The organism is Aeribacillus sp. FSL K6-8394 (assembly GCF_038008865.1).
In the GTDB taxonomy this organism is placed as follows: domain Bacteria; phylum Bacillota; class Bacilli; order Bacillales; family Aeribacillaceae; genus Aeribacillus; species Aeribacillus composti.
The window spans coordinates 675,203-732,873 of sequence record NZ_JBBPAA010000002.1; the positions used below are offsets into that span (position 1 = coordinate 675,203).

54 protein-coding genes, 1 tRNA gene, 1 pseudogene and 1 CRISPR repeat array (2 of these 57 running past the window's edge) are annotated in these 57,671 nt (G+C 41.2%); of the genes and pseudogenes, 40 read left to right on the plus strand and 16 right to left on the minus strand.

From position 1 onward, the window contains the following. Nucleotides 1–258, minus strand: partial view of a PadR family transcriptional regulator gene (locus NSR00_RS15600; RefSeq protein ID WP_063389188.1) — the 5' portion only. Its footprint begins 63 nt before the window's first position; 258 of the gene's 321 nt are visible here — the first part of the coding sequence; its start codon is at nt 256–258; the stop codon falls past the left edge of the window. A gap of 212 nt (nt 259–470) precedes the next feature. On the opposite strand from NSR00_RS15600, the gene NSR00_RS15605 reads away from it, so the two are divergent. From NSR00_RS15605 to uvrA, 6 genes are all read left to right on the plus strand, one after another. Continuing rightward, nucleotides 471–2,549 carry a heavy metal translocating P-type ATPase gene (locus tag NSR00_RS15605; protein ID WP_340789721.1) on the plus strand — a complete coding sequence of 693 codons (2,079 nt, stop codon included), beginning with the start codon at nt 471–473 and terminating at the stop codon, nt 2,547–2,549. A gap of 146 nt (nt 2,550–2,695) precedes the next feature. Then, the gene (locus NSR00_RS15610) at nt 2,696–3,583 is read left to right on the plus strand and encodes an ROK family protein (RefSeq protein ID WP_066249814.1); all 888 of its coding nucleotides are present in this window, start codon (nt 2,696–2,698) and stop codon (nt 3,581–3,583) included. Between the two features lie 515 nt (nt 3,584–4,098). Next, on the plus strand, nt 4,099–4,392 hold the full coding sequence (locus NSR00_RS15615) for a hypothetical protein (protein ID WP_340789724.1): 294 nt from the start codon (nt 4,099–4,101) through the stop codon (nt 4,390–4,392). 375 nt (nt 4,393–4,767) lie between these two features. Continuing rightward, the gene (locus NSR00_RS15620; protein WP_063389185.1) at nt 4,768–4,998 is read left to right on the plus strand and encodes a CsbA family protein; all 231 of its coding nucleotides are present in this window, start codon (nt 4,768–4,770) and stop codon (nt 4,996–4,998) included. Between the two features lie 125 nt (nt 4,999–5,123). Further along, nucleotides 5,124–7,106: an excinuclease ABC subunit UvrB gene (uvrB, locus tag NSR00_RS15625; RefSeq protein WP_340789727.1), complete on the plus strand. Its 1,983-nt coding sequence runs from the start codon at nt 5,124–5,126 to the stop codon at nt 7,104–7,106. 6 nt (nt 7,107–7,112) lie between these two features. Then, nucleotides 7,113–9,989 carry an excinuclease ABC subunit UvrA gene (gene uvrA, locus NSR00_RS15630; RefSeq protein WP_340789728.1) on the plus strand — a complete coding sequence of 959 codons (2,877 nt, stop codon included), beginning with the start codon at nt 7,113–7,115 and terminating at the stop codon, nt 9,987–9,989. Between the two features lie 433 nt (nt 9,990–10,422). On the opposite strand, the gene NSR00_RS15635 is transcribed toward uvrA, so the two are convergent. Then, complete coding sequence (locus tag NSR00_RS15635) at nt 10,423–11,586, minus strand: acyl-CoA dehydrogenase family protein (RefSeq protein ID WP_339194354.1); 1,164 nt, start codon at nt 11,584–11,586, stop codon at nt 10,423–10,425. A 284-nt stretch (nt 11,587–11,870) separates the two neighbouring features. Beyond that, on the minus strand, nt 11,871–12,026 hold the full coding sequence (sda, locus tag NSR00_RS15640; RefSeq protein ID WP_094245206.1) for a sporulation histidine kinase inhibitor Sda: 156 nt from the start codon (nt 12,024–12,026) through the stop codon (nt 11,871–11,873). Between the two features lie 237 nt (nt 12,027–12,263). Here sda and NSR00_RS15645 point away from each other — a divergent pair, with 237 nt between their 5' ends. From NSR00_RS15645 to NSR00_RS15750, 22 genes are all read left to right on the plus strand, one after another. Continuing rightward, nucleotides 12,264–12,623, plus strand: a complete 360-nt coding sequence (locus NSR00_RS15645) for a phage holin family protein (protein ID WP_063389178.1) — start codon at nt 12,264–12,266, stop codon at nt 12,621–12,623. 63 nt (nt 12,624–12,686) lie between these two features. Beyond that, on the plus strand, nt 12,687–13,604 hold the full coding sequence (locus tag NSR00_RS15650; protein ID WP_340789731.1) for a metallophosphoesterase: 918 nt from the start codon (nt 12,687–12,689) through the stop codon (nt 13,602–13,604). Between the two features lie 139 nt (nt 13,605–13,743). Next, nucleotides 13,744–14,679, plus strand: a complete 936-nt coding sequence (gene hprK / locus NSR00_RS15655) for an HPr(Ser) kinase/phosphatase (protein WP_063389176.1) — start codon at nt 13,744–13,746, stop codon at nt 14,677–14,679. A 25-nt stretch (nt 14,680–14,704) separates the two neighbouring features. Then, complete coding sequence (lgt, locus tag NSR00_RS15660) at nt 14,705–15,514, plus strand: prolipoprotein diacylglyceryl transferase (protein ID WP_063389175.1); 810 nt, start codon at nt 14,705–14,707, stop codon at nt 15,512–15,514. Nucleotides 15,515–15,540: 26 nt separating this feature from the next. Further along, a complete protein-coding gene (locus NSR00_RS15665; RefSeq protein ID WP_327847913.1) occupies nt 15,541–16,485 on the plus strand; it encodes a nucleoside recognition domain-containing protein in 945 nt (314 codons plus the stop codon). After that, on the plus strand, nt 16,475–17,113 hold the full coding sequence (gene ppaX, locus NSR00_RS15670; RefSeq protein WP_063389174.1) for a pyrophosphatase PpaX: 639 nt from the start codon (nt 16,475–16,477) through the stop codon (nt 17,111–17,113). Before NSR00_RS15665 ends, ppaX begins: the two co-directional genes overlap by 11 nt. A gap of 5 nt (nt 17,114–17,118) precedes the next feature. Then, complete coding sequence (locus NSR00_RS15675; RefSeq protein WP_063389173.1) at nt 17,119–17,625, plus strand: acyltransferase; 507 nt, start codon at nt 17,119–17,121, stop codon at nt 17,623–17,625. 177 nt (nt 17,626–17,802) lie between these two features. Further along, nucleotides 17,803–18,975, plus strand: coding sequence for an ATP phosphoribosyltransferase regulatory subunit (locus NSR00_RS15680; protein WP_186439299.1), 1,173 nt, complete (start codon nt 17,803–17,805; stop codon nt 18,973–18,975). A 5-nt stretch (nt 18,976–18,980) separates the two neighbouring features. Next, complete coding sequence (gene hisG, locus NSR00_RS15685) at nt 18,981–19,619, plus strand: ATP phosphoribosyltransferase (protein ID WP_063389289.1); 639 nt, start codon at nt 18,981–18,983, stop codon at nt 19,617–19,619. After that, nucleotides 19,616–20,911: a histidinol dehydrogenase gene (gene hisD, locus NSR00_RS15690; RefSeq protein WP_340789733.1), complete on the plus strand. Its 1,296-nt coding sequence runs from the start codon at nt 19,616–19,618 to the stop codon at nt 20,909–20,911. The genes hisG and hisD overlap by 4 nt, the downstream gene beginning before the upstream one ends. Next, nucleotides 20,904–21,491 carry an imidazoleglycerol-phosphate dehydratase HisB gene (gene hisB / locus NSR00_RS15695; protein ID WP_063389171.1) on the plus strand — a complete coding sequence of 196 codons (588 nt, stop codon included), beginning with the start codon at nt 20,904–20,906 and terminating at the stop codon, nt 21,489–21,491. Before hisD ends, hisB begins: the two co-directional genes overlap by 8 nt. A 2-nt stretch (nt 21,492–21,493) precedes the next feature. Then, entirely contained in the window at nt 21,494–22,105 is a 612-nt protein-coding gene (gene hisH / locus NSR00_RS15700) for an imidazole glycerol phosphate synthase subunit HisH (RefSeq protein WP_066249067.1), read from the plus strand. 4 nt (nt 22,106–22,109) lie between these two features. Further along, on the plus strand, nt 22,110–22,847 hold the full coding sequence (gene hisA, locus NSR00_RS15705; RefSeq protein WP_340733010.1) for a 1-(5-phosphoribosyl)-5-[(5-phosphoribosylamino)methylideneamino]imidazole-4-carboxamide isomerase: 738 nt from the start codon (nt 22,110–22,112) through the stop codon (nt 22,845–22,847). Then, entirely contained in the window at nt 22,844–23,602 is a 759-nt protein-coding gene (gene hisF / locus NSR00_RS15710) for an imidazole glycerol phosphate synthase subunit HisF (protein WP_063389168.1), read from the plus strand. Before hisA ends, hisF begins: the two co-directional genes overlap by 4 nt. Next, nucleotides 23,599–24,216 carry a bifunctional phosphoribosyl-AMP cyclohydrolase/phosphoribosyl-ATP diphosphatase HisIE gene (gene hisIE, locus NSR00_RS15715; protein ID WP_340789734.1) on the plus strand — a complete coding sequence of 206 codons (618 nt, stop codon included), beginning with the start codon at nt 23,599–23,601 and terminating at the stop codon, nt 24,214–24,216. Before hisF ends, hisIE begins: the two co-directional genes overlap by 4 nt. Nucleotides 24,217–24,297: 81 nt before the next feature. Then, the gene (locus NSR00_RS15720) at nt 24,298–25,728 is read left to right on the plus strand and encodes a tetratricopeptide repeat protein (protein WP_340789735.1); all 1,431 of its coding nucleotides are present in this window, start codon (nt 24,298–24,300) and stop codon (nt 25,726–25,728) included. Nucleotides 25,729–25,827: 99 nt separating this feature from the next. After that, nucleotides 25,828–26,775, plus strand: a complete 948-nt coding sequence (gene trxB, locus NSR00_RS15725) for a thioredoxin-disulfide reductase (RefSeq protein ID WP_340789736.1) — start codon at nt 25,828–25,830, stop codon at nt 26,773–26,775. A gap of 289 nt (nt 26,776–27,064) precedes the next feature. Beyond that, on the plus strand, nt 27,065–27,523 hold the full coding sequence (locus NSR00_RS15730; RefSeq protein ID WP_063389164.1) for an 8-oxo-dGTP diphosphatase: 459 nt from the start codon (nt 27,065–27,067) through the stop codon (nt 27,521–27,523). Between the two features lie 211 nt (nt 27,524–27,734). After that, nucleotides 27,735–28,616, plus strand: a complete 882-nt coding sequence (gene rapZ / locus NSR00_RS15735) for an RNase adapter RapZ (protein ID WP_063389288.1) — start codon at nt 27,735–27,737, stop codon at nt 28,614–28,616. A 2-nt stretch (nt 28,617–28,618) separates the two neighbouring features. Then, nucleotides 28,619–29,575: a gluconeogenesis factor YvcK family protein gene (locus tag NSR00_RS15740; RefSeq protein ID WP_063389163.1), complete on the plus strand. Its 957-nt coding sequence runs from the start codon at nt 28,619–28,621 to the stop codon at nt 29,573–29,575. A gap of 23 nt (nt 29,576–29,598) precedes the next feature. Further along, nucleotides 29,599–30,549: a DNA-binding protein WhiA gene (gene whiA / locus NSR00_RS15745; protein WP_340789737.1), complete on the plus strand. Its 951-nt coding sequence runs from the start codon at nt 29,599–29,601 to the stop codon at nt 30,547–30,549. 24 nt (nt 30,550–30,573) lie between these two features. Next, on the plus strand, nt 30,574–30,831 hold the full coding sequence (locus NSR00_RS15750) for an HPr family phosphocarrier protein (RefSeq protein ID WP_063389161.1): 258 nt from the start codon (nt 30,574–30,576) through the stop codon (nt 30,829–30,831). A 718-nt stretch (nt 30,832–31,549) separates the two neighbouring features. On the opposite strand, the gene clpP is transcribed toward NSR00_RS15750, so the two are convergent. Continuing rightward, entirely contained in the window at nt 31,550–32,128 is a 579-nt protein-coding gene (gene clpP / locus NSR00_RS15755) for an ATP-dependent Clp endopeptidase proteolytic subunit ClpP (protein WP_063389160.1), read from the minus strand. A 264-nt stretch (nt 32,129–32,392) separates the two neighbouring features. Between clpP and NSR00_RS15760 the strand changes: the two genes are divergently transcribed. The 5 genes and pseudogenes from NSR00_RS15760 (at nt 32,393) to NSR00_RS15775 (ending at nt 37,469) form a co-directional block, all read left to right on the plus strand. After that, nucleotides 32,393–32,468 (plus strand) — tRNA-Arg (locus NSR00_RS15760). 1,707 nt (nt 32,469–34,175) lie between these two features. Next, nucleotides 34,176–34,820, plus strand: a complete 645-nt coding sequence (locus tag NSR00_RS15765) for a LytTR family DNA-binding domain-containing protein (protein ID WP_066249117.1) — start codon at nt 34,176–34,178, stop codon at nt 34,818–34,820. 133 nt (nt 34,821–34,953) lie between these two features. Then, entirely contained in the window at nt 34,954–36,468 is a 1,515-nt protein-coding gene (locus NSR00_RS15770; protein WP_340789738.1) for an acetyl-CoA hydrolase/transferase family protein, read from the plus strand. Between the two features lie 152 nt (nt 36,469–36,620). Beyond that, a pseudogene (locus NSR00_RS18190) lies at nt 36,621–37,103 on the plus strand (DEAD/DEAH box helicase family protein); the annotation flags it as partial. A gap of 240 nt (nt 37,104–37,343) precedes the next feature. Next, on the plus strand, nt 37,344–37,469 hold the full coding sequence (locus NSR00_RS15775; protein ID WP_257790167.1) for a hypothetical protein: 126 nt from the start codon (nt 37,344–37,346) through the stop codon (nt 37,467–37,469). Nucleotides 37,470–37,515: 46 nt separating this feature from the next. Here NSR00_RS15775 and NSR00_RS15780 read toward each other — a convergent pair whose 3' ends face one another. The 11 genes from NSR00_RS15780 to NSR00_RS15830 all read right to left on the minus strand — a co-directional run bounded on the left by NSR00_RS15780 (nt 37,516) and on the right by NSR00_RS15830 (nt 49,171). After that, complete coding sequence (locus NSR00_RS15780; RefSeq protein WP_340789739.1) at nt 37,516–38,643, minus strand: glycerate kinase; 1,128 nt, start codon at nt 38,641–38,643, stop codon at nt 37,516–37,518. Further along, complete coding sequence (locus NSR00_RS15785; protein ID WP_261308758.1) at nt 38,644–39,474, minus strand: MurR/RpiR family transcriptional regulator; 831 nt, start codon at nt 39,472–39,474, stop codon at nt 38,644–38,646. 106 nt (nt 39,475–39,580) lie between these two features. Beyond that, nucleotides 39,581–40,561 (minus strand): 2-hydroxyacid dehydrogenase, encoded by a 981-nt coding sequence (locus NSR00_RS15790; RefSeq protein ID WP_340789741.1) that lies wholly within the window; start codon nt 40,559–40,561, stop codon nt 39,581–39,583. A gap of 36 nt (nt 40,562–40,597) precedes the next feature. Continuing rightward, entirely contained in the window at nt 40,598–41,890 is a 1,293-nt protein-coding gene (locus NSR00_RS15795) for a TRAP transporter large permease (protein WP_340789743.1), read from the minus strand. Continuing rightward, nucleotides 41,868–42,371: a TRAP transporter small permease gene (locus NSR00_RS15800; RefSeq protein WP_340789745.1), complete on the minus strand. Its 504-nt coding sequence runs from the start codon at nt 42,369–42,371 to the stop codon at nt 41,868–41,870. The genes NSR00_RS15795 and NSR00_RS15800 overlap by 23 nt, the downstream gene beginning before the upstream one ends. A gap of 267 nt (nt 42,372–42,638) precedes the next feature. Then, nucleotides 42,639–43,682 (minus strand): TRAP transporter substrate-binding protein, encoded by a 1,044-nt coding sequence (locus NSR00_RS15805; RefSeq protein ID WP_340789746.1) that lies wholly within the window; start codon nt 43,680–43,682, stop codon nt 42,639–42,641. Between the two features lie 28 nt (nt 43,683–43,710). Continuing rightward, the gene (locus NSR00_RS15810) at nt 43,711–45,201 is read right to left on the minus strand and encodes an aldehyde dehydrogenase family protein (RefSeq protein WP_340789747.1); all 1,491 of its coding nucleotides are present in this window, start codon (nt 45,199–45,201) and stop codon (nt 43,711–43,713) included. Nucleotide 45,202: 1 nt separating this feature from the next. Continuing rightward, nucleotides 45,203–46,378 (minus strand): iron-containing alcohol dehydrogenase, encoded by a 1,176-nt coding sequence (locus tag NSR00_RS15815; RefSeq protein WP_340789749.1) that lies wholly within the window; start codon nt 46,376–46,378, stop codon nt 45,203–45,205. Beyond that, nucleotides 46,372–47,475, minus strand: a complete 1,104-nt coding sequence (locus NSR00_RS15820) for an Ldh family oxidoreductase (RefSeq protein ID WP_340789751.1) — start codon at nt 47,473–47,475, stop codon at nt 46,372–46,374. The genes NSR00_RS15815 and NSR00_RS15820 overlap by 7 nt, the downstream gene beginning before the upstream one ends. Beyond that, nucleotides 47,459–48,148 carry an RraA family protein gene (locus NSR00_RS15825; protein ID WP_340789753.1) on the minus strand — a complete coding sequence of 230 codons (690 nt, stop codon included), beginning with the start codon at nt 48,146–48,148 and terminating at the stop codon, nt 47,459–47,461. Before NSR00_RS15825 ends, NSR00_RS15820 begins: the two co-directional genes overlap by 17 nt. 3 nt (nt 48,149–48,151) lie before the next feature. Further along, entirely contained in the window at nt 48,152–49,171 is a 1,020-nt protein-coding gene (locus tag NSR00_RS15830; RefSeq protein WP_340789755.1) for a LacI family DNA-binding transcriptional regulator, read from the minus strand. 243 nt (nt 49,172–49,414) lie between these two features. Here NSR00_RS15830 and NSR00_RS15835 point away from each other — a divergent pair, with 243 nt between their 5' ends. Continuing rightward, nucleotides 49,415–50,740: a 6-phospho-alpha-glucosidase gene (locus NSR00_RS15835; protein ID WP_144597310.1), complete on the plus strand. Its 1,326-nt coding sequence runs from the start codon at nt 49,415–49,417 to the stop codon at nt 50,738–50,740. Between the two features lie 96 nt (nt 50,741–50,836). Continuing rightward, the gene (gene ptsG, locus NSR00_RS15840) at nt 50,837–52,897 is read left to right on the plus strand and encodes a glucose-specific PTS transporter subunit IIBC (protein WP_340789757.1); all 2,061 of its coding nucleotides are present in this window, start codon (nt 50,837–50,839) and stop codon (nt 52,895–52,897) included. Between the two features lie 134 nt (nt 52,898–53,031). On the opposite strand, the gene NSR00_RS15845 is transcribed toward ptsG, so the two are convergent. Continuing rightward, nucleotides 53,032–53,343 carry a hypothetical protein gene (locus tag NSR00_RS15845; protein ID WP_340789758.1) on the minus strand — a complete coding sequence of 104 codons (312 nt, stop codon included), beginning with the start codon at nt 53,341–53,343 and terminating at the stop codon, nt 53,032–53,034. A gap of 291 nt (nt 53,344–53,634) precedes the next feature. Here NSR00_RS15845 and NSR00_RS15850 point away from each other — a divergent pair, with 291 nt between their 5' ends. The 5 genes from NSR00_RS15850 to NSR00_RS15870 form a co-directional block, all read left to right on the plus strand. Beyond that, nucleotides 53,635–54,420 (plus strand): DeoR/GlpR family DNA-binding transcription regulator, encoded by a 786-nt coding sequence (locus NSR00_RS15850; protein ID WP_339194451.1) that lies wholly within the window; start codon nt 53,635–53,637, stop codon nt 54,418–54,420. 21 nt (nt 54,421–54,441) lie between these two features. After that, complete coding sequence (locus tag NSR00_RS15855) at nt 54,442–55,443, plus strand: histidinol phosphate phosphatase domain-containing protein (RefSeq protein WP_340789759.1); 1,002 nt, start codon at nt 54,442–54,444, stop codon at nt 55,441–55,443. A 276-nt stretch (nt 55,444–55,719) separates the two neighbouring features. Next, nucleotides 55,720–56,148: a CRISPR direct-repeat array (repeat unit 30 nt; unit sequence GTTTTTATTTTAACTATGAGGAATTGAAAC). Between the two features lie 179 nt (nt 56,149–56,327). Then, the gene (locus tag NSR00_RS15860) at nt 56,328–56,474 is read left to right on the plus strand and encodes a hypothetical protein (protein WP_339211047.1); all 147 of its coding nucleotides are present in this window, start codon (nt 56,328–56,330) and stop codon (nt 56,472–56,474) included. A gap of 66 nt (nt 56,475–56,540) precedes the next feature. Beyond that, nucleotides 56,541–56,672 carry a hypothetical protein gene (locus tag NSR00_RS15865; RefSeq protein WP_340789760.1) on the plus strand — a complete coding sequence of 44 codons (132 nt, stop codon included), beginning with the start codon at nt 56,541–56,543 and terminating at the stop codon, nt 56,670–56,672. A 706-nt stretch (nt 56,673–57,378) separates the two neighbouring features. Continuing rightward, on the plus strand, nt 57,379–57,671 hold the beginning of the coding sequence (locus NSR00_RS15870) for an 8-oxoguanine deaminase (RefSeq protein WP_340789762.1). Its footprint extends 1,132 nt past the window's final position; the window shows 293 of its 1,425 coding nt (coding positions 1–293); its start codon is at nt 57,379–57,381; the stop codon falls past the right edge of the window.

Here is a 57,671-nt window from a genome sequence, read left to right on the forward strand (position 1 = left end):
CAGAACGGCTTTCCCTTTCTGTGTAGTTGTATAATATTTTCGTATTTTTCCTTCTACATTTTGTTCTGTTTTTTCTAACAGTCCGTCCTTTTCCATTGCGTGGAGAATCGGATAAAGAGTCCCTGCACTTATGTTGTAGCCATGACTTTTCAGTTCCTCAAGCATCCACAAGCCGAATATAGGATGTTCGCTTGCATGATGTAAAATATGAATATGTATAAAACCGAGAAAAAGCTTGCGCAACACTTTATCTTCCATTTTTACCCCCATTTTGAGAATCGATATCGAATTTCGATAACATTAATATTGTAAGGTTATTCATATGTACATGTCAAAATTATATTTACGAAAATATTTGACAATTGAATTGCCTTTTCATAAAATGGACATATAAAATATGAACACTTATTCATATAAACACATATACTGTATACTGCAATGTGTACTCTATTTCATTGGAGGATTAGAGAATGATTCAGTATCGGGTAAAGGGATTGTCTTGTGCAAATTGCGCAAAGAATCTGGAAGAGGAAATCCAAAAGCTTGAATATGGGGAAAATGCAAAATTAAATTTTCAATCTAGCAAACTGTATGTCAATGAAGAAATTAATATTGCTAAAGTCAAAAAAATTTTAGCATCGGATGGGGCCTATATTGAGGAAGAAAATAAACATGAAGATACACATTCTTATTTATTGTGGCTCGTTTTGCTCTCGGTTTTAGCTTTTATAGCTGCTGTTGTGTTCGAAAAAACATTATCACCATCCGCCTCTGTTACAATGTATATAATTGCTACGGTGATCAGCGGATATAAAACATTTTTGAAAGGGGCCAAAAACCTCGTTCGATTGAAATTTAACATTGACACCCTTATGACAATTGCTTTGATTGGGGCTTTTGGCATTGGAGAGTGGAAGGAAGGTGCTGTTGTTGCCATTTTATTTGGAGTGAACGAATATTTAGAGGGCTTGGGAATGGAAAAGGCCCGTCGTTCTATCGAATCGCTTTTAGAAGTTGCGCCGAATGAAGCTACGATTGTTATAGATGGCCAGGAAAAGAAAGTTTCCATTCATGACATCAAGGCAGGGGATATTGTTCTTGTCAAAGCCGGTGAAAAAATACCATCGGATGGGATAGTGGTGGAAGGGAAAAGCTCAGTTAATGAAGCGGCCATTACTGGAGAATCTCTCCCTGTTGAAAAGGAAGCAAAAGATGAAGTGTTTGGCGGAAGCATTAATAATGAAGGAATTTTGAAAGTTCGGATAACAAAGCCTTATGAAGAATCGTCTCTAGCGAAAATTTTGCATTTAGTTGAAGAAGCGCAGGAAACAAAAACGCCGACTGAGCAATTCATTAATAAGTTTGCGAAATATTATACTCCTTTGATCATGCTTATCTCTCTTGTCGTTATATTTATTCCGCCGCTTTTCTTAGGAGTTGATTGGAGAACATCTTTGTATCAAGGATTGGCAGTGTTAATTGTAGGCTGTCCATGTGCATTAGTTTTATCCTCTCCCATTGCTATCGTTTCAGGAATCACGAGAAATGCACGCAAAGGCATTCTTGTAAAAGGCGGGGTTTATTTAGAGCAATTAGGGAAAATTGGAATAATAGCTTTTGATAAAACAGGAACACTGACAAAAGGGGAGCCTTATGTAGAGAAGTTTGTAGAATATGATCCTTCTTTTTGGAGCATCATCGGATCAATTGAAAAATCCTCTACTCATCCGATCGCTAAAGCCATTATGAAAAAAATAGATGAGTTAAACGTTTCCCTTTTGGAGGCTCGCTCCGTTGTTGTAACATCAGGTGAGGGAATAAAAGCGGAGATAGACGGGAAGGAATACCGTGTCGGCAATGAAAAAACGATTCAACATCTTTCGCTCAGCGAAAATGTAAAGGAAGACATAAAGACCTTTAAACAGGAAGGACTAACAATCGTTTTGGTTTCAGATGACAAAAACGTTCTCGGTATGGTCGGTATAGCGGATGAAATTCGACAGGAAAGCAGCCAGGTGATCCGCATGCTTCACCGAACAGGTGTGAAGAGGACTGTCATGTTGACAGGAGACCACGAAAAAACTGCTGAAAAAGTGGCGAAAAAGGTTGGTTTAAGCGAATATTTTGCAAACCTTCTGCCGGAAGAAAAGGTGGAAAAGGTAAAAGAACTGTCTCTCTCAGGAAAAACGGCAATGATCGGAGATGGTATCAATGATGCGCCTGCGCTCGCAGCTGCTGATTTAGGCATTGCAATGGGAAAAGGAACAGACAGCGCAATTGAAACGGCTGATATCGTTTTAATGCAAGATCATTTAGGAAAGCTGCCTGAAGCTATTTCAACCGCCAAAAAGGTGAACAGAATCATCAAGTTAAACATCGGGATTGCTCTAGGTTTAAAAGCCGCTGCACTGCTGCTGACGATTCCAGGCTGGCTTACGCTTTGGATAGCCATTCTGTCTGATATGGGGGCGACTGTTTTAGTGACCCTCATTAGTTTAACGATTTTATGGGAACGAAATAAAAAACTTCTAAATGAGGCTTTCAGCTAATGGCTGATCGCCTTTTTTTCTTGTATTTTTTAATATTTCTCTTCCATAAACATATGACATTTATTATAATCTTATTAATTTGACAACCTGCCGCTAATGAAAAATTGGACATAACATTTTGGACAAAATCATGGGAGGAATTGTGCATGCTTTTAGGTGCAATTGAAGCGGGCGGAACAAAATTTGTCTGTGGAATTGGAGATGAAAACGGAAATATCATCGAGCGGACTTCTTTTCCGACGACAACGCCTGATGAAGTGCTTGAACAAGTGGTAAAATTTTTTCGGGATAAAGATATTAAAGCGCTTGGAATTGGCTCATTCGGTCCGATTGATTTAGATCGCACAAGCGAAACATTCGGATACATAACATCTACTCCGAAGCTACAGTGGGCGAATATAAATCTTGTCGGAGCGATAAAAAAAGAATTCCCTATTCCAATTGGCTTTGATACCGACGTCAATGCAGCAGCGCTGGGGGAAATGAAATGGGGGGCTGCGAAAGGTCTGAATAGCTGCATTTATATGACGATCGGTACCGGGATCGGAGTCGGTGCCATCTCTGAAGGACATCTAGTACACGGGCTAATCCATCCGGAAATGGGGCATATGCTTGTTCGGCGCCATCCTGAAGATTCGTTTGCCGGCAATTGTCCGTATCACAAAGATTGTTTGGAAGGAATGGCATCCGGTCCTGCTATAGAAAAACGCTGGGGAAAAAAGGGGCAAGAGTTAGAAAAAAATGAGAAAGTATGGGATTTGGAAGCGTACTATATTGCACAAGGAATTGCCAACCTTATACTCGTTTTATCGCCTAAAAAAATAATAATTGGCGGCGGAGTCGCCAAACAAAAGCAATTGTTCCCCCTTATACATCAAAATGTTCAAGCTTTATTAAACGGTTATGTTCGCCATGAAGTGGTGCTAGAAAACATTGCAGATTATATTGTTCCGCCCGGATTAGGGGATAATGCTGGACTTTGCGGAGCAATCGGTTTAGCATATGAGGCGTTTTTGGAGCATAATCAAAAATAAAGCTCAAGAACATTTATCGGCAAATAATCGTTACAGATAATCCAAGTCATAAAATAAAATCAGACATACAAAAATGTGTACAAGAAAAGGAAACTTTCAAGAATGCAGTTAAGAACCAAAAAGAATTAGATAAAGCTAAAACTAATGCTAAAGAGAATTGATCCAAGATATTGCTCGGTGACCTAACTGCTCTTTATGTTACAGCTGAGATGATTAAGTTTAGGTGGTTGGAATCATTCATTTTTTGATACGTGGAGTTCAGGAGTATTGCAATGTATATGCTGAAACAAAACGAATATTGAAAAATATTTTTTAATCTTAAACAATTATTAAAACCTCTCTACATTTAGAGGGAGAATCAATTAAATTATGATATCTTACAAAAGACAAATTAGACTTAGGGATTTAGAAATTTATTTATTATTTAAAAACAGTATGTCTATGGGATATCTTATTATCGAGGATTTAAGAAGACCTTTAAGTGCTAGTGAACGTACTTTATTCCATATTAATACATGAATGAAGAGGATATTCAACAATTTCAAAATGTAATAAAAATCTATGTATTGTCAGATGAACAGTTAAATGAAGAAGATGCAGATATTTTTAGAGAGTTTGCAATGGATTTAGTTGATGGTAAAGATTTTTGTGCATTAATACTGGATTTTCATGTAAATGGAGAATTGTTTGAAAATCTACCACTAGATCTTAAGGTGGAAGATTATCAAAAAATATTACATGCAGTAAATTCTGAATACGATATTTCATATGTAAATTTAGATCATTTGTTATATCTATCTCAAGATTAAGAAAGAGTATCCAATAGTTGAAAGAGGCGACTATTGGGTGCTTTTTATATGCTTAGGGTAGTCTTAGGGGGTGACCGTATAAAGAAAAAAGTAAATATAGTATAAAAGTTGCTTTAATAAAGGCGAATTTTTTAGCCTATGAGCTTCATTATTGCATTTAAATATAATCATAAAGCTATTTCTATTCGTTTATTTTGACTTCATCGCTTTCAACTATTTCCCCTGTATCCTAGGTTTTCTGACCGCTATACATCGCATCATTTTTTATTCTTTGCATTGGCTTATTTTTCCCTTCTCTTTTGTGGTTTTGCTTGAAAGCTTTTTGAGGGCTTCAATATAATAAATGTATAACCGTTGACGAAAAGAGGTTTTTTTATGATCAAGCTTGTGTTTGCCGCATTCGCCCCTTTTTTGCTTGTCTTATTTTTCACAAGAGTTACATATAGTCATGTCGTTGGGACATTGTTGACGGCTGGTTTATTAATTGCCTCTTATTTTGCAGGTCATATGGATACTATTTATATCGCCATTTTGGATGTAGCCAGCTTAGCGGCTGGTTTTATCGCTGCCAGAAGCATGAAAAAAGATAAGAAAACATCTACTTAAACCTGTTCAACACGATTGACAGGTTTTTATTGTCTATGAAAATCAAACGTCAGTTCGTATTTTTGGTGATTCAGCCTGATTATATGTTAAAATAAAATATAAGTTTCTGAATTGGAGGATGTTCCATGGATCGGTTTGAATTAGTTTCAAATTACCAGCCTCAAGGAGATCAGCCGAAAGCTATCAAAGAGCTGGTGGAGGGAATCAGGCAAGGAAAAAAACATCAGACATTGTTAGGTGCAACTGGAACTGGCAAAACGTTTACGATATCCAATGTGATTAAAGAAGTAAACAAACCGACGCTGGTCATTGCCCATAATAAAACGCTTGCCGGACAGCTGTATAGCGAGTTTAAAGAATTTTTCCCGAACAATGCAGTTGAATATTTTGTCAGCTATTATGACTATTATCAGCCGGAAGCGTATGTTCCGCAAACAGATACGTATATTGAAAAAGATGCGAGCATTAATGATGAAATTGATAAATTAAGACATTCGGCCACCTCTGCATTGTTTGAACGGAAAGATGTTATTATTATCGCAAGCGTTTCTTGCATATATGGTTTAGGTTCGCCAGAAGAATATCGTGAGCTGGTCGTAAGTCTTCGCACAGGAATGGAAATCGAGCGCAATGACTTGCTGCGCCGTTTAGTGGATGTTCAGTATGAAAGAAATGATGTAGATTTTCGCAGGGGAACTTTTCGCGTGCGCGGGGATGTAGTGGAAATTTTCCCTGCTTCGCGCGATGAACATTGTATCCGCGTGGAATTTTTCGGAGATGAAATCGACCGCATCCGTGAAGTTGATGCGCTGACAGGCGAAATTATTGGAGAGCGGGAGCATGTAGCGATTTTCCCAGCATCACACTTTGTGACAAGAGAAGAAAAAATGAAAATTGCCATTGCTAATATTGAAAAGGAGCTTGAGGAACGGCTGCATGAACTGCGGGAGAATGGAAAGCTTTTGGAAGCGCAACGGCTCGAGCAACGGACAAGATATGATTTAGAAATGATGCGGGAGATGGGCTTTTGCTCCGGGATTGAAAACTACTCCCGTCATCTTACATTAAGACCGCCCGGTTCGACTCCTTATACGCTTTTAGATTATTTTGGAGATGATTTTTTGATCGTCATTGACGAGTCGCATGTGACGATTCCGCAAATCCGCGGGATGTACAACGGCGACCAGGCGAGAAAACAAGTGCTTGTCGATCATGGATTCCGTTTGCCTTCAGCACTTGACAACCGTCCGTTAAAATTTGAGGAATTTGAAAAGCATATGAAACATGTCATTTATGTTTCTGCCACCCCTGGGCCGTATGAGCTGGAGCATACGCCGGTTGTTGTCGAACAGATTATCCGCCCGACTGGACTTTTAGATCCAACCATTGACGTCCGACCTGTTGAAGGGCAAATAGACGATTTAATCGGCGAAATTCAAAAGCGGGTTAAACGGAATGAGCGGGTGCTTGTGACCACATTAACGAAAAAAATGGCAGAAGATTTAACGGATTATTTGCGGGAAATCGGGATTAAGGTGACATATCTCCATTCCGAAATTAAAACGCTCGAGCGCATTGAAATTATCCGCGACCTGCGGCTTGGCAAACATGAAGTGTTGGTCGGGATCAATTTGCTCAGGGAAGGGCTGGATATTCCGGAGGTCTCTCTCGTTGCAATTTTGGATGCAGATAAAGAAGGATTTCTTCGTTCGGAACGTTCTCTTATTCAAACAATCGGACGGGCGGCTCGGAACGCAAACGGGCATGTCATTATGTATGCTGATACAATCACAAAATCGATGGAAATCGCCATAAACGAAACAAAACGGCGTCGTGCGATTCAAGAGGAATATAACCGTCAACATGGCATTACGCCAAAAACGATTCAAAAAGATATTCGCGATGTAATTAGGGCGACATATGCAGCGGAAGAGGAAGCAGAATATAAAACGGAAAAGGCTGTGAAGCTGAACAAAATGTCGAAAAAAGATCGAGAACAACTGATAGCCCGTATGGAAAAAGAAATGAAAGAAGCTGCAAAAGCATTAGATTTCGAAAGAGCTGCTGAACTGCGCGATCTAATTTTGGAGCTGAAAGCGGAAGGATGATTGGATATGGCAATGGATAAAATTGTTGTAAAAGGTGCACGCGCTCATAATTTAAAAAACATTGATGTCACGATTCCAAGAGACAAGCTTGTCGTTGTAACAGGTTTATCGGGATCGGGCAAATCTTCTTTAGCATTTGATACAATTTATGCAGAGGGACAGCGGCGATATGTGGAGTCTTTATCTGCCTATGCCCGCCAATTTTTAGGACAAATGGATAAACCTGATGTCGATGCGATCGAAGGCTTATCGCCGGCCATTTCGATTGATCAAAAAACGACAAGCAGAAATCCGCGTTCAACGGTCGGAACGGTGACAGAAATTTATGACTACCTACGGCTTCTTTTTGCCCGTGTCGGGCGGCCGACATGTCCGGTGCATGGGATAGAAATTTCTTCGCAAACAATCGAACAGATGGTTGACCGGATTATGGAGTATCCGGAACGGACAAGACTGCAGGTTCTTGCGCCTGTTGTGTCTGGAAAAAAAGGAATGCATGTGAAAACATTGGAGGAAATAAAAAAGCAAGGGTTTGTCCGCGTGCGGATTGACGGAGAAATGATGGAGCTTACCGATGATATTTCTCTTGAAAAAAATAAAAAACATTCCATCGATGTCGTTGTGGATCGGCTGATCGTGAAAGAGGGGATTATAAGCCGGTTGACCGATTCGATTGAAACAGCTTTAAAATTAGGTGATGGAATAGTCATAATTGACATCATCGATGGCGAAGAGCTGCTTTTCAGTGAACATCATGCCTGCCCGATTTGCGGTTTTTCGATTGGAGAGCTTGAACCGCGGATGTTTTCCTTTAACAGCCCATACGGAGCTTGTCATGCTTGTGACGGCTTAGGTTCAAAACTAGAGGTGGATTTGGATCTCGTTATTCCAAATAAAAACTTGACATTAAAGGAACACGCAATTGCACCGTGGGAGCCGACAAGCTCTCAATATTATCCGCAGCTTCTTCAAGCGGTTTGCAACCATTACGGTATTGATATGGACATTCCGGTTAAAGATATACCGAAACATCTGCTCGATAAAATTTTATTTGGAAGCGGCGGGGAAAAAATTTATTTTCGCTATGAGAACGATTTCGGGCAAATCCGGGAAGGCTATGTAGAATTTGAAGGTGTGGTCCGCAATATAGAACGGCGCTATAAAGAAACGACATCTGATTTCATACGCGAACAAATGGAAAAATATATGACGAATCAGCCGTGCCCGACATGCAAAGGGCATCGACTGAAAAAGGAAAGTCTGGCTGTTCTTATTAACGGACGCCATATCGGACAAGTCACTCAATTGTCTATTCGTGAAGCCTATCAGTTTTTTGACCAATTGGCATTGACAGAAAAAGAAATGAAAATTGCCAATTTGATTTTAAGAGAAATAAAAGAACGGCTGAATTTTTTAATTGAGGTAGGTCTTGATTATTTAACATTAAGCAGATCAGCCGGTACGCTCTCTGGTGGAGAAGCTCAAAGAATCCGTCTTGCCACGCAAATCGGATCAAGACTGACAGGAGTACTTTATATATTGGACGAGCCGTCTATCGGTTTGCATCAACGGGACAATGACAGGCTGATCCGTGCTCTCCAAAATATGCGGGATATCGGCAATACGTTGATTGTAGTTGAACATGATGAAGATACGATGCTTGCAGCTGATTATTTGATCGATATTGGGCCGGGAGCTGGCGTGCACGGCGGTCAAGTTGTAGCTGCGGGTACACCAAAAGAAGTGATGAATGATGACCGTTCGCTTACAGGACAATATTTGTCAGGGAAAAAGTTCATTCCATTGCCGGTCGAAAGAAGAAAACCGGATGGTCGGTATATTGAAATAAAAGGAGCAAGCGAGAACAATTTAAAAAATGTAAATGTCAAATTTCCTTTAGGTGTATTTTTGGCAGTAACAGGTGTATCTGGTTCGGGGAAAAGTACGTTAGTCAATGAAATATTGCAAAAAGGCTTGGCGCAAAAGCTGAATAACAGTAAAACAAAACCCGGTGCCTATAAAGAAATGAAAGGGATTGAACATCTCGATAAGGTCATCAGCATTGACCAATCTCCGATTGGAAGAACGCCGCGTTCAAATCCAGCTACGTATACCGGCGTATTTGACGATATTCGCGATGTGTTTGCAGCAACGAATGAAGCGAAAGTAAGAGGCTATAAAAAAGGACGCTTCAGTTTTAATGTAAAGGGCGGCCGCTGTGAAGCATGCCGAGGCGATGGAATCATTAAAATTGAAATGCATTTTCTTCCAGATGTATATGTTCCGTGTGAAGTATGCCACGGAAAAAGATATAACCGGGAAACTCTTGAAGTCACATATAAAGGAAAAAATATTGCGGATATTTTAGAAATGACTGTGGAAGACGCACTTCAGTTCTTTGAAAATATTCCAAAAATCAAACGGAAGCTGCAAACCATTTACGATGTAGGACTTGGTTATATGAAACTTGGTCAGCCGGCTACGACAATGTCCGGAGGGGAAGCACAACGGATAAAGCTTGCTTCAGAGCTGCATCGCAGATCTACTGGAAGATCGCTGTATATTTTAGATGAACCGACAACAGGGCTGCATGTTGACGATATTGCAAGGCTCTTGAAGGTTTTGCATCGGCTTGTTGAAAACGGAGATACGGTTCTTGTAATTGAGCATAACCTAGATGTGATTAAATCCGCTGACTATATCATCGACCTTGGACCAGAAGGCGGGGACGGCGGAGGAACAATCATTGCAACGGGTACCCCTGAAGAAGTGGCAGAAGCGAAACAGTCTTATACAGGAAAATATTTAAAACCGATTTTGGATCGGGATCGGGAGAGAATGAAAAATTTAATTTTGAAAAAAGAGGCAGCGGCAAACAGTTAAATAGGCTGTTGCCAGTCTCTTTTAAATGACGAAGAATGTTCCTGAAACGGATGGTTTTATTCCGTCGGTTTTCAGGAGATGAGTTGTAGATTTTTACTAGCCCTTTCAGCGAAAAATCGAGGAAATACTGATTTTCTTTGATATATGAACATTTCGCATAAAACAGAGTTGAGCCCTTTGTGTGACAAAGGGCTCTTTTTTTATAAACTGATGTTTCTCCTATCATTCATTCAAATTCATAATTTTGAAGACTCGATGAATCGGATTCTCCGGCGTCTTAGTTATTGTGCTCACGATGTCTACAATTACCGAATGTATTGAATATCTTTGATGCATTGCTAATTCATAAAAAAGCTGACCCAAAAAAAATATTTGACGGCCTTGGATCAGCTTTTTTAAAATCAGTCCCTGTGAAAAGAAGGCATTATATAAATTATTTATTTTCCATTTCTTGAATGGCTGTTTGAGCCAATTTAGAAATCGTCATATCATCCATTGGCGGATTGTGAAGCCCTGCTCTCACATCACGATAATACCGCTGCAGCGGATTTGACAGTTGAAGGCTTTTTGCTCCAACTAGTCTCATCGCCTTATCGACAATGTTGATGGCTGAGTTCGTCACAATATGCTTCGCAACACTAAGCTCGTTTGTAATGTATGGACGGCGTGCTTCATCATCATAAATTTCCGCTACGCTATACAAGAAATGTCTAGCTTTCATTAATTCTAAGTCAATCTGACCGATTAAATTTTGTACATTTGGCAATTGGCTAATGGTTCCATTTATACTATTTGGAGAATATTCTGTCGCAAATTTCACTGCATAATCACGCGCCGCCTGTGCAATACCTAAATAACAAGCGGGAATATGCAGAATCCAACCATTTATTGTATTTCCTCTCGGTCCATGGTTTAGCTCTACAAAATTTTCTTCTGCTACTTCAACGTTATCTAACACAAGATCGTGACTTTCTGTTCCTCTCATGGCGATAACGTCCCAATTTTTTTCAATTGATAATCCCTTTGCTTCTCGTTCAATTAAGAAAAATCCAATTCCTTCCTTTTCTTCAACCCATGCAGATACAAGAAAATGTGTCAGCACAGGTGACATAGTAGTATATGTCTTTCTGCCCGAAATAATCCACTTGCCATCTCTTTTCACTGCTTCCGTTTCAGGGCGCCCGCCGCGGGTTGGACTGCCTGTTTTTGCTTCACTAACTGCTCTGTTCACCAAAGCGCCGTTTAAAATTTCTTTTGCAAAAGAGGCAAGCTTTTCTTCCCTCCAAAGTTTTTTCTCATACAACTCCCCAACGACGCCCAGATGCCAACCGATGGCTAGGCCTGTAGCACCATCAAAGCTAGCAATGGTTTCTTGGAATAGAACTAGATCTGTGACACCAATGCCGCCGCCTCCATATTCTTTTGGCAGCGAGAGCTTCGTATACCCCATATTGACAAGCGCTTGGATATTTTCTTTTGGAAACTTTGTCTTTTCATCGCTTTCCCTAGAATGACTTTTAAACGACTTTTCATGCTTTAACAGCTTTTCGATCCACAATCTTTGCGCATCCGTTTTCACAAATAATTTTTTTGACACGTTCCACACTTCCTTAAGCAAACTCTGTTCAGATTAATATTTTAATAGGTTCAATAATTTAGCATGAAAAAATGCCCTGACATCGTTCGAGAAAGGAGAACGGCCTTTTTCTTACATTGTGTCATAACGTATGCAGGGCTGTCCATAAGTCAGTTTTCTGCTTATGTAACAACCCCTTTCAGAAAAAATTATATAAACGATCATGAAACATCCATTCCAATTCAAGAAAAATTCATTTTACAAAATAACGAAAAAATGGTATAATTTTCTCCGTGAGTTTAATTTTATTGTACATTTATGTTAGGAGAGGAAAGGACAATTCCTCTTCTAACAATTTCTTCTTCTAATAAAACGATAAACTCTTCACTAGCCTCGATTTGAATGGCTTCATAATAGGCTTTCATTAACAGGTAATCAGATAAAAGATACAATGAGTTCATTTGAAGTGCTGCCCCTCCTTTCTTTTAAAATAAACAAACGTTTACGTCAGGACAGAAAGACGAGTCGTCTAGGGCGAGCAAAATATGAAAATTCAAAAAATATAAAGCCTATCAACTCCTTTCCCATTTGTGTAAAGAATGTTACTAAAATAGTGAAAAAATGTCAATCTATTTCATACTTTCACATAGAAAGTGTTATAATAATTTGTAAATAGAAAGTGAAAAGGACGAATTTCGATGTTTATTAGATGGTTGACGAGCATTTTATTAAATGCACTGATTTTGATTGTTGTAGCTGGGTTCTTTGATTCGTTTTATTTAAGCGGAGTTGGAGCGGCTATTGTAGCTAGTATGATTTTGTCAGTGTTAAATGTTTTTGTGAAGCCGTTTCTAATATTATTGACATTGCCGATTACGGTTTTTACTCTCGGAACATTTTTATTTGTCATCAATGCAGTTACGTTGATGATTGCCCAGGCAATAATGGGAGATGCCTTTAATATTGATGGTTTTGGAACTGCGCTCCTCGCCTCCATCTTTATTTCATTTTTGAATCTGCTTATTCAATTGGTGTTTATGAACCGTTTTAAAGACTAATGAAAAAGATTTTTTCATTCATATCTCCTATCGTTTCGGGAATGATACGAATAGGTGATATAAATGAAAAAAATCTTTCCTCTTATTATTTTTGTTTTCTCGATTTTATCTCCCGCACTTCCTAGCATTGAGCTTGCAGCTTCGCCAAACGATTCAAACGTCTACACGATCGTATGGCTTTCAGACACTCAATACTATTCGGAAAAATACCCTCATATTTTTCGTAATCAAATGGATTGGATTGTGCAAAATCGCGATAATTGGAATATAAAATATGTTGTTCATACCGGTGATATTGTCAACCGTGCGGAAAAGAAACAGCAGTGGGTTCAAGCAGACCGCATGTTCCGAAAACTGGAACAGGTGTCTATTCCTTATGGAGTGCTTGCGGGCAATCACGATTTAGTAAAAGGAAAATCATATAAAATGTTTCATCAATATTTTGGTAAAGATCGTTTTTTCACGAAGCCTTATTATGGTGGGGGATATCGGAATAATCGAGGGCATTACGATTTAATTACGCTCGGACATCAACATTTTCTTTTTTTGTATATCGGCTGGCATGTTGACAAAGACAGCATCAGCTGGATGAACGAAGTCTTAAAACGTCATTCAGACCGAACAGCAATCATAGCTGTCCATAAATATTTGCATAAAAATGGAAAACGAACGCTGGTTGGAAATCGTATATTTCGCAATATCGTCAAAAAGAATCCGAATGTAAAAATCGTTTTGAGCGGCCATTATGATGACAGTGAGTTATTAAAAACAAAAATTGATGATAATCATGATGGGACTCCTGATCGGATTGTTTATGAATTATTGGCGGACTATCAGGGGGCTCCTGAAGGAGGAGAAGGCTTTTTACGCTTGCTCCATTATTTTCCGAGTCGCTCCAAATTTTATGTCCGTGCATATTCACCTTATTCCAACAAGCATTTTTTTTTCTCTCCTAAAAAAGAAGAGTTTTGGATTGAATAGCCTTTATCTTTCGCTCCGATGCCCTTGTCTCTGCTTTTAAGCAATGAATGTCCTTGATGAAAGATGTTTGTTGCCAAAAAGAAAAGTGCTACAATAAAAAGATGAAAAAAGTTTTTTAAGTCTAAGGAGGAAAGACTTCGTGTCGAAAGTACGTACAAAAGATATTATCGAAAAATTCCAACTTGAATTGATCAGCGGAGAAGAGGGAATCAGCCGGCCCATTATTACAAGTGATCTTTCCAGACCTGGTCTTGAAATGGCTGGTTATTTTACATATTATCCGAAAGAGCGTATACAGCTGCTGGGAAGAACGGAGCTTACGTTTTTTGCAAAATTGACGCCTGAAGAAAAGAAAAGCCGGATGGAACAGCTATGTACAGATGTAACACCGGCAATCATTGTGTCAAGAGAGATGGAGGCTCCGCCGGAATTAATTGAGGCATCTGAAAAATCAAATGTTCCAGTGCTGCGCTCACCATTGAAAACGACCCGCTTGTCAAGCCGCTTAACCAATTTTTTGGAAAGCAAGCTTGCTCCAACGACAGCTGTACATGGAGTGCTTGTTGATATTTACGGAGTGGGTGTTTTAATTACAGGAAAAAGCGGGGTAGGCAAAAGTGAAACTGCTCTTGAACTGGTGAAAAGAGGGCATCGCTTAATTGCAGATGATTGTGTTGAAATTCGTCAGGAGGATCGGGATACATTAGTCGGCAGTGCGCCGGAATTGATCCGCCATCTTTTAGAGATCCGCGGTCTTGGAATCATTGATGTGATGACATTGTTTGGTGCAGGAGCCGTCCGCAGTCATAAGCGAATTTCTCTTGTCATCGATTTGGAATTATGGGATCCGAACAAACAATACGACCGTTTAGGACTCGATGAAGAGAAAATGAAAATTTTGGATGCAGAACTGACAAAATTAACAATTCCTGTACGTCCTGGAAGAAACTTGGCTGTTATTATTGAAGTTGCGGCAATGAATTTCCGGTTAAAAAGAATGGGATTCAATGCGGCGGAACAATTTACAAATAAATTGGCGGATGTTATCGAAGATGGAGATCACGAAGATTTTTAATTGATGAAATAGGAGAGATGAGAGAATGAAAGAGGCAATTCAGCCCATTGATCCAATCGCATTTCAGCTAGGACCATTACAAGTTCATTGGTACGGGATCATTATAGGAATCGGCGCATTGCTCGGCCTATATTTGGCGATGCGTGAAGGGGAGAGAAGAGGTCTTCATAAAGATATATTTATCGATCTTGCATTGTTTGCTATTCCTATTGCGATTATATGTGCCAGAACTTATTATGTCATTTTTCAATGGGAATATTATTCTGAAAATCTTTCGGAAATCCCTAAAATTTGGCATGGTGGCCTTGCCATTCACGGCGGGTTAATCGGTGCTGTGGCAACCGGGATTGTGTATGCAAAAGTAAAAAAACTATCTTTCTGGCAACTGGCTGATATAGCTGCGCCGAGTATTATTTTAGGGCAGGCGATCGGCAGATGGGGGAATTTTATTAACCAGGAAGCTCATGGAGGACCTGTTTCAAGAGAATTTTTGGAAAATCTCCACTTGCCTGAATTTATCATTAATCAAATGTATATAAATGGACAATATTATCACCCGACTTTTTTATATGAATCCATTTGGAATCTCGCTGGGTTCGTCATCTTAATTTTGCTAAGAAGGTTTAATTTGCGGCGTGGAGAGCTGTTTTTATCATATGTTATTTGGTATTCGATCGGGCGATTTTTTATCGAGGGCATGAGAACTGATAGTTTGATGCTGACGGAAACGGTAAAAATGGCACAGGTCATTTCGATTTTACTTATTCTTAGTGCAATTGCTCTTATAATTTACCGGAGACTAAAAAAAGTAGAAAGATATTTAGATGAATATTGATAAATTGCTGGAATGAAGGTGAAACTTTGAAACAAACATTGAAAAAAGGATTACAAACAGGATTGGAAACAACGTGGACTCTCGGTAAAGTCATTTTCCCTGTAACGTTGATTGTTTCATTTTTACAACATACTCCTTTGATTGATTGGATGGTTCATTTTATAACGCCGGTCATGAAGGTAATCGGGTTAAATGGAGATGCTGCAATCCCCCTTGTGATTGGGAATTTTCTTAACTTGTATGCGGCGATTGGAGCCATTTTGTCCATTGATTTTACGGTAAAAGAAGTCTTTATTTTGGCAGTCATGCTGTCATTTTCCCACAACTTATTAATCGAAACGACTGTAGCAAGCAAAGTCGGTGTGAAACTGTGGATCATCTTGTCCGTCCGGCTCGGACTGGCATTTTTTTCGGCTTTTATCATCAATCTTTTTTGGGACGGCGGTGGAGAAAAAGCTCAATACGGATTTATATCTCAACAAGATGCCGTGCCTTCAGACTGGGGAATGATCTTACTTGAAGGGCTTGAAAAAGCGGCAATGGGAGTCATTCAGCTTGCGACCATCGTCATCCCGCTAATGATTGCCATTCAATTTATGAAAGATTTAGGCTGGGTCGACGCTTTCTCAAAAAAGATGGAGCCGGTAACCGAAATGCTGGGAATGAAGAGGAACACTTCAACAACGCTTGCGGCAGGATTAATTTTCGGGCTTGCCTACGGGGCTGGCGTGATGCTGCAAGCAGTAAAAGAAGATGGAGTGGAGCATCGCGATTTAACGTTGGCGTTTATATTCCTCGTTGCCTGCCATGCTGTGATAGAAGACACATTGATTTTTGTTCCGATCGTCGGTTCAGTTTGGCCGCTTTTACTCATCCGGCTGTTCGCAGCCATTCTTTTAACGATGATTATCGGTTTTGTCTGGAAAAAACAAGCACATATCGGGAAAAGGGGAACGGTTTATGAACATTGACACCGTATTGTTTGACTTGGACGGCACGTTAATAAACACAAATGAATTAATTATTGAATCGTTTTTACATACGCTGAACTATTATTATCCGGGCAAATATCAACGGGAAGATATACTTCCTTTCATCGGGCCTCCGCTTATTGACACATTTCAACGTATTAACCCTGAAAAAGCGGAGGAAATGGTCCGAAGATATCGGGAGTTTAATCATGCCCAGCATGATCTGCTTGTGAAGGAATATGATCATGTGCACGAAACGGTTCGAGCTTTAAAAGAAAAGGGATTGAAACTGGGCATTGTGACAACGAAAATTCGCGACACTGTTATGATGGGGCTGAAATTAACGGAAATGGATTCATTTTTTGACGCAATTATCACACTGGATGATGTACAGCATGCGAAGCCTCATCCTGAGCCTGTTTTGTCCGCTCTTAAATTGCTCGGTTCCGAGCCGTCTAATGCATTAATGGTGGGAGATAACCTTCATGATATAGAGGCGGGAAAAAATGCAGGAACATTAACGGCAGGAGTTGCTTGGAGCATAAAAGGGAGAGAGTATATAGAATCGTTAAAGCCAGATTTTGTGCTGGACAAAATGAGTGATTTATTGAACATTGTGATGGAGTGAAGATTGTGAGAAGAACGGATAAATTTCCTGTTGAAGGAGCAAACTCCCTTTGGCAGGTGTACAAGACGGTTTCTTTTTGGAAAGTTGTCAAAAATGTCATCGTGATTCTTATCGCGCGCTACACTCCATTTATGCCTATCAAAAATTGGCTTTACCGCACATTTCTTGGCATGAAAATCGGACAGCAAACATCGTTTGCATTTATGGTTATGGTGGATATTTTGTTCCCGGAAAAAATTAAAGTTGGGCGCAATTCTATTATCGGATACAACACGACGATTTTAGCACATGAATATTTAATCGATGAATATCGCATCGGCGAAGTGGAAATTGGAGATGAAGTCATGATCGGAGCAAACACGACTATTTTGCCTGGTGTGAAAATTGGAAATCGAGCTATCGTTTCTGCCGGCACTGTAGTTCATAAAGATGTTCCGGAAGGCTCTTTTGCAGGAGGAAATCCAATGCAAATCATCTACACAAAAGAAGAAATGGAAAAAAGAAAGCGGTAAGCGTCATCAATTTTTGTCGCTTACCGCTTTTTGATTAAGCAGGATTGAGCGAAAGTGAAATAAAGGCGCTTTGTGAAAGAAGTTTACATCAAAAACTTATTGATTATAAATCTTTATTTTGGTAGTATGGTAACATATTAGCGGATTAAAGTGAATGCGCCATGGAGGTGTCAGTGAGTGTTTATGTTTGAAAAGCCCTTGGGAATGCGGGATACATTGCCGGGCTTATATGTCATAAAAGAAAGCGTTCGTAAAAAAATGATGAATGTGATTGAAAGCTGGGGTTATCAATTTTTGGAGACTCCAACGTTGGAATTTTATGAAACAGTAGGAGTTCAGTCGGCGATACAAGAGCAGCAATTATTTAAACTTCTTGACAGGCAGGGGCATACGCTCGTTTTAAGACCAGATATGACAGCTCCCATTGCACGAATTGCGGCCTCCAAGCTGATGAAAGAAAGCTTGCCGTTAAGGCTCGCTTATTCTGCAAATGTGTTTCGTGCACAGCAGCATGAAGGCGGCAGACCGGCAGAATTTGAACAAATTGGCATTGAGCTGATTGGCGATGGAACGATTAGCGCTGATGCGGAAGCGATCGCTCTAATGATATATGCCTTAAAAAATACTGGCCTTAAAGATTTTAAAATTTCCATTGGGCATATCGGATTTATCAATGCTTTGTTTGGTGAAATTTTAGGGAAGGAAGAACGGGCGGAGAAGCTGCGCCGCTATTTATATGAAAAGAACTTTGTCGGATACCGCGAGCATGTGAAAAGATTATCTCTCTCTACCATTGACAAAGAACGCCTTTTAAGAGTCATTGATTTAAAAGGAGGAATTGAGAAGGCAGATGAAGCTTCAAGCCTTGTTGCTTGTGACAGCGGGAAGAAAGCGCTGGAAGATTTAAAACAGCTCCTTATCCAATTAAGAGCTTATGAAGTGGATCAATATATCAAATTGGAACTGAATATCGTCAGCCACATGAGTTATTACACAAGCGTGATTTTTGAATTATATGCGAACGGTGTTGGACTTCCGATCGGAAACGGCGGGCGCTATGACCATCTTTTAGAAAAATTTGAACGTCCTGCCCCGGCGACAGGCTTTGGCATACGGTTAGATAATTTGCTGGAAGCTCTGGGGAATTTAAATTTGAATAAAGATCGCTATTGCATCATATTCAGCAGAGAGAATCGGCAAGAAGCTTTTCGATATGCCAATAAGCTACGAAAAGAAGGAAAACAGGTTGTCATGCAAGATATTTCCGGTATCGATCAAATCGACAGGTTTACAGGTCAATTTACAGATATTTATTATTTCCTCGGAAAATCAGGAAAGGTGAGAGAGTGATGAGCATGTTAACGATTGCGATGCCGAAAGGGCGAATTTTTTCAGAAGCTGTCGAACTATTAAGAAAATCAGGCTACAAGCTTCCAGACGAATTTGATGAATCAAGAAAACTAATTTTGACCGTGCCGGAAGAAAATATTCGCTTTATTTTAGCGAAGCCGATGGATGTCGGAACATATGTAGAGCATGGTGTTGCAGATGTTGGGATCGCCGGAAAGGATGTCATGATGGAAGAAGAGCGGGATGTTTTTGAAGTGCTTGATTTGAAAATTAGCAAATGTCATCTGGCTGTCGCCGGACTGCCTGATACGAAAATGAATGACATCGCTCCAAAGGTGGCGACAAAATATCCAAATGTGGCTTCTAAATATTTTCGAGAGCAAGGGGAGCAGGTCGAAATCATTCATTTGAATGGATCGATCGAGCTGGCGCCATTGATTGGACTGGCTGACAGAATTGTCGATATTGTTTCGACGGGAAGAACGTTAAAAGAAAACGGATTAGTAGAATTTGAACATATTGCTGATATCACTTCAAGACTCATTGTCAATCCCGTCAGCTATCGGATGAAGGACAAGCCGATCGACATGCTTGTGGAGCGGCTTGCCAAAACAGTGGAAGAAGGAAAGGAGGATTCGGATTGAAAATTATTCACATCACTAAGGATCAAAAGCTTTCCTTGAAAAGATCGATTGACGCTGGAACAGAGGAGCAGCGTAAAATTGTGAAGGAAATTATTGAACGAGTCAAAAAGGAAGGCGATCAGGCGCTATACGAATATACGAAACGTTTTGATGGGGCAGATCTTCAATCTTTGCGCGTATCAAAAGAAGAAATTAGTCGAGCGTACGAAGCGGTAGATAAAGAATTCATTGACATTGTTCAAGAAGCAGCAGAAAATATCTTTCATTTTCATGAAAAACAAAAGAAAGAATCATGGTTTTATTTCGATGAAAAAGGAACAATGCTCGGTCAGAAATTAACGCCACTAGATGCTGTCGGCGTTTATGTTCCCGGGGGCACAGCTGCCTATCCTTCTTCTGTTTTAATGAATATCATGCCGGCTAAAGTGGCTGGTGTAGGCAGAATCGTGCTCGTTTCTCCTCCAGATCAAAATGGGAGCCTGCCGGCGGAAGTGCTGGTGGCAGCCAATGAAGCTGGGGTATCGGAAATATATAAAGCTGGCGGCGCCCAAGCAATTGCCGCTCTAGCTTACGGTACAGAAACAATCGAACCGGTCGACAAAATTGTCGGTCCTGGCAATATATTCGTCGCTCTTGCAAAGCGGGAGGTGTTTGGAACAGTTGATATCGATATGATCGCCGGGCCAAGTGAAATTGTCGTCTTAGCTGATGATACGGCTGTTCCGCATGAAGTTGCGGCCGATTTATTGTCGCAAGCAGAGCATGACAGGCTGGCAACCAGCATTCTTGTTACACCTTCTATAAAATTAGCAAAGGAAGTTCAAAAGGAAGTTGCGGCACAATTGGCCGATTTGCCGCGAGAAGATATCGCCGCTGCTTCGATCGAACAGTTCGGTGCTATTTATGTAACGGATTCAATCGAGGAAGCGGTTGGGATAGTCAACCAATTGGCACCTGAGCATTTGGAGGTATTAACGGAAAACCCGACGGGTGTTCTGCCAAAAATTAAACATGCAGGAGCCATCTTTTTAGGGAGATATAGCAGTGAACCTGTAGGCGATTATTTCGCAGGTCCCAATCACGTTTTGCCGACAAACGGAACAGCGCGTTTTTCCAGCCCGCTTAACGTGGATGACTTTATGAAAAAGTCCAGCATCATTTCATACAGTGAAGAAGCATTCCGTGCACATGCTTCAAAAATTGCAAAGTTTGCAAGATATGAAGGATTAGAGGCGCATGCAAGAGCAATTGAAGCTCGACTAGAAAAAAGAGGAAGTGATCGAAATGAATAGAACCGCCACAATATCTCGAAAAACGAACGAAACGAATATTCAGCTGTCATTTTCAATAGATGGTGAAGGCCGTGCAGATCTAAAAACTGGAGTTCCTTTTTTAACTCATATGCTTGATCTGTTCACAAGGCATGGCCATTTTGATTTAAAGATTGAGGCAGAAGGCGACATTGATATTGATGATCACCATACGACAGAGGATATTGGCATTTGTTTGGGACAGGCGATTCAACAAGCTCTAGGCGATAAAAAAGGAATTAAACGGTACGGTCATGCCTTTGTCCCAATGGATGACTCTTTAGCGCAGGTTGTTATTGATTTAAGCAACCGACCGCATTTTGAAATGCGTGGAGAATTGCCGAAGGGGAAAGTAGGAACATTTGATACGGAGCTTGTTCATGAATTTTTATGGAAGCTGGCGCTTGAAGCCCGGATGAACCTGCATGTAATCATTCACTATGGAATGAATACCCATCATATGATTGAAGCTGTATTTAAAGCGTTGGGGAGAGCTCTTGATGAAGCGACTATGATCGACCCCAGAGTCAAAGGGGTTCCATCAACGAAGGGGATGTTGTAAAAATGATTGGCGTGATCGACTATGGCATGGGGAATTTATACAGCGTCTCGAAAGCCTTGGAACGCATGAATGCGGAATATTTTGTATCAAGTGATTTAAACGAGCTTGAAAAGGCAACAGCTTATATACTGCCAGGAGTAGGCGCATTCAAAGACGCGATGGCTATTTTAACGGAAACAAAAACAGATAAATTTTTGAAGGACGAAGTGCAAAAGGGAAAGGCTTTATTAGGTATTTGTCTTGGCATGCAGCTTTTGTTCAACGAAAGCGAAGAACACGGCTGGACTGAAGGACTCGGCTTTTTAAACGGCCAAGTAAAAAGAATTCCAGGAGAAAATGTAAAAGTCCCGCATATGGGATGGAATAAGCTGACTTTTCAACGAGATCATCCTCTCATAACTGGTCTTCAAGAAGATTACGTATACTTTGTTCATTCTTATTATGCGGTCGTAAACGATCCGGACGTTGTGGTCGCCAGCGCTTCATACGGTGTGACGGTTCCGGCTATTGTAGGAAGTGGAAATGTATTCGGCTGCCAGTTTCATCCGGAAAAAAGCGGCAAGCTGGGACTAGCCATCTTGAAAAACTATTTAACTTTTGTATCAAGGATGTGAGCTAATGATGAGTTTTACTATTTTTCCCGCCATTGATTTGCGCGGAGGGAAATGTGTCCGGCTGCTTCAAGGCGATTACAATAAAGAAACGGTTTACGGAGATTCACCGTTTGCTGTCGCCGAGTCGTTTGTAAAGGAAGGTGCTGACTGGATTCATATGGTAGATTTGGATGGGGCAAAAGAAGGAGTCCGCGTGAACCATCAACATGTTTTGAAAGTGGCAAAAGAGCTAAAAGTAAAGGTACAAGTTGGCGGCGGCATTCGCACAGAAAAAGATGTATACGAATATTTGGAAAACGGTATTTCCAGGGTTATTTTAGGCAGTTCTGCCGTTTCAAACAGGTCATTTGTTGAAAAAATGCTGGCTGAATACGGCGGCCGAATCGCAATCGGTATCGATGCGAAAAATGGCTATGTATCAACAGAAGGCTGGCTGAATACGTCCGAAGTTAAAGCGGTTGATCTTGGAAAAGAACTGGCGAAAAGCGGTGCAGAAACATTTATTTTTACTGATATTGCGACAGATGGAATGCTCTCGGGACCAAATGTCAAGGCGATTGTGAAAATGGCAAAAGCAACTGGAAAAACAGTCATCGCTTCCGGAGGGGTAAGCTCCATTGATGATTTGAAAAAGTTAAAGCAATATGAACAGGATGGAGTGAAAGGCGCTATTGTCGGAAAAGCGCTTTATACGAAAAAGTTCAGCCTCCGCGATGCTATCCATGAGGTGAATGGGCTATGATTACGAAACGCATCATTCCTTGTCTAGATGTTAAGGACGGACGTGTCGTCAAAGGCGTGCAATTTGTCCAGTTGAAAGATGCGGGCGATCCAGTGGAGCTAGCGAAATTTTATGATGAAGAAGGAGCAGATGAGCTTGTCTTCTTAGATATTTCCGCATCTCATGAAGGCAGAAAAACGATGATTGATGTTGTCGAACGAGTAGCGGCAACATTAGCCATTCCCTTTACGGTCGGAGGCGGAATCAACTCTTTGGAAGATATGAAAAAAATTTTGCGTGCTGGTGCGGATAAAGTTTCCATTAACACTTCTGCTGTATTAAACCCTTCGCTGATTATGGAGGGAGCTGATTACTTTGGCAGCCAGTGCATTGTGGTAGCGATTGACGCAAAATACGATCCGCAGCTCGGAAGCCACCGCGTCTATACGCACGGGGGACGAAAAGCGACCGAATGGGAAGTCGTGGCATGGGCAAAGGAAGCGGTAAAAAGAGGTGCTGGCGAGATTTTGCTGACTAGCATGGATCAGGACGGAGAAAAATCCGGCTTTGACATTGACTTAACCAAAAAAGTAAGCGAGGCAGTTCCCGTCCCAGTCATTGCATCCGGCGGCGCCGGTAATGCTGAGCATTTTCTTGAAGTTTTTCGCGATGCCCGAGCGGATGCAGCGCTGGCAGCTTCCATTTTCCATTACAAAGAAACATCAGTCAAAGAAGTAAAAAGATTTTTGCAAAAAGAAGGGGTGAATATACGGTGAACATAGCAGAACTCAAATTCGATGAAAATGGACTTATTCCTGCGGTTGTTCAAGATGCTGTTAGCAAAGAAGTGTTAACAGTAGCTTATATGAACGAAGAGTCGCTAAAAAAAACTCTGGAAACGAAGGAAACATGGTTTTACAGCCGTTCGCGCCAAAAACTTTGGCATAAAGGAGAAACGTCCGGCAATACACAAACTGTTCAAGAGATACGCTATGACTGTGACAAGGACGCGCTTGTCGTGCTGGTAAACCCGAATGGTCCGGCCTGCCATACAGGACAATACAGCTGTTTTTCAAAAGAAAATGGCGGCCAGGTGGACGGTAGCCGTTTTGATATTATTAACAAGCTGGAGGCCGTCATTGCTGAGCGTGAAGCTGAGCGTCCGGAAGGCTCTTATACTACCTATTTGTTTGAAAAAGGCTTGGACAAAATTTTAAAAAAGGTTGGAGAAGAAGCTTCAGAGGTCATTATTGCAGCAAAAAACCGCAGCCATGATGAGCTGAAATGGGAAGCCGCGGATTTATTATTTCATTTGCTTGTTCTGCTGCGCGAGCAAAAGCTTCCGCTCGATGAAGTATTGAAAGTTTTAAAAGAAAGACATGAAACATAATCGCGAGTAAAAATAGGTTTTTCCTATTTATAAGATATGGTATACTATCCCTCGGCAAATAAAGTGAAATGGAGGGTTTGAGTGGGAAACCGTAAAGTAAAAAAAGACGAAGATTCAAAAATTGTTTCGTTTTTCCAAGACAGTGCAACGTTTTATCGCTGGGGATTAAAGGCTTATCAAAAAGGCGATTTGCAGTCGGCTTCAAAATTCGTCAAGCGGGCAGTAGATCTGGATCCGTATAACGAAGAAATGATTTGCAGGCTGGCCAGCATTTATACCGAATTAGGAAAGTTTCAAAAATCAAACGAACTATTAACATATATTATTGAACATATTCACCCTCATTCGGTAGAATGCTATTATTTTCTTGCAAATAATTATGCTCATCTCGGCTTGTTTCACGAAGCTTATAAACATGCAATGATATATAAGGAAAAGGCGCCGCAAGGCATATTTTCCGTAGAAAACAGCGATCTTCTTGAAATGATCGAAATGGAAGAAGAGGCTGAGCATTCGGATGATCTAATCGTGAAGCAAGAAAAAGCGCACTCTTTCCTTGAGAATGGACAGTTTCAAGAATCTATTTCCATTTTAAAAGAGATTATAGCTGATTACCCAGAGTTTTGGTCCGCTTATAATAATTTGGCGCTTGCCTATTTTTACCTTGGGGAAGTGGAAAAAGCGAAGGACATGATTTCCCTTGTGCTCCGGAAAAATCCAGGGAATTTGCATGCTTTATGCAATTTGCTTGTATTTTTTTATTATGAAGGTGATGAAGCGAGCATAAGCATGCTAGTTGAAAAACTAAAAAGAGTTTATCCGCTTGTTTCAGAGCACCAATATAAACTGGGGGCGACGTTTGCACTCATCGGCTTTTATCCTCATGCATTCAAGAGGCTCCATGCCTTGTATCGAAAAGGATTTGAGGGGGATGACACGTTTTATTATTGGCTCGCATACTCTTCTTATTTTATAGGACACTATGACTTTGCTAAAAAAATATGGAAGAAGGTTCTGTATTTAAATCCGCGGAAGGAAGGCTCTGAACCGTGGAATATGAAAGGGCTAAACGAAATGGAAAATCAAGTCCCGGAGCGGCTGCTCTCTATCTATTTCGCAATGAAAATGGATGAACGAGCATATTTAGTAAATGAACAGGAGTTTGAAACTCGTCTTGAAAGAGAAGCTGTTCAATATGCTTTAAGCGTTTTAAATGGCAAAAGGCCGACAGGTTTTCATGCTGTTCATTTCGCTTTCCATGTGGCCGATAGTTTAATGGACAAAACGTTAGAAGGAAAAGAATTGGTTTTATTTTGGTTTCGGCTTTTCAAAAATGCCTTTAAGTTCGACATAAAATTTCGCAATGTCAACGCATGGTCAGCAGCTGTCTATTATTTATGGATGAAACAGATAGGAAAAAACATCACACAAGATGGTGCGGCAAATCATTTTAACATCAGCAAAGCTACGCTGTCTAAATACGTGCGCGTCGCAAAAAAATTGAAAATGTGAGCAAATAAATAGCACGAGACATTTATTTTATATAGGATATGTTGTAGGGAATAATAATTTTGTATTATTTATTGGATCATATGATGAGGAGTGAGTCTCGTGTCTGAAGAAAAAATTTATGATTGTATCATTGCCGGAGCAGGACCTGCAGGATTGACAGCTGCTGTTTACACATCCCGCGCCAACCTTTCTACTTTAATGATAGAAAGAGGCGTGCCTGGAGGACAAATGGCCAATACGGAAGATGTTGAAAACTATCCTGGATTTGATCATATTTTAGGTCCAGAGCTATCAAATAAAATGTTTGAACATGCTAAAAAGTTTGGTGCTGAATACGAATATGGAGATGTGAAGGAAATTGTCGATGAAGGCGAATATAAAATCGTCAAAACAGGCAACAAAGAATATAAAGCAAGAGCAGTGATTATCGCTACAGGGGCCGAATATAAAAAGCTCGGCGTGCCTGGAGAGAAAGAACTGGGCGGACGAGGCGTCTCTTATTGTGCTGTATGCGACGGAGCATTCTTTAAAGGAAAAGATTTGATTGTTGTCGGCGGCGGAGACTCTGCTGTCGAGGAAGGAGTTTATTTAACCCGCTTTGCGAACAGTGTGACAATCGTTCATCGCCGCGATCAATTGCGCGCCCAAAAAATATTGCAGCAGCGCGCCTTTGATAATGAAAAGATTAATTTTATTTGGAATCATACAGTAAAAGAAATTCATGAAGTCGACGGGAAGGTTGGCAAAGTCACGCTCGTAAATACGATAACAAATGAAGAAACAGAAAAAGAGATAGACGGTGTATTTGTATACATTGGCATGGTGCCGCTGTCCAAACCTTTTGAAAATCTCGGAATTACGAATGAAGCAGGATATATTGAAACAAATGAAAACATGGAAACGAAAATTCCCGGCATCTTTGCGGCAGGAGATATTCGGGAAAAATCTTTGCGGCAAATTGTAACTGCAACTGGTGACGGAAGCATTGCTGCCCAAAGTGCTCAACATTATATTGAAGAATTAAAAGAGAAATTAAAAAATGCCTAAAATTGTTAACAAAATCGTAACTATGATTTAATTGTGCTGTAACATCAATGAAATAAAATTCAGTTACTATAAAAGTAGTAATTGACCCCCTTTTATAATATATACTTTTGAGCATGGGCAATCCTTCCCATGCTCCTTTTTTTGTTCCACCTTTTCTTTTGAAACCTTTAAAAGAGAAAAAACGTATGATAAAGTAGGAAAGCATGCGCATTGAGACACTATAGCATTTAATTGTATAATAAAAGGAATAAATATTTTTTATGTACCGCAACCTAGGGGTGAACTTGCTTTGCAAAGGGTTACAAATTGTGTTCTTGTTCATGAAGGTCAGCTGCTCTTGCTTCAAAAACCGCGCCGGAATTGGTGGGTAGCCCCTGGAGGGAAAATGGAGCAAGGGGAATCGATAAAAGAATCTGTTGTAAGAGAATTTAGAGAAGAAACTGGAATTTATTTAATAAATCCAAAAATTAAAGGGATTTTCACGATCATTGTCAAAGATGGAGATAAGGTTGTTCAAGAATGGATGATGTTTACATTTTTCGCAACACAATTTAACGGGGAAAATGTTTTGGAAACTGAGGAAGGAAAGCTGAAATGGCACTCAATTGATGAAATTAAACAGTTGCCGATGGCTGCGGGCGACTACCACATTATTGAATATATGATTAAAGGGTCAGGAATCATGTATGGAACATTCATCTATACACCTGATTATGAGCTTTTGTCTTATCGGCTCGATCCACAATAAAGAAAACTTCAGCTGCAAGAAAATCGAAGCCAAGGTTCAGAGAAGAGGATATACATGCCAGTTTCAAAATTTCCGCTAAATAAATTTATGATTTGACTCTTCTCATCCTTGATCAAAAAAGCTATCAGATCAAAAAAATAAATCCCGATATTTCCTATTCAATATCTGTTACTGAATATTTTTCTTTTGAAAAAACGGGGGGCTTTGAATGATGAGTGAAACTTCAAATATTAAGATGGTTATTATTACGGGGATGTCCGGGGCAGGTAAGACGGTTGCGATTCAAAGCTTTGAAGATCTTGGATATTTTTGCGTCGATAATCTTCCACCTACTCTTTTGTCCAAGTTTTTAGAGCTTATGAAAGAATCAAGAACGAAAATGAACAAAGTAGCTGTAGTTATGGATTTGAGGGGAAGGGAATTTTTTGAATCTTTCCATCAGGCAATTGAAGAAATCAATGATATCCCGTGGATCGCACCGCAAATTTTGTTTCTTGATGCACATGATCAAGTATTAGTTAACCGGTATAAAGAGACGAGAAGAACCCATCCATTAGCTCCAAAAGGTCTTCCGCTTGAGGGGATCCGCCTTGAACGGGAAATGCTGGAGGAATTAAAGGGACGTGCGCAAATTGTATATGATACATCCAACTTAAAGCCAAGAGAATTAAGAGAAAAAATTTTAAAACAGTTCGCAGAAAATGGCGATCAAACCTTTACGTTGAACGTTTTATCATTTGGATTTAAATATGGTTTGCCGATCGACGCGGACTTAGTGTTTGACGTGAGATTTTTGCCCAACCCGTATTATATTGATCATATGCGCCCTAAGACGGGGCTTGACGAAGAAGTTTCATCATATGTTTTAAAATGGACAGAGACATCTAAATTTTTAGAGAAGCTGACAGATTTACTCTCATTTATGATCCCTCATTTTCAAAGAGAAGGAAAAAGTCAAGTGGTCATTGCAATCGGTTGCACTGGCGGACAGCATCGCTCGGTGACTCTGGCTGAATATTTAGGGGATTTTTTCCGCAAAAACTACAAAGTGCATGTATCCCATCGTGATATTGAAAGGAGAAACTATCGATAACTATGGATAAAAAGAAAATCGTCATTATTGGAGGAGGAACCGGATTATCTGTTCTGCTTCGAGGCTTAAAGCTGCTCCCTTTTGATATCACGGCCATTGTAACAGTTGCAGATGATGGCGGCAGCTCCGGTAGACTTCGTGATGAACTGAACATTCCCCCGCCGGGCGACATTCGCAACGTGTTAGCTGCTCTTTCCGATGTGGAACCGCTAATCGAGGAACTTTTTCAGCATCGTTTTAAAAAAGGGAACGATTTGACTGGCCATTCTCTCGGCAATTTAATACTTGCAGCTATGACCAATATCACCGGTGACTTTATGCACGCCATTCGGGAAATGAGTAAAGTATTAAATGTTCGCGGTACTGTTTTGCCTGCAGCGAACCAGAGCGTTGTATTAAATGCGGAGATGGAAGATGGATCTGTTGTGAAAGGGGAATCGAAAATCCCTTTTTCAGGAAAAAAAATTAAAAAGGTGTTTTTAACCCCGAAAAATGTAAAACCTCTTCAAGAAACGATCGATGTCATCAGACAGGCACATATGATCATTTTAGGGCCTGGAAGTCTTTATACAAGCATTTTACCGAATTTGCTCGTTCCGAAAATTGGCGAGGAGGTTTGCAAATCCTCGGCCAAAAAAATATATATATGCAATGTCATGACTCAGCCAGGGGAGACGCTAAACTATACAGCGAGCGATCATGTGAAGGCTCTTTACGATCATTTAAACTGTCCGTTTATTGATGTGATCCTCGTGAACAACGGATCTATTCCCGAATACATACAAAAACGCTACGCGAAAGAATCAGCTTTTCCTGTCCAAGTCGATGCAGAGGCGCTAAAAGATATGGGACTTCGAGTAGTGCAGGACAACATGGTCTCCTTCGATCAACATGTTATTCGACATGATACGAATAAAGTGGCAAACATCTTAAAAAATTTGCTTCTTGAAGAAACGTAATCGGAAAGGGCGGTAATGGAAACATGTCGTTTGCTTCAGAGACGAAAAAAGAATTGACAACACTGGAAGTAAAACAATGTTGTTTAAAAGCAGAGTTGTCCGCGCTCATCCGAATGAACGGAACTGTGTCATTTTCCAACCGGGAATTGCTTTTGGATGTGCAGACGGAAAACGCAGCGATTGCAAGACGCCTTTACATGCTGATCAAAAAAAAATATGACGTTCCGATCAAGCTGCTTGTACGAAAAAAGATGCGATTAAAAAAGAATAACGTCTATATTGTTAGAATGAATGAACAAGTAAAAGAGATTTTGGAGGATTTGCGAATTTTAGGCAAGGATTTTATGTATAACCATCAAATCTCTTTAGACCTTGTGAAAAAAAAGTGCTGCAAGCGGTCGTATATGCGCGGTGCGTTTTTAGCGGGCGGATCTGTCAACAACCCGGAAACTTCTTCATACCATTTGGAAATCTCGTCGTTATATAAGGAACATAACGATTCGCTATGCAGCTTGATGAATACGTTTTATTTAAATGCAAAAACACTGGAACGGAAAAAAGGATATATTACTTACTTAAAGGAAGCTGAAAAAATTGGGGAATTTTTGACATTGATCGGTGCCCATCAAGCTCTACTGCGTTTTGAAGATGTCCGAATCGTTCGTGATATGAGAAATTCAGTGAACCGCCTTGTCAATTGCGAAACAGCAAATTTAAATAAAACCATTGGAGCTGCTTTACGGCAGGTAGAAAATATAAAATTCATTGATGAAAAGATCGGATTAAGCGCCTTACCTGAAAAGCTGAGGGAAATTGCAGAATTACGGGTTATGTATCAAGATGTGACATTGAAGGAACTAGGTGAAATGGTGTCCAGCGGGAAAATCAGCAAATCGGGAATCAACCACCGATTAAGAAAAATCGATGAAATCGCTGAAAAATTGCGGGCTGGCAAAACGATTTCATTTAAATAAATTTTTAAGAAGAGAGGGATTAATATGGTTGAGAAAAAAGTGGAAGTTCGGTTAAAAACCGGTTTGCAGGCACGACCGGCTGCATTGTTTGTTCAGGAAGCCAACAGGTTTTCGTCTGACATTTTTATCGAAAAAGACGGAAAGAAAGTAAACGCCAAAAGCATCATGGGGTTGATGAGCTTAGCTATTAACAGCGGCTCTGAGATCACATTGATCGCAGAAGGAAACGATGAGGAAGAAGCATTAGAAGCGCTTATCAACTACATTCAAAACGAAAATTAATGTGAACACACAAAAAAATTGCCACAAAATTCATCAATGGATGGATATTGCCTCTCTTGTGGGAGAAAGCAGGAAACAACCGCTGTCAGCCACAAGAGGGCTTTATTTTTGCTAAAACTGATATGAAGACGAAATGGCTTCGGGTGCGTTAATAGAAAAGTTGTGATAAATCTTTTGTTGGGAGAGAGCTTTGTGAAGGTTCTTAACTGGAACTTTTGGATTCAAAGCATGCGAAAGATCGGGGCGAATCCGAGCAATATATTTGGTGTAAATACTATTTTTTCATAAATCTGCGATCAACATTCAAGAAAAAACAAACGTGCTTTGTGGTTTGAATGACTTACAGCTGAATGGATAAAGAGAGATTCTAGCCCTTTTATAACATGAAAAAATCGATTATAACACTTGTTTTTGCCAGCAGGTGCCCAGAAAAAACTTCAGCAAAATACGGTTTACACAGGCTCTCCGAAAGCATATTTAATCCTTCATCCGGCTCGATCCGCATTTTGGGCTTAGATTAAAGCAATATCGGCATAACGGCCTTTCGAAAACGTAAAGCTGACGATTCCGGTCAAAAAGTTGAATGAGGAGCTGCTGTCAAGATCATTCTTGACATTTGCTCCTCATTCAAATGCGTGAAGGTATGAAGCAGCGGTTTATTTTTATACTGTCTGCTTGATATGTTTAAATTTTTTTGTCTTCCTATTTGAGGCAGCTTTTATTTTGTTAAAACTTTGTCAATCAACCCATATTCTTTTGCACGTTCAGCTGACATGAAATTGTCGCGGTCCGTATCACGTTCAATTACTTCAAGAGGCTGGCCAGTGTTTTCAGATAAAATTCTGTTCAATTTATCTCTTAAAGAGAGAATTCGTCTAGCTGCAATATCAATGTCAGTTGCCTGACCTTGCGCGCCTCCTAACGGTTGATGGATCATTACTTCACTATTCGGAAGGGCAAAACGTTTTCCTTTTGCACCTGCCGCCAATAAGAATGCTCCCATGGAAGCAGCCATTCCTATACACATCGTGGATACATCAGGTTTAATAAATTGCATCGTATCATAAATCGCCATGCCAGCAGTAATTGATCCGCCCGGGCTGTTAATGTAAAGGGAAATATCTTTTTCAGGATCCTCCGCTGCCAAGAAAAGAAGCTGAGCAACAATGGAGTTTGCAACATGATCATCAATTGGCGTACCAAGGATAATAATGCGGTCTTTTAACAATCTTGAATAAATATCGTAAGCACGTTCACCACGGTTTGTCTGTTCAATAACAGTCGGTATTAAATTCATTATGTTTCCTCCCTCGCATCAAAGTTAAAGTCATTTCTATTCCATCATACATAAAAGGTCAATAAAGGTCAAACAAAAAACTTTTATATATAATTATTTATAAGATCAATACATGTACCATCATACCCTCATTTTTCATTTTTCAAACAACGATGAAAAATGAATTTTTCAAATCAATTTTGACACGATGGATAATTAAGCAAAATTTATTCTTGCATATACTGTTCGGTTCGATTATAATATAATTCGTGACATTTGAAAAATGCGCTCGTAGCTCAGTTGGATAGAGCGGTGGTTTCCGGTACCACGTCCGTCGGGGGTTCGAGTCCCTCCGAGCGCGTCAAATAAGCTGAAAACGTTGATATGACGGGAAAGAGACACCGAAATTTTAGGCGAAATTTAAGACGCAGGTTGAACGGGAAAGACACCGTTCCATGAAAACGTCTCTAGCATTTTCATACTGTAAGCGTCGCCTCGTATGTGTCGGTACCGTGAACAACGCTAAACCTTCCGTAATTAAAAACGGGAGGTTTTTTTATGTGCGCCCGGCATGTACATGAACTATAGGGTGTAAGTCCCGAACCCCGAAGACAGAAGTAGAGGTTAGCTCAACGAAAGGGTGTCCGTGGTGACGCGGAATCTGAAGGAAGCTGGAGGCAAAACACCGGTCCGAGGAACACGAACCTCATATAAGGCTAGGTATGATTGAGTGAGTTTGCATAACAAAACAAAGCTCTTTCTGTCGAAGGTCATATCGAGTAAATGAGGCGGATAGATGGTGTGAAAGTGCATGTACTTACCCGGGGAGGTCTGGCGGATATGTGAAGTACTCTTCATAACCTACTTAGTGATAAGTAGCTGAACCGTCAGAAGTCAGCAGAGGTCATAGTATTAGTTGGTCTAGAACAACTAAGAAGGACCGAACAATTAAGAGAGAATAGCCCTTGGCATTCAGTGAGTCATGATGAACACAGAAAACGTAGTACCTCACTTGAGGGAGGAAGCGGTGAATCCCGTGGGAGACCTCTTGGAGGGTGGAGTGACCACTGGCATAAAGAGAACAGCTATTCACGGAAGTTATAAAGACTTGCGTCAATTATCTTAATTGAACCGCCGTATACGGAACCGTACGTACGGTGGTGTGAGAGGTCGGGGGTTAGTCACCCCCTCCTACTCGATTATTCGAAAAAGGCTAGAAAGGTAGTTTCAAGACATCTGATTGTAGATGTAATCTCGATTATATGACGGTTGCAGAAGGATTAAAATACGCTAAGATCATTTACAAAACGGAAGCTATCCAGGACGAACGAGTACCGATTATTGAAGTTCTTGAAAAAATTTTATAGATGTTGTCGGTTTTAGAGATCTTACTACTGACCAAATTAGACGGTACATTTAATACGTCATCTGTAACCGTGGATATTCTTTTCGGTGCTATTAAATCGATTTTTAGAAAGCTACATAAATACGGTATTATTTGAAGAAAGTCTCGTCAAAAAATGCCAAAATTAATAAGGATGAACAACGAATCTTTGTGCTTACAGACACGCAAGTAAAGAGGCTATGAAACGTCAAACATATAAGTATTTACGGGATTTCGTGACTATGGTGCTATTAAACTAATGGTAGAGAGAGAACAAAGGGCAAACTAAGTTGAATAGTCAGAAATTTCTGGTATTTTTAGATAACGGTATTTTTATGTTACTGGGACCAAAAACAATAGCCGTAAAAGCCGGATTGTTCCAATGACTAAAGAAGTATGTAAACTACTTGATAGAAGAAATTCGAGGATACTTCGGTAACATTTCATATGTATCGTTAATCAATATAGTGAAAAGTTAAAAAGAAGGAAACATCAGAAAAATATTCAAACTAAAAGACGAATGTTGCGTAAGTCTTACACTGTTTAAGACATACATTTATCATAAACTATTTGAAAAAGGTGACGATATTAGTCGCACTCGATAAGAACTATGCCAAAAAGGGTGAAAAAAGATGTAAAATAATAATATCTTGAAGATTTATAGATCACGAAGGGTGTTGAAGAATGGAACGTATTTCAGTAGTTTCCATTTTAGACGTTATTGGTGAATTGTTTTCTGATGAAGTTTCGATTGCTGTTTCCAATACTAAGGAATATATCTATTACCGGCCGAGCAAACGGATTGATTTGAAAATCAGACCGGGAGACTTGGTGAGAAAAGGAACGATTGCGTATAAAGCTTTGCACACCAAACAAAAGGTTTCTGAGTTTATTAACCGCGATGTGTTTGGCGTTCCTTATCACGGGATGGCTGTGCCGTTTTTTTGGGAAGGAAAGCTTGAGGGATGCGTCACTGCGATTTTTCCTGCTTTGACGGATGGAAAATCTGTTGTGACCGTCAAAACTGATGACGGATGGGTTCCTATTCCTTTTTCGAAAGTTGCGTATTTAGAAGCAAAAGATAAAAAGACCTATGTGTACACTGAAGGATGCTCAGGAACGCATAAATACTCTCTCCAGGAATTTGAATACTTGCTTCCAAAGGACTATTTTATTCGCTGTCATCGGGCTTTTATTGTGAATGTCAACCATATTAAGGAAATCTACCCTGATGCGCATTCAACTTTTTTGCTGTTGATGAATAACGGTGATAAAATTCCTGTCAGTCAGTCTTACTCCAGTTATTTTCGAAAATTGCTTGGATTTTAAAAAATCGTTCTGTTTTAGTATGGAAATTGAGTTGTTTATCTGAATTTTCGGTCACTTATCCCCAAAACCTTGCCCCGTTAACTTTTATCGGTAAAATAAATTTTAAATTCATTAAAGGGGAGATGATGGGGAAATGGACAATAAATTGGAAAGGATTGAAGATTTGCGTTTGCGCGATCGAATAGTCACAGCTGATGAAGCCGCATTATGGATCAAAGACGGGATGACTTTAGGGTTAAGCGGATTTACACGCGCGGGTGATGCGAAAGCGGTTCCATATGCGTTGGTAAAACGTGCAGAGCGAGAATCGTTTAAAGTAAATGTGTATACAGGAGCCTCTTTAGGTTCTGATATCGATAAAATGTTCACTGAAGCTGGCATTTTAGGCAAGAGGCTTCCTTTTCAGGCAGATCCTACGATGAGAAAAGGAATCAATCGGGGAGAATTTTTATTTGTCGATCAGCATTTGTCCCATACTGCTGAATTAGTGCGCTCAAATGTTATGGATCCAATCGATTTTGCAATTTTGGAAGCGGTTTCTATTACAAGAGATGGAATGGTTATTCCGACAACCTCCATTGGAAACTCGTTGACATTTGCCCAGCACGCAAAATCGATCATTATAGAGATTAATACGGCACAGCCTGTAGATTTAGTAGGAGTGCATGATTTGTATGAACCGGAGAAACAAGGGGAAAGAAAACCGATTCCGCTGACAAAATCGAATGATCGAATCGGTACGATCGGAATACCGATTGATATCGAGAAGGTAAAAGGAATTGTATTTACCAATCAGCTGGATTCACCGTCGACAATTGTGCCTCCGGATGAAGAAACAGTCATTATGGCGCAGCATTTGATAGAGTTTTTGCGTAAAGAAATTAAAGCCGGCCGGTTAACGGAACGTTTAGCCCCGCTGCAGTCAGGCATCGGTTCCGTCGCCAATGCAGTTCTTCATGGCTTGCTGGATTCAGAATTTGAGGATTTAGAGGTGTATTCTGAAGTATTGCAGGATGCAGTCTTTGATTTGATAGATGCGGGCAAAGTCCGTTTTGCCTCTTGTTGTTCGATTACCCTTTCAGAGCCGAAAATGAAGGAGGTTTTCTCGAATTTTAAGAAATACCGCGACCGTTTAGTGCTGAGACCGCAGGAAATTTCCAACCATCCTGAAATTATTCGCCGGCTCGGTTTGATTTCCATTAACACAGCATTGGAAGTGGACATCTACGGCAATGTCAATTCAACCCACGTACTTGGAACGAAAATGATGAACGGCATTGGCGGATCAGGTGATTTTGCAAGAAATGCCCGCCTGGCGATTTTTGTGACAAAATCAATAGCGAAAGACGGAAACATATCAAGCATTGTTCCTTTTGTCTCCCATGTTGACCATACGGAGCATGACGTCGATGTCATCGTCACCGAGCAAGGGTATGCGGATCTCCGGGGCTTGGCGCCAAGAGAGCGTGTGGAACTGATTATCGAACGCTGCGCCCATCCGATGTATCGCGACCAGCTTCGTGAATATTATCAGGAAGCTCTTGCAAGAGGAGGGCATACACCACATGTTTTAGAAAAAGCTCTTTCATGGCATATAAATTTTGCTAAAAACGGAACGATGCGTGAAGAGATTGCACATAGCGTTTAATCGGATGACAATTTATTCGTGCATTTTCTAGACATGCGAAGAGATCGGCACAGCTTGATCAAAGAAGGAATTTATCAACTAGAAATCAATTTTGTGGATATCACACAACAAATGTTTTCACCCCCCTTAGCGTTAAAAGCACTAAACGAATGGACTTATTAATTGATACTGTACTGAAAAATTTAATAAAACATAAATTCGAGTTGAAGGCAGAAAACGATTGTTTTTGCGAAAATCATCATACAGAACGGATAGTGAGCGCTTTGATCAACTGTTTTCTGAGAATAAGGACGGATTTGCAATGGTTATTGATTACAGCGTCAACTGGTATCTAATGTTAATTGATCATTTTTCTGACGTAAATTGCTGTATCAGCCGATAAACTTGATACTGAAGTCGATATTCCGGAAGTCGTCAATCTCGTGTTTTTTCAAGAAAGGACGTTCGACATCAAAGTTTTGGCAAATAATTGGGTTCAGAACACGCTTATATAAAGACTTACTAGATTGGAGAAGTTAATACGCATTCACCTTTTTGGCAATTTTGAGTTTTTCCGCGAAAATCCAAAAGGAATGGAAGGAAATAGTTTAACGGAACGGTTGTTTAACATCGAAGTCGAAATCATTAAAGAACTTTAGCATTTGCAGTACCAAGAAGAAAAGTATATGGGTTAAAAACGGAGTTATGGAATAAAAGTTGAAAGAACCGTTTAAAAGTGCAGGAAGCATTATAGACTTGTTTAAAGACAACATGGATGATCGTGAGGAAAATGATCTGCATTCGATAATTTAACACAAAATTGTGAAGATATTGTCGGTGCTTAATGGAATACATCAATTATTTCTTTTACCTTCATTACAAAAGAGGCATCTTAGATGTTGAACAAGATCTTAGATGCCTCTCTAACGTGGAATTTTGGAGATTTGCCGGTCAATCTTCTAGATAAAATTGAGATGGAAAAGGGGAAAGTTATTTTTGCAGTATTCAACATAAACATCTGAAAAAAATTTCCCCATCTGGATTATAAAAGCGAAAACCTGGATCCGATTATATCTTCAAAGAGTGAATAAGATGCATCACTTGCTTCGTCTGATTGTACAATAGCTGTTTTGCCTGATCCATACATTCCTCAATCGTCAATGGTTTAGTAATAATCGAAAAGCATCCGTGAAATTTGCTGCGGAGCACATCCAAATTGCCTGCAAGCGAGCCGGATATTAATATCGTTGGAACTCCGTATATTTGAGCGAGATCAGCGATATAGCCGGGCGCTTTTCCGTATAATGTTTGTTCATCGCTTTGTCCTTCTCCTGTAATGACAAGATCCGCCTGCTCTATTGCTTCCTTCAAGTTCGAAGCTTCTGCTACAAGCTCAGCACCGGATATAAGCTTTGCGCCTAGTACAAGGAATGCAAATCCCAAGCCTCCTGCTGCCCCTGCACCTTTCACGTTATTGAAGACTTTTCCTTTCTGCCTCTCAATAAGAGCAGCAAATCGGGCCAATGCTTCGTCGTAAATCGGTATTTGTTTGCTGCTGGCACCTTTTTGCGGTCCGTAAACTGCGCTGGCACCTTTTTCACCACATAGCGGATTGTCCACATCACAAGCAACCTTTATTGTAATATGTTCCAATCTCGGATCCAAACGGTCGAAACTTACTTGATTGACCTCCAATAAATCTTTTCCGAAAATCCCCGCTTCTTTTCCTTCTTTATCCCAAGCTTTCATGCCAAGCGCCTGTAAAAAGCCAAGGCCCCCATCATTTGTAGCACTGCCGCCAAGCCCGAAAATAAACGATTTACAGCCTTTATCCAATGCATCTTTCATCACTTCGCCAAGTCCGAAAGTAGTGGTCACATCCGGGTTTCGTTGTGAAGGAGGCACTTGGACAAGCCCAGCGATATTGGCAACTTCAATAGCAGCCGTATTATTTTCAAGGATGGCATAATATGTTTTTATTTTTTTGCCCAAGGGGCCTGTACAGGTTACCTCAATGCGATCCCCGGCTGAAGAGGCTAACAATGCATCGACTGTTCCTTCTCCACCGTCAGCCATTGGCTTTGTTCTTACTGTATCACCATAATGAAGGTCAAGTATTGCTTGTTTCATAATATTTGCTGCTTGAGAAGAGGTCAGACTCCCTTTAAAAGAATCAGGTGCTACGACAATATTCATTTAGCTGCCTCCTTTGTTTGCCTGATATCCTTCCGAATTTTTAAAAACGATAGAATAAACGAGATAAATGGAATTAATTACACTCAGCATATTGATTTCTTCCAAAATAGGTGATTTAAAGGATTCTAGTTTGCAGCTGCTCACTTTGATGATTTGTTTCGCATTCTGTGCTAAATAGCCTTTTTCATTGCCTGTAATCGCAACGATAGGAATGCCTCTCTTCTTTAATACCTTTACTAGCTGAACGATAAATCTTGTTTCTCCGGAAAAAGAAATGACAACGGCTAAATCTCTGGGCGTAAGTGATTCTGCTTCGGAAATTTGATTTTCATGGTTGCTGTACGCAGTAGCATATTTGCCCAGACGAATAAATTTGAATTGTGCATTTCTTGCAATGAGATGCGAAAATGTTACCCCAAAAAAAGCAACTTTTTTTGAGTGATGAATTTCGTGAACAACTTGAATGATTTCCTTTGAGCGGAGAAATTGCTCTGTTTGCTTCAGAGAAGCATGTAATTCATCATAATATTCGTTTATTTGTTTTATATTAAATTTCGTTTTAAGGTTTTGATAGTCTACTTCAGTATCATTAAATTCAATAAATGATCTGGCATATTCTTTAAGCTCTTTAAACGTAATATTTTCAAAGCGCTGGCAAAATCGGGTGATCGTTGCAGGTGATGTATGGCACGCTTCAGCTAATTCATAAATGGACATTTTCGGGATTTTTTCCACATTCCTCAAAATATATTCGGCAATAATGATTTCTGATTTTGTTTGGTCTGTTGAAGATTCAATGAAGTTTAATAATTTAGCCATAAAGTTGTACATCGAATCACTCCGGATTTCATATTTATTGTACGCTCTATTATAAATGACCATGAAAAAAGTTTCATAAAATGAAATTTTTAGCCGTAGGAATCAAATGGCTGGGTTATTAAAGTTTGTAAATTTCCGTATTCACGAGGTTCTCTGGTAACTCTCCAGCTAACGCCTGAAGTAGATTTTGAGCAGCCAACTCGGCCATCCGTGTTCTAGTTTGTACGCTAGCACTGCCGATATGGGGTAAAGCCACGACATTGGGCAATGAGAGCAAAGGATGGTTAAGCGGCACCGGTTCCTGTTCAAAAACGTCCAACCCAGCAGCCAAGATCGTTCCGGTAGTTAACGCCTCGTAAAGCGCGTTCTCATCCACTACACCTCCACGCGACGTATTGATGAGAACAGCCGTCTTCTTCATAATTGCTAGCTCACCTTTCCCAATCAGGTGGTGCGTTTCCGAAGTATAAGGGGTTAAAATGCAGACGAAATCGGATTCTTTCAGTAACGTCGGCAAGTCTGCGTACGTCACACCCAGCTTTTCTTCCACTTCTGGTTTGCGGTTGCGGTTGTGATAGAGCACCCGCATGTCAAATCCTTTCGCTCGTTTAGCTACCGCTTCCCCAATTCTTCCCATGCCGATGATCCCAAGCGTCGCCCCGTGCACATCTTGGCCTGTCAATAACATGGGAGACCATGTTTTCCATTCTCCCCGACGCAAATAATCGGACGCTTCCAATAAGCGGCGTGCCGTAGCCATTAACAAGGCAAAAGTCAAATCTGCCGTCGTTTCCGTCAAGACGTCTGGAGTGTTCGTGACCATGATCCCTTTTCTGGTCGCCGCACTCACGTCGATATTGTTGTATCCAACGGCCATATTGCTAATCACTCTTAAATGCGGGGCATGATCCAACAAGTCTGCATCGATTTTTTCCGTCAGAAGGCAAAATAAACCTTCCGCTTCCGCTAATTCCTCCTTTAAAACATCCTTTGGAACGGGGACATCTTCTTTCTGCCACATTCGGACGTCACACCGTTCTTCCAGCATGAGCAGCGCTTTCTCCGGTATCTTACGCGTAACAAATACCCTAGGTCTCATTAAACCACTCCTTTTTATAGTTAACCTCAGTTTCCTTTACTTATATAAGCCGGGCAACCATAACGATAAATTCGGCAGATACGAGATAAGCAATATGTCGACCAGCAAGACAACATAAAAGGGAAGCATTGCTTTGACGATCTGTTCAATCCGAATACCGGCAATTTGGCACGCTACGAACAAATTCACTCCGACCGGAGGTGTCAACATTCCTACGGCTAGGTTTACGATCATGATAATGCCAAAATGGATTGGATCAATGCCAAATTCCGCAGCCACCGGCGTGAGAATAGGAGCAATAATCACGATTGAAGCGCCTGTTTCTAGAAACATACCTACGAATAACAACAAAAGATTCACAAGTAACAAAAAGACAATCGGGCTATCCGAAATTGAAATAAAAAATTCTGCAACTTTATCGGGAACCCTCTCCGCCGTCAATACCCAACCAAACAATCCCGCGTTTCCAATGATAAACATGATGATTGCTGTTGCGATTACGGAATTGCGTAGAGCTTCCATTAGGTTTTTGCGGTTTAACGTCTTATAAACAAATTTCCCGAGAACAAACGAATACCCCACCGCAACAGCTGCAGCTTCTGTGGGCGTAAAGATTCCCCCGTAGATTCCCCCTAAGATAATGACGGGCATCAAAAGGGGAAAAAAGGCATTCAATGCCGATTTCCAAAGCGCGGCAAATTCAAATTTTTCTTCCGTGCCCGCAGGCTCGAGGCCATACCCGTTCTTTTTGCTCAACACATAGATCGTCAGCATCAAGGATGCGGCGATCAGGATGCCCGGTATGATCCCGGCGATAAATAGATCGCCGATGGAAACGGAAACACCCGCGGTTAAAGCAAAAATAATCATCGGAATCGACGGCGGGATGATAACGCCTAGCTCTCCAGAAGCTGCTTGCACCGCCGTGGAAAAATTCGTGGGAAACCCTTTTCGTACCATGGCGGGGATTAATATGCTTCCGATCGCCGCGATCGTCGCGGCGCTCGAACCAGAGATAGCAGCAAAAAACATCGCCGTTACGACGGTGACGATCCCCAAGCCGCCCGTGATCCGTCCAACCAAAGCGTTGGCGAACTGGATCAAGCGATGTGAGATCCCGCTATGTTCCATCAAGTTTCCCGCCAAGATAAAAAAGGGAATCGCCATCAAAGGAAAGGAATCCATCGTAGAAAAGATTCTTTGCACGGCTACTTGCAAAGATACTCCCCCTTGGACCATTACCCCAATCGCCGAAAGTCCCATGGCAAACGCTACGGGTACGCCCAAGAGGAAAAAAAGTAACAAACTACAGAAGAGTAGACCCGTCATTTTTCTCCTCCTTCCCTTGGACAAGTTCCATGAAAACAACGATGCAATTTAATAGCGCCAATATCGAACCAGCGGCAATAGCCGAGTACGTCATCGAGATTGGGATCTCCAATGAACCAGACGTCTGAGCGCCAAGCGTAATTATGATTTTAATCCCGTAATACGACAACAAAGATAAGTACACCACATTTACACCTATGACGAGAATTCCCATGATTTTTTTTACCGTTTTCGGAACACTCTGGATGACGATTTCCACCGAAATCAACATCCCCTTGCGCAGCGCGATCGCCGTCCCCAACAAGACGATCCAAATCATGCTGTAGCGAATCACTTCTTCCGACCATACGATTGGGTTATTAAAGATATAACGGAAAATGACTTGCAGCAAGGTCAACAACGCGACTAAACCGAACCAAAGGGATAACAAAAACAAGACCCCACGATTCAACACATCCATGGCAGCCACAATCTTCTTCACCGAATTCCCCCCTTGCCGATAAAATGATTTGCTTAAGGGCAAGAGGAAGACCCCCTTCAGATCAGGAGCTTCTTCCCCGAACTACAAATTTAAGTTGTCCTTTTTGTTTTCTTACTCACATTTCACACCCTGAATAAAAATTCAAAATAAGCCTGATTTGAGTGAATAAAAATTAGTTATTTTACAATATTTGTATAAAAATTTATTTTTATGCGAATATTTTGATTATTTTTTGTATATTATGCAAAGGTTGCGAAATATGAGTTCTTATTTTGCGTTACGGATTTTTTCATAGACTTCTTTCAAAGCTGGAAACTCTTGCTCGACAAATCCCTGCATCTTCGCTTGAAATGCCTGGATGTCTGGCTCAACCAAGGTCATCCCGTTTTCTTGCAATTTTTGCAAGTATTCCTGGTCGCCTTTCTTCACTTCCTCCGCCGCAAACTGTTTCGCTTCGCCGTTAGCCGCCTTGACCAATGCTTCTTGCAATTCTGGGCTCAAGGAGTTAAACTTTTCCTCGCTGATCACAATTGTAATCGGCTCGTACACGTGTTGCGTTTTGATCAGATATTTTACGATCTCATAGAACTTCAAATTGTAAATTAAGGACAAAGGATTTTCTTGGCCGTCAATAACACCTTGCTGTAAGGAGGTGAACACTTCCCCGAACGCCATCGGTGTCGGTGCAGCGCCCAAACGTTCAAAAGACTTAATAAAGACAGGGCTGTCCGGTACGCGGATCTTTAACCCTTTTAAATCTTCCGGTGTTATCACTTCTTTATTAACGGTTAACCAACGCGCCCCTCTCATCCAGTACGCCAGGATCTTATTACCGGATTCTTGCTGAATCTTGTTCGCAATCTCTTGGCCGACTTCCCCGTTGTAAACCTTTTCAAAGTGCTCCTGACTATCGATCATAAAAGGAACGGTAAAGATCTTCGCGGTTTCCGAAGAGCCGGAGAGCACTCCCGCACCGCCAACCCAAATGTCCGCGGTACCGACCTTCAATCCTTCCAACAAGTCTTGGTCTTTTCCGAGCGTGCCGTCACCGTAGATTTCCACTTTCAATTTTCCGCCGGAAAGTTTTTCAACTTCCGCCGCAAATTTTTCGGCCGCTTGCGCATGGATTTCCGACGCCGGCCAGACGTGGGCGAGCTTGAGAACGGTCGCTTCGCCGCCGTTTTGTTCATCCGTGCCCCCGCCGTTTTGCGCCTGCTCATTACCGCCGTTTGCAGGAGCGGAAGAGCAGCCGGCCGCGAGCAGCAGGATGGCGGCCAACATCAAGAAATAAAGTCTTCTCATCTTTCTCATTTTTACTCCCTCCCAAAATTTTTTTAGTTTATTTTTCATATTGAAAATAGACGACTTTCATATCGGTAAAGAATTCGATGTTCGTGCTGCCGATGGAAAAGGCGCCGTAACCCGACTGCTTCGTACCGCCAAACGGCATGTGCGCCTGGCTGGCCGTTCCGTGATTCACGTGAACCATCCCGCTTTCCACCCGCTCGACGGCGCGATAAGCCTGGGACAGATCTTTCGTGAAAATCGAAGCCGCCAGCCCGTAAGCGACGTTATTGGCCACCCGCAATGCTTCCCCTTCATCTTCCACCGCAAGCAACGTTAAGACGGGGCCGAAGATTTCCTCCCGGGCGATGCTCATCTCCGGTTTCACTTGATCAAAGAACGTTGGGCTCAAATAGTATCCGTCCGCGTATTCTCCATGCGTCAGCATTTCGCCTCCATACAGAAGGCGCGCCCCTTCCTTTTGCCCAAGTTCAATATATTGCATAACAGAAGTCAGTTGTTCCTCACTGACCAACGGCCCCATCGTCGCCGAAGAATCCCATGCGGGTCCCACTTTAATTTTTCTCATCTCGCTTACGATCGCTTCCGTCAGTTCCTTTGCTTTGTCCTTCAGCACGATCACCCTGCTTATGGACGTGCAACGTTGTCCGCTACAAGTAAAGGCGGCGTTGACGATTTGTTTGGCCACTTCTTCGGCGTCATCGTAATCGAAAACAATCGCTGGATTTTTCCCGCCGAGTTCTAATTGGGTCTTGGCCAACCGTTTTGCTGCCAGCTCATGAATTGAAATACCCAAATTTGACGAACCGGTAAAGCTGATTCCGCGTACCAGCGGATGTTTGACAAGAGGGTCCCCGACCCTAGATCCGCTACCGATCACCAAGTTCACGACGCCTTGCGGTACTCCGGCTTCCGCGAGAAGTTCAATCAACCGCACGGATGTCCAAGGAGTTACGGAAGCCGGTTTAAAGACCACGGTACAACCATAAGCCAATGCCGGTGCGATCTTGCGCACGGGGGTCACGACGGGAAAATTCCAAGGTGCGATTGCGGCAACCACTCCGATCGGATAACGAACATATGCATTCCAAACGTCGGCACGCTCGCTAGGAAGCGTTTTCCCTTCGATACGAAACGCTTCTCCGGCGGCAAATCTCGCTTCTTTCGCCGCCCGTAACACCTCTCCACGTGATTCGGCGAGAACTTTTCCTTGTTCCGCTGATAACATGTACGCTATTTCCTCTGCATATTTTTCCAACAGATCGGCAAAACGCAACAAGATTGCCGCCCTGTCCGGGCCCGGTACTTTCGACCAAGCGGCGAAAGCTTTGTGCGCCGCGTTAACGGCCTGTTCCACGTCCTCCGCGGTCGAAGCGGGAAAATAACCGAGGACTTGCTCGCGTTTTCCCGGATTAAAAACCGGATACGTTTTTTTACTTGCGCTTTCTTGCCATCGTCCGTCGATGAAATTTCCGTACGTCTTTCCCACACTTTCCTGCAACCAATCTTTCATCACTTGATCCATGTCAATTTCCTCCTTTCTTCATGGCCGCGCGGCAGATGTTTTTCAAATCTTCCAGCGACGGTTTGCGCGGATTCACGGGCACGTTTCCGGATAGCATCGCTTCTTCCGCAATAAAATCGAGGTGTTCTTCCCTTACGCCATAATCCGCAAGCGTCTGTACGATGCCGATGTCGTTTTTCAATCGGCGGATCGCTGTCACGGAACGCTCCGCCGCTTCCCTTGAGGAAAGGGAGGCGACGTTCTCGCCGAATATCGCGGCGATTTCCGCAAACTTCTCTAGATTGCCGATTAAGTTGAACTGCATCACTTCCGGGAGCAAGATCGCGTTTACGGTTCCGTGCGGGATGCGGAAGTGAGCGCCCAAAGGCAAGGCCAGAGCGTGGGCGAGCCCGAGCCGGGTCGAGTTGAAAGCCAACGCCGCAATCAAGCTCGCGAGCAGCATATCATAGCGGGCTTGCAAGTTTTCCCCTTGCACGACGGCGAGGCGCAAGCTTTTGGCGATCATCTTCATCGCTTGCACGGCAAGCGCTTCCGAAATCGGCTGCGTCGCTTTATTGACGTATGACTCCAAGGCGTGGGTCAAGGCGTCCATCCCCGTCGCCGCCGTAACGTGCGGGGGGAGGGAAACCGTCAACTCCGGATCGCAAAGCGCCAGGCGCGGGCAATTAAAGGGGCTGCCTACGCTCACTTTTTCTTTTTTCTTTTTATCCGACAAGACGGACCAGATCGTGACCTCGCTGCCCGTTCCCGCAGTCGTCGGCACGGCGATGACGGGCGCGCCGGGCGCCGGCACTTTATTGATCCCGACGTAATCGCGAATATGGCCGGGGTTCTTCAGCATCAAGCCGATCGCTTTGGCCGTATCGAGGGAGCTGCCGCCGCCCACGCCCACGACCAGGTCACAGCCTTCTTCTTTCGCGAGCTGTGTCCCTTGTTCAATCGATTCGATCGCCGGATCCGATTCGATCTCGGAAAACAGGACGTGCGGGATGCTTGCCGAAACGAGCGTGTGCGCCACCCGCTCGGCGACTCCTGCAGCAACAACCCCAGGATCGGCTACCAACAGTACCTTTGTTCCTCCGAGAGATTTGACATGTTCCGGAAGTGTTTTAATCGCACCAATACCAAATTCGATCACTGTAGGGATTTCATAGCGAAACAAGCGATTTATTAGCATGTGCGTTCCTCCTTCACAGCTTTGTGATCCTCATTCTCTATAAGTGCATTTGCCAGATTAAGCCCATATTTTTCTCCGATTTCCGTCAATTCCTTAACCACTTTTTGCGGCAGCACGATCCCGTTTTGCTTGCGTGCGAGCGTCGTCCGGTGCTCCAATTCGCCGGGAATCAAAATTTCGTCCACGCCCGGCGCTTTCGGTTCGGCTTTGATTTCGCGAATATATTGGTCCAATCGCGATTTGAATGCGGAAAGCGGCATGAATTTATCGATATCGATGGCGATGAAGAAATGCCCGACATTTTGCGGCTGTTCCCAATTCTCATACATATTGTTCACATAGCGGCCGAAACCCGCTCCCGTCAGCACGCCGCACAGGATATCGATGAACATGGAGATCGCATACCCCTTGGCTCCTCCCACGGGAAGGACGGAACCTTCCAGGGCAGCCTGGGCATCCGTCGTCGGCCGGCCTTCTTTATCGATCGCCCAGCCGAGGGGAATGCTTTTTCCTTTTCGTGCGGCGACGATAATTTTCCCCCTCGCGACTACACTCGTTGCCATATCGAGCACAAACGGAACCTCCCGTTCGGTCGGAAAGCCGACCGCCAGCGGATTCGTGCCGATGAAGGGGCGAATGCCGCCCGTGGGAGGCATCGTCTGCGATGCATTCGACATCACGAGCAAGATCATGTCTTTTTCCAATGCCTTTAAGACGTAATAGGCGCCCGTGCCAAAATGGTTGGAATGTTTGACCCCTACCGCGGCGATTCCCGTTTTTTTCGCTTTGCGGAGCGCGATTTCTACGGCTTTCGTGCCGACGACGGCGCCAAAATTGTTATGGCCGTTCAACAAAACCGTCGCATCCGTTTCCGCATCGATCGTAATCTCGGCAGAAGGGTCGATCATTCCGGCCTCCACCCGTTTTAAATAGATCGCGGTACGCACCACACCGTGGGAATCGACACCGCGCAAATCGGCATGGATGAGGGAATCCGCCACAATTGCAGCATTTTCTCGAGGAACATTCGCTCTTATGAAAATTTCCTTACAAAATGCGTATAATTTTTCCCATTGGAATCTATTTGCTTCCGTCAATCCATTCACACCCCTTTTCTTGCAACAGCTTGTCCACCCAACTGCGATCAACCGTTCCCTCCTCAATCTGTTTGAGGATTTCCTGTTCTCGGCGCTTTTGCGCCTGTGCTTTTTCTAATATTTCTTCGGCATGCTGACAAGGCACAGCAACGAGCCCATCTTCGTCACCGACGAGGATATCCCCCGGTTTCACGAACATTCCGGCGACCACTATTGGTACATTGATCTCTCCAGGACCATCCTTATAAGGCCCACGGTGGGTAATCCCTCTCGCATAGACGGGAAAACAATCACTCGCAAACGCGGCGGAATCGCGAATCGCCCCGTCGATGACAAAGCCGGCAATCCCTTTTTTTTGCGCCAGACGTAGCATGATCTCGCCAACAATCGCGTTCGTCATATCTCCACCCGCATCAACCACAATGACATCGCCGGCCTGAGCCATATCGATTGCTTTATGTACCATTAAGTTATCTCCGGGACGGGTTTTGACTGTAAATGCAACACCGACAAGTTTTCCTTGTTTGTGAAATGGCCGCAACTGATATCCTGCTGAATAGATGCGATTCATGTTATCGCTAATGTGAGGCGTAACTATTTCTTGATATTTTTCAACGAGTTCTTTTTTAGGTCTGTATGGAATGGAATAAATACGAAATCCAATGTTTGACATCTTTCACTTCTCCTTTTTAGCTCCGCAAGATTGTCGGATGATAATATTCGGTGCAAGAACTTGAACTTTGGGACGCGGTTTTCTTTTCGCTTCGATCAATTTGATCAATCGTTGCGCCGCCAATTCCCCCATTTGGTAAGCCGGTTGTTGGATCGTTGTCAGCGGAGGATTCAAATGTTTCGACCAAACCGTTTCATCGTATCCGATTACTGCGATATCATCGGGAACACATAGTCCCGCCTCTTGAATCCCTTCCAACACTTCCAACGTCATGACGTTATTGGTGGAAAAAATCGCATCGGGACAAACTCCGTTTTTAATCCAATCGATGACAGCCTCTTTACAACTTCCTTTGTATTCAGGAACAATCTTGATCAGCTTCTCATCGATCGGCAAACCGTGTCCTGATAAGGCTTGCTTATACCCTTCCAATCGCTCTTGGCGGGGACTGACTCCTTCCAAAGGATATAAGAGGATTGCAATCTTTTTCCTACCGACGGAAAGCAAATGTTCGATGGCAAGCCGAGCCCCGTATATGTTATCCATGACAACCATATCGACCTTTAGATTATCGATACGTCGGTTGATAAGAACGAGAGGGTAATGACTTTTGATTAACGACTCAAACAAAGGTTTATTTTTCACAGTTGGGTTGACAATAATCCCATCGACTTGCCGAGTTTGCAATCCTTTGATATGTTCTTCTTCGAGAAACGCTTCCTCGTTAGAGTTACAGATGACGAGGTTATACCCTGCATTCCGGCAGGCATCTTCCACTCCCTCCAATACGCTGGACCAAAAGGGATTTCGCAAGTTCGACAAAATGATCCCTATCAAGTTAGTCCGGTTCTGTTTCAATCCCCTTGCTAATGCGTTGGGGCGATAATCCAACTCTTGAATGACAGCCAATACGCGCTGCTTTGTTTCCTCAGTGACGTGTTGATATTGACCGTTAAGAACACGAGAAACAGTCGCTTTGGAAACACCTGCTTTTTTTGCTACATCTCCAATGGTAATTTTCATAGTTTTAACCACTTACCTTCTGTTCATTTTTAAACAATCCCTATGCGCAATCTTAATTATGAACTACTTTGAAATCGATTTGCGAAAATGATTTAGGAAATCGGTTTCCGAAAACGTTTACTTAAAATCTAGCAAATGTCGCTAATAAAGTCAATACTAATTTTTTCTGTCTTTGTTTTTTCGTTCGTTAAGATATCGGTAGAATCAGTTACATGAAAAATTACTACCAGGAGCTGAAACACAATGAAAAAATTCAATGTACTTATTGTTGGCGGGGGGAGTACTTGGACGCCAGGTCTTTTAAAAGCAATTTGCTCGCGTCAAGATACTTTCCCGATCAACCGATTGGTCATGTATGATATCAATTACGAACGCCAAAAAATAATTGGCGAATTTGCGAAAGTGCTCTTTAAAGAAGAGTACCCTGACATTCATTTTAGCTATACAACAGATAAAGAGGAAGCATTCACGGAAGATATCGATTTTGTTTTTGTGCAAATGCGTACTGGCGGCTATGAAATGCGTGAAAAAGACGAAAAGATCCCGTTGAAACTAGGGGTTATCGGTCAGGAAACATGCGGGCCGGGCGGTTTTGCTTACGGTATGAGATCGATCCGCGATATGGTTCAATTGGTCAAGGATGTCAGAAGCAAAACGAAAGACGCATGGATTTTAAACTACACAAATCCTGCTGCTATCGTTGCGATTGCGTTACAGCAAATGTTTCCTGATGATAAAAGAATCCTCAATATTTGCGACCAGCCTGAAAACTTGCTTCGTTCGTACGGCCGTTTATTAAATATGAATGAACGTGATTTTGATCCTGTATACTTCGGATTAAATCACTTTGGCTGGTTTACTCATTTATATGATCCGCAAGGCAATGACAAATTGCCTGAGTTAAGGGAAATGATTTTGAAAAACGGCTTCCGTCCGGCTGACTACGAGCAAAGGGATAAATCATGGCTCGAAACGTATGCCATGGTACAGCAAATGGTGCGAGATTTTCCGGACTATTTGCCGAATACGTATTTACAGTATTATCTATATCCAGATAAAGTGCTGAAAAAATTGAATCCGGATTTTACGCGTGCAAATGAAGTACAAGCCGGAAGAGAGAAACGCGTATTTGAAGATTGTGTGCGCGTTGCTGAAACAGGAACTGCAAAAGATTCCAACGTAGTAGCAAATGATGCGCATGGCGAGTTTATCTTAATTGTTGCAGAATCCATTGCATACAACAAAGGCGACAATTTTATTGTCATTTTGAAAAATGATGGAATCATCAGCAATTTGCCGGATGATGCGATGGTTGAAGTGGCTGCAAGTATAACCTCAAACGGGCCTAGACCATACGCAGTTGGAGAAATTCCAACATTCTATAAAGGATTGATTGAAGGGCAATATGCGTATGAAAAACTTACTGTGGAAGCATATATGGAAGGCTCATACGCCAAAGCGCTGCAAGCTTTAACTTTAAATCGTACAGTGGTATCTGCAGCAAAAGCAAGAGAGGTATTGGATGCCTTAATCGAAGCCAATAAAGAATACTGGCCGGAATTGCGATAATAACTTGTCCGTGCAGGGAGCCGTTATGACTCCCTGCTTGAAAAATAGCTGGAATGTATCCGTTTTCTATATATTATCAAGGAGGGGAGCTATGAAATGAAGAAGGTATTTAACTTTGATTTCTTTCAGAGAATTGGCAAAACTTTTATGGTTATAATTTCTTTGCTTCCTGCAGCCGGTTTATTGCTGGGAATCGGTACAACGTTACAATCTCCGTATTTAATCGAATATTTGCCTTTTTTAGATTCAGGATTTTGGAAAACGATTTCTGATTTAATGAAGGGTGCAGGAAAAGCGATATTTGGAAACTTAGGTGTTTTGTTCGCTATCGGTATAGCGGGGAGCTGGACCGGTGGAAAAGCTGCAGCCTCCTTATCAGCACTTGTTGGTTATTTAGTTATGCATACCGTTATCGGGATTGTCCTTGGAATCACTCCGGAAAACGTATCGGAGCCAGGGCGTGTACTTGAGTTAGGGATCCCGACACTTCAAATCGGTGTTTTTGGCGGTATCATCATCGGGTTTGTAGCAGCAGTTCTTTATGAAAAATATCATGATTTCAAAATGCCGGAAATGCTGTCCTTTTTCGGCGGTTCACGATTTGTTCCTATTATAACAGCAGGTTATTCAATCATTATTGCACTGATTTTGGCCTTTGTTTGGCCGCATGTACAAGACGGCATTTATGCACTTGGAGCTGCCTTATCTGGAGAAAATACGCCGCCGCTTTACATGTTCATTTATGGACTAGTAGAACGTGCCCTTATTCCGTTTGGATTGCATCATATTTTCTATATTCCAATTCGTTTTTCGGAAGTTGGCGGAACGTATACAACACTTGCTGGATCTGTCGTTTCCGGGGATACGGCAATGTATATGGCTCAGCTTGCGGATAAACAAGTAAATGATGCCGTTGAAATAACAGCAGGAAGATTTATGGCAGGGAAATTCCCGTTCGTCCTGTTTGGTCTGCCAGCGGTAGCGTTAGCAATGTATCACATGGCAAAACCGAAAAACAAAAAAGCTGTAGCAGGCTTATTATTGACTGCTGCGGGAACAGCATTTTTTACAGGAATTACAGAGCCGCTTGAATTCACGTTCTTGTTCGTAGCGCCATTATTATACGTTTTCCACACATTAATGGCAGGGCTGTCATTTATGCTGATGTATGTTTTAGATGTGAATGTTGGATATGCCGGCGGATCCGGAATCATTGATTTTATCTTATTTGGTATATTACCTGGTGTTGGAGAGCCATGGTGGTATGTCATTATCGTTGGTCTGGCAATGGCTGTTGTTTACTACGTTGTATTCAGATGGGCTATTAAAAAGTGGGATCTTCTTACACCAGGACGCGGAGATGAAGATTCGAACAGACTTTATACTAGAAAAGATTACGAAGAAAAAACAAATAGAAAAAGTGATGAATCTGTTGTCAATCAAAAAGCGTATGAAGTATTAGCAGCACTTGGCGGAAAAGAAAATATCAATAATCTTGATGCATGTATTACACGGTTAAGAGTAGGTGTAAAAAACAAAGGCGCTGTTAATAAAGAAAAACTGAAAGCTCTTGGTGCTTCAGGCGTATTGGAGGTAGGAAATGGAGTTCAAGCAATATTTGGACCTACTTCAGACACGTTAAAAAATCAAATTTTAGATATCATGAATCAGGAAACAAACGAATATAAAGAAGAATCAACTATTAGTTTTGTAGCGCCATTATCAGGAAAGGTTGTTGCATTGGAAGAAGTGCCTGATGAAGTTTTCTCTCAAAAAATGATGGGCGACGGTATTGCTGTTCAACCAACAAGCGGAGATGTCTATTCTCCGGTTGACGGTGAAATCGTCGATGTATTCCCAACCAAGCATGCCATTACACTTCGTTCAGATGAAGGAGCAGAGCTGTTGATTCATTTGGGACTAGAAACAGTGAACTTAAAAGGAGAAGGCTTTGAAATAAAAGTTTCACCTAAAGACAAAATTAAAAAAGGAGATCTTATCGCACAATTCGCCATCGATCAAATTGGTCAAAAAGGGTACAACACCATTACTCCTATTATTTTACTGAACGGAGATCAGTTTAAAATCGACCATAGTAGTTATCCATCCAACGTAGTTGGAGGAAAAGACGTATTAATCAAGGCTCAGAAAGGATAAGATCGATCATCCATGGGATATCAGTACGATACTGTACCGAATTGCTTCCGAGTTCATAAAGAATAGTATCGATTATCCATGAATTCGCAAGGAACCCAAGTCCATAAAGCTTAGATCAATCATCATTCAAAAGGCTATCGAGTGCATTCAATAGCCTTTTTTGCATAGTGATTGAAAAACGTGAAAAGGCACAGTACATCTGCTGCTGTGGCGTCATAGGCTTCGGAAATTGCAACTGCAAAGAGCCGACAGCTAAATTGTAGTACGCCGCTTTGACGGGCAAGAATTTCAGAAAGAATCATTAAAGAGAGAAAAAAAGATTTTAAATTGGACGAGTAACAAAGCGGAAGGGTACAGGATCCATCAGGTTGCGGTACTTTCTCTTTTGTAGTATAGGCAATTGCGGAACTATTAATGAATGCCGATTCGGCTTCTACTGTATTCATTTGAAGTTTCAACCGGATCATATATAGATAAAAAATTTGCGACAGCCTTCTTGGAGTTTTCATTTACATTTCAATACCCTTTTAGATACTTACGAAACTCTCTAGTTTATGAATAGCATTTACTCGCAACAATCCCCATAAAGTCCCATTCAACTGTATTTCACTTCATTTTTGTAAAGAAAACCACTTTTCAAAAGGAAATTGGATTAATTTGTGGAAGTAAGCTGTTGGCAATTAAATTGTTAGAAGAGTCCGTTTCGTGGAATTTGTAATAGGAGGAAGTTTTAGTTAATGTCCATACTTCCAGAGGAAAGAAAAAATGCCATACTTCAAGAATTAGATCGAACCGGAAAAGTAAAGGTCATTGATTTTGCCGAGCAATTTCAAGTTTCTCAAGAAACAATCCGCCGGGATTTAATGATTTTAGAAGAAAAAGGACTATTAAAGCGAGTATATGGCGGGGCAGTAAAAAAATCTTATCAAGGAACAGAGCCTCCATTTGTACAGAGAAAAATAGTGAACCAAGAAGCGAAAATAAAAATTGGAAAAGCAGCGGCCATGCTTATTTCAGATGGCGACACAATTGTGATCGATGTTGGAACAACCGCATTAGAATTGGCAAGATCTATTGAAAATAAAAAAGAAATAACAATCTTAACAAATTCTTTGCCAGTTTCCTCAGTTTTAACTGATCTATTAAACCAAAAAATGTTTTCTGGAGAAGTATTGTTATTAGGCGGCCAACTAAATCCAAAGCAGCAGTCAGTAGGCGGAAGATTAACTGAAAAAATGTTAAGTCAATTTCATATTGATAAGGCCTTCATTTCAGCAGGAGGAGTTTCTATAGATGGCGGCGTAAGTGACTATGATTTGACAGAAACGTCTGTCTCTCAAGAAATGATACATGTGTCAAAAGAAATTATTTTACTTGTTGATCATTCAAAAATTGGTGTCGATGCTTTTTGTAAAATTTGTCCTCTTGAAAAAGTAGATGTGATTGTTTGTGATCAACCTATCCCAAAAGGGTGGAAAAATCATAAAAAAACAAATGGTATTAACTGGATTACTGCAGACTAATAAATCTGAAAGGATTTTATGATGAAAGTAGACTACCACGTTCATTTAGAAGAAGGACCATATTCATTAAATTGGTGGAATCGAACTGTTCGAGCGATTGAACAGTTTTGGAAAATCCCATATGATCCTCATTCTAAAGAATGGCTTATGGGAACAGCGAGAATTATGAATTATCGAATGGAACAAGGGGCATTTTCTTCATTTTGGCTAGATTTTTATTTAAAACAAGCAAAAAAAATCGGGTTAAAGGAAGTGGGAATAGTTGATCATCTATATCGATTTAAAGAAATGAAATCCTTTTATAAGAAATATATTTATTTAGAAAATGATCGACTTGGCACATTGCAAAATAATTGGTTGGATATAGTTTCATGTGTCTCAATCGAGCAGTTTGCCAAGTTGATAGAAAATGAAAAGCGAAAATGGGAAGCAGAGGGCGTTCGATTAAAGTTTGGGATTGAAGCAGATTTCTTTCCTGGGTGTGAAGAGGACCTTGTAGAGATATTATCTCAATATCAGTGGGATTATGTAATAGGTTCTGTTCATTTTTATAAAGGATGGGGATTTGATAACCCAGATACTAAAGAGTATTTTCACCATTTTGATTTAAATGTTCTTTATGAGGAACATTTTAAAGTTATTGAACAAGCCATTTCTTCAAAACTGTTTGATATTGTAGGGCACCTTGATAATTTAAAAGTATATGGATTTCGGCCAAATGAAGAAGATCTGAAAGGCTATTACCACCGTATTGCACAAAGCTTAAAAGAAAATGATACGGCAACTGAAATCAATACAGGACTTGCTTACCGCTATCCGATTAATGAGATGTGTCCAAGTCCTGAATTTTTAAAAATTTTATCTCAATATGAAGTACCTATAACTATGTCTTCTGATGCTCATTTTCCAGATGATGTAGGCAATTTATTAGATGAAGCGAGAGAATTGTTAAAATCAATCGGCATTAAGAAAATAGCAACATTTGAGAAAAGGAAAAGAATTGAAATTGATTTAGACAAGTAGTACGGGAAAACTTATGATATTATAAACTGTTTTCAACTATGTACGAAAGAGATGGAAACTTGCAATTATAACGGAACCTCTTAAAAATTGTCGTCGACCTCCAATCGTGCAAAAATCCCGGGGGATCGACGACAATTTCTTTTTTAGAGTAACGATGCAAAATCTGCAGAAAATAAACGAAAAACAAAGAATTGATAAAAATTCCTGTTTACGTTAAAATGAAAATAACAAAATTTCCAGTATTATCAAAACTTTGTCATATCAACAACTTTTGGGGTTTTTATTTTAACTATGAGGAATTGAAACTCGTATGTCGTGCCATAGAACGCTATATACTGTGCAAGTTTTTATTTTAACTATGAGGAATTGAAACTCGGCTGGCTCGCGCGTACAGGCGAGTTTGTGAGCGGTTTTTATTTTAACTATGAGGAATTGAAACTACCGTTCTGCCTTGGCTTGCGCTTGCCGTAATTGACGTTTTTATTTTAACTATGAGGAATTGAAACCGATAATATCGGATGACGGACAAGGAAATTCAGTGACGTTTTTATTTTAACTATGAGGAATTGAAACCCTACTTGCTTTCCGTCTTTCAAGATCCGTAAGTAGGTTTTTATTTTAACTATGAGGAATTGAAACCCGTAACGCCAAGCGTAAATACCGCCAAACAGGATGGTTTTTATCTTAACTATGAGGAATTAAAACTGTATCAGACCGCAAGAAAAGCTGAAGCAACTCTCCGTTTTTTATCTTATCCATAAGATTTGAAACAATAATCTCGATATCACACGATAAAAGAGTAAGAAAAGCTCATAGACAAATAGATGGAAAGTTTTTTTGTACAGTAAATAATCCACCTGCAGGAGGGCTTCCTGGTAATACGTATGGTTGTAGGTACGTTACGATACCCAGCATTTGATGATGAAGAATTAAGCGAAAAAGTTGAATGTAAACCGTTTAATAGCATTGTTGAAGTGAAAGAATTTTTCCAAATCAGTTTATTAGGGCGAAGAAGAAATATTTTTGGATAAAGAAGCGACTTTTAAAATAAAGCAGATTATAGTGATCACAATTTTTTATGTGAGATGGTCAAGAAAATGAAAGAGGATAGTAAAGAACCTGTTGTTATTAATAAAAATAAACTTGTTGATGATCAAAAAGAAAAACAAAATGAAGATACAAGATCTGATCGTTTTTCATGGAAGATAGATGATGTTGAATTCCATTAATTTTTCAAAAATTGGCGCTCCTTTTAGGAGTGCTTTTTATTTTACCTGAGAGAGGATGTAATGTGTATAAGAGAAAAACGCATACAAGATTACGACGAAGACACAAGGGTATCTGACTATTACGGCGCCGATTATTCGTCCTGGCGTACTCCCTTATATATGATCGGATAAAACGGTTCTGATGGAAGCCGAGTTTGCAGGAGGAAATCTTTTCAGACAAAACAATTCAGGTAAAGCCGGTTACTGATGGCGGCCATCCGAATGAACCAGTCACATTGCAAAATTTCAACCGGCATGCAAAAGGGATTTCACTACGGATGAAGAGTACAAGATTTAAATCTGGTCATCTCTTTTACTGTCACATTCGGATTCATTCAACATTGCCTGTTCGTTTGGAAGTCGCTATATATAGCGGTTGCCGAAAAATATTTATTTAGCTCAGTTGAAAAACCGGGCTTTTTATTCCTTAAATATGGAAACAAATCCACTCCCCCATATACCGCTCCTCTTAAAAAAACGCCAATTATGTCATAATATATAACATAAATACGTAAATTTTTAGTTAAAATACACAAAAACACATTAAAAATTGTGAATATTCGCTAATGTTAAACAACTGAAAAGAATATATAATAAATATACATTACGTATTGTGTTATAAAAAATAACATAAAGGGGATTGATCGTATTATAAAGGGGTGAATGAATGAAGACGTTGTTCATAAAAAATGCCAAAAATATTATTACTATGGATGAAAATCGAACGGAATACCCAGGCGGCAGCATGTATGTTGTCGGTCAAGAGATTAAAGCGATTGGCTATGATTTACCTTGTGAGTCAGCGGATATTGTCATTGATGCGCGCGGAAAAATTGTTTATCCGGGGTTAATCAATACGCATCATCATTTGTATCAGACTTTCACCCGCAATATCCCTTGGGTGCAAAATGTTGAGCTGTTTGATTGGCTAATCGCTTTGTACGATATTTGGCGCCATCT

Coding starts and splice junctions, on each gene's coding strand:
- NSR00_RS15605 (WP_340789721.1), top strand. CDS start 471: ATGATTCAGTATCGGGTAAAGGGATTGTCTTGTGCAAATTGCGCAAAG.
- NSR00_RS15610 (WP_066249814.1), top strand. CDS start 2,696: ATGCTTTTAGGTGCAATTGAAGCGGGCGGAACAAAATTTGTCTGTGGA.
- NSR00_RS15615 (WP_340789724.1), top strand. CDS start 4,099: ATGAATGAAGAGGATATTCAACAATTTCAAAATGTAATAAAAATCTAT.
- NSR00_RS15620 (WP_063389185.1), top strand. CDS start 4,768: ATGATCAAGCTTGTGTTTGCCGCATTCGCCCCTTTTTTGCTTGTCTTA.
- uvrB (WP_340789727.1), top strand. CDS start 5,124: ATGGATCGGTTTGAATTAGTTTCAAATTACCAGCCTCAAGGAGATCAG.
- uvrA (WP_340789728.1), top strand. CDS start 7,113: ATGGCAATGGATAAAATTGTTGTAAAAGGTGCACGCGCTCATAATTTA.
- sda (WP_094245206.1), bottom strand. CDS start 12,026: ATGAACTCATTGTATCTTTTATCTGATTACCTGTTAATGAAAGCCTAT.
- NSR00_RS15645 (WP_063389178.1), top strand. CDS start 12,264: ATGTTTATTAGATGGTTGACGAGCATTTTATTAAATGCACTGATTTTG.
- NSR00_RS15650 (WP_340789731.1), top strand. CDS start 12,687: ATGAAAAAAATCTTTCCTCTTATTATTTTTGTTTTCTCGATTTTATCT.
- lgt (WP_063389175.1), top strand. CDS start 14,705: ATGAAAGAGGCAATTCAGCCCATTGATCCAATCGCATTTCAGCTAGGA.
- ppaX (WP_063389174.1), top strand. CDS start 16,475: ATGAACATTGACACCGTATTGTTTGACTTGGACGGCACGTTAATAAAC.
- hisG (WP_063389289.1), top strand. CDS start 18,981: ATGTTAACGATTGCGATGCCGAAAGGGCGAATTTTTTCAGAAGCTGTC.
- hisB (WP_063389171.1), top strand. CDS start 20,904: ATGAATAGAACCGCCACAATATCTCGAAAAACGAACGAAACGAATATT.
- hisH (WP_066249067.1), top strand. CDS start 21,494: ATGATTGGCGTGATCGACTATGGCATGGGGAATTTATACAGCGTCTCG.
- hisA (WP_340733010.1), top strand. CDS start 22,110: ATGATGAGTTTTACTATTTTTCCCGCCATTGATTTGCGCGGAGGGAAA.
- hisF (WP_063389168.1), top strand. CDS start 22,844: ATGATTACGAAACGCATCATTCCTTGTCTAGATGTTAAGGACGGACGT.
- rapZ (WP_063389288.1), top strand. CDS start 27,735: ATGAGTGAAACTTCAAATATTAAGATGGTTATTATTACGGGGATGTCC.
- NSR00_RS15740 (WP_063389163.1), top strand. CDS start 28,619: ATGGATAAAAAGAAAATCGTCATTATTGGAGGAGGAACCGGATTATCT.
- whiA (WP_340789737.1), top strand. CDS start 29,599: ATGTCGTTTGCTTCAGAGACGAAAAAAGAATTGACAACACTGGAAGTA.
- NSR00_RS15750 (WP_063389161.1), top strand. CDS start 30,574: ATGGTTGAGAAAAAAGTGGAAGTTCGGTTAAAAACCGGTTTGCAGGCA.
- clpP (WP_063389160.1), bottom strand. CDS start 32,128: ATGAATTTAATACCGACTGTTATTGAACAGACAAACCGTGGTGAACGT.
- NSR00_RS15765 (WP_066249117.1), top strand. CDS start 34,176: ATGGAACGTATTTCAGTAGTTTCCATTTTAGACGTTATTGGTGAATTG.
- NSR00_RS15770 (WP_340789738.1), top strand. CDS start 34,954: ATGGACAATAAATTGGAAAGGATTGAAGATTTGCGTTTGCGCGATCGA.
- NSR00_RS15775 (WP_257790167.1), top strand. CDS start 37,344: ATGTTGAACAAGATCTTAGATGCCTCTCTAACGTGGAATTTTGGAGAT.
- NSR00_RS15780 (WP_340789739.1), bottom strand. CDS start 38,643: ATGAATATTGTCGTAGCACCTGATTCTTTTAAAGGGAGTCTGACCTCT.
- NSR00_RS15785 (WP_261308758.1), bottom strand. CDS start 39,474: ATGTACAACTTTATGGCTAAATTATTAAACTTCATTGAATCTTCAACA.
- NSR00_RS15790 (WP_340789741.1), bottom strand. CDS start 40,561: ATGAGACCTAGGGTATTTGTTACGCGTAAGATACCGGAGAAAGCGCTG.
- NSR00_RS15795 (WP_340789743.1), bottom strand. CDS start 41,890: ATGACGGGTCTACTCTTCTGTAGTTTGTTACTTTTTTTCCTCTTGGGC.
- NSR00_RS15805 (WP_340789746.1), bottom strand. CDS start 43,682: ATGAGAAAGATGAGAAGACTTTATTTCTTGATGTTGGCCGCCATCCTG.
- NSR00_RS15810 (WP_340789747.1), bottom strand. CDS start 45,201: ATGGATCAAGTGATGAAAGATTGGTTGCAGGAAAGTGTGGGAAAGACG.
- NSR00_RS15815 (WP_340789749.1), bottom strand. CDS start 46,378: ATGCTAATAAATCGCTTGTTTCGCTATGAAATCCCTACAGTGATCGAA.
- NSR00_RS15825 (WP_340789753.1), bottom strand. CDS start 48,148: ATGTCAAACATTGGATTTCGTATTTATTCCATTCCATACAGACCTAAA.
- NSR00_RS15830 (WP_340789755.1), bottom strand. CDS start 49,171: ATGAAAATTACCATTGGAGATGTAGCAAAAAAAGCAGGTGTTTCCAAA.
- NSR00_RS15835 (WP_144597310.1), top strand. CDS start 49,415: ATGAAAAAATTCAATGTACTTATTGTTGGCGGGGGGAGTACTTGGACG.
- ptsG (WP_340789757.1), top strand. CDS start 50,837: ATGAAGAAGGTATTTAACTTTGATTTCTTTCAGAGAATTGGCAAAACT.
- NSR00_RS15845 (WP_340789758.1), bottom strand. CDS start 53,343: ATGAATACAGTAGAAGCCGAATCGGCATTCATTAATAGTTCCGCAATT.
- NSR00_RS15850 (WP_339194451.1), top strand. CDS start 53,635: ATGTCCATACTTCCAGAGGAAAGAAAAAATGCCATACTTCAAGAATTA.
- NSR00_RS15855 (WP_340789759.1), top strand. CDS start 54,442: ATGAAAGTAGACTACCACGTTCATTTAGAAGAAGGACCATATTCATTA.
- NSR00_RS15860 (WP_339211047.1), top strand. CDS start 56,328: ATGGTTGTAGGTACGTTACGATACCCAGCATTTGATGATGAAGAATTA.
- NSR00_RS15865 (WP_340789760.1), top strand. CDS start 56,541: ATGAAAGAGGATAGTAAAGAACCTGTTGTTATTAATAAAAATAAACTT.